The 57,671-nt window shown below is 32.0% G+C and carries 46 protein-coding genes, 1 other RNA gene and 1 pseudogene (1 of these 48 cut by a window edge); 15 read left to right on the top strand and 33 right to left on the bottom strand.

The genetic code is table 11. The features are described from left to right. Positions 1-22 precede the first annotated feature (22 nt). The 14 genes and pseudogenes from OIU83_RS01700 to OIU83_RS01765 all read right to left on the bottom strand — a co-directional run bounded on the left by OIU83_RS01700 (position 23) and on the right by OIU83_RS01765 (position 10,935). Complete coding sequence (locus tag OIU83_RS01700; RefSeq protein ID WP_264204549.1) at positions 23-325, bottom strand: hypothetical protein; 303 nt, start codon at positions 323-325, stop codon at positions 23-25. Next, complete coding sequence (locus tag OIU83_RS01705) at positions 312-599, bottom strand: hypothetical protein (protein ID WP_264204550.1); 288 nt, start codon at positions 597-599, stop codon at positions 312-314. The genes OIU83_RS01700 and OIU83_RS01705 overlap by 14 nt, the downstream gene beginning before the upstream one ends. A 235-nt stretch (positions 600-834) precedes the next feature. After that, positions 835-1,167, bottom strand: coding sequence for a hypothetical protein (locus OIU83_RS01710; protein WP_264204551.1), 333 nt, complete (start codon positions 1,165-1,167; stop codon positions 835-837). A 4-nt stretch (positions 1,168-1,171) separates the two neighbouring features. Further along, on the bottom strand, positions 1,172-1,642 hold the full coding sequence (locus tag OIU83_RS01715; protein ID WP_264204552.1) for a hypothetical protein: 471 nt from the start codon (positions 1,640-1,642) through the stop codon (positions 1,172-1,174). A gap of 4 nt (positions 1,643-1,646) precedes the next feature. Then, on the bottom strand, positions 1,647-2,129 hold the full coding sequence (locus OIU83_RS01720) for a M15 family metallopeptidase (RefSeq protein WP_264204553.1): 483 nt from the start codon (positions 2,127-2,129) through the stop codon (positions 1,647-1,649). Between the two features lie 391 nt (positions 2,130-2,520). Beyond that, positions 2,521-3,000 (bottom strand): hypothetical protein, encoded by a 480-nt coding sequence (locus OIU83_RS01725; RefSeq protein ID WP_264204554.1) that lies wholly within the window; start codon positions 2,998-3,000, stop codon positions 2,521-2,523. Further along, positions 3,001-3,880, bottom strand: a pseudogene (locus OIU83_RS01730) (IS982 family transposase). Between the two features lie 348 nt (positions 3,881-4,228). Next, positions 4,229-4,861 (bottom strand): hypothetical protein, encoded by a 633-nt coding sequence (locus tag OIU83_RS01735; RefSeq protein WP_264204555.1) that lies wholly within the window; start codon positions 4,859-4,861, stop codon positions 4,229-4,231. 35 nt (positions 4,862-4,896) lie between these two features. Beyond that, positions 4,897-7,074 carry a hypothetical protein gene (locus OIU83_RS01740; protein WP_264204556.1) on the bottom strand — a complete coding sequence of 726 codons (2,178 nt, stop codon included), beginning with the start codon at positions 7,072-7,074 and terminating at the stop codon, positions 4,897-4,899. A 38-nt stretch (positions 7,075-7,112) separates the two neighbouring features. After that, entirely contained in the window at positions 7,113-7,457 is a 345-nt protein-coding gene (locus OIU83_RS01745; RefSeq protein ID WP_264204557.1) for a hypothetical protein, read from the bottom strand. A 416-nt stretch (positions 7,458-7,873) separates the two neighbouring features. Then, the gene (locus OIU83_RS01750; protein ID WP_035684757.1) at positions 7,874-8,299 is read right to left on the bottom strand and encodes a hypothetical protein; all 426 of its coding nucleotides are present in this window, start codon (positions 8,297-8,299) and stop codon (positions 7,874-7,876) included. Between the two features lie 141 nt (positions 8,300-8,440). Next, on the bottom strand, positions 8,441-9,772 hold the full coding sequence (locus OIU83_RS01755) for a DUF2586 domain-containing protein (protein ID WP_264204558.1): 1,332 nt from the start codon (positions 9,770-9,772) through the stop codon (positions 8,441-8,443). Between the two features lie 294 nt (positions 9,773-10,066). Further along, the gene (locus OIU83_RS01760; RefSeq protein ID WP_264204559.1) at positions 10,067-10,246 is read right to left on the bottom strand and encodes a hypothetical protein; all 180 of its coding nucleotides are present in this window, start codon (positions 10,244-10,246) and stop codon (positions 10,067-10,069) included. Positions 10,247-10,359: 113 nt separating this feature from the next. After that, a complete protein-coding gene (locus tag OIU83_RS01765; RefSeq protein ID WP_264204560.1) occupies positions 10,360-10,935 on the bottom strand; it encodes a hypothetical protein in 576 nt (191 codons plus the stop codon). Between the two features lie 284 nt (positions 10,936-11,219). Between OIU83_RS01765 and OIU83_RS01770 the strand changes: the two genes are divergently transcribed. Further along, the gene (locus tag OIU83_RS01770) at positions 11,220-12,020 is read left to right on the top strand and encodes a S24/S26 family peptidase (protein ID WP_264204561.1); all 801 of its coding nucleotides are present in this window, start codon (positions 11,220-11,222) and stop codon (positions 12,018-12,020) included. 148 nt (positions 12,021-12,168) lie between these two features. Here OIU83_RS01770 and OIU83_RS01775 read toward each other — a convergent pair whose 3' ends face one another. From OIU83_RS01775 to OIU83_RS01825, 11 genes are all read right to left on the bottom strand, one after another. Further along, a complete protein-coding gene (locus OIU83_RS01775; protein WP_264204562.1) occupies positions 12,169-12,387 on the bottom strand; it encodes a hypothetical protein in 219 nt (72 codons plus the stop codon). A gap of 4 nt (positions 12,388-12,391) precedes the next feature. After that, the gene (locus OIU83_RS01780) at positions 12,392-13,258 is read right to left on the bottom strand and encodes a hypothetical protein (protein WP_264204563.1); all 867 of its coding nucleotides are present in this window, start codon (positions 13,256-13,258) and stop codon (positions 12,392-12,394) included. Between the two features lie 9 nt (positions 13,259-13,267). Then, the gene (locus tag OIU83_RS01785; RefSeq protein WP_264204564.1) at positions 13,268-14,569 is read right to left on the bottom strand and encodes a hypothetical protein; all 1,302 of its coding nucleotides are present in this window, start codon (positions 14,567-14,569) and stop codon (positions 13,268-13,270) included. After that, positions 14,562-15,119 (bottom strand): DUF6046 domain-containing protein, encoded by a 558-nt coding sequence (locus tag OIU83_RS01790; RefSeq protein WP_264204565.1) that lies wholly within the window; start codon positions 15,117-15,119, stop codon positions 14,562-14,564. The genes OIU83_RS01785 and OIU83_RS01790 overlap by 8 nt, the downstream gene beginning before the upstream one ends. A gap of 18 nt (positions 15,120-15,137) precedes the next feature. Further along, positions 15,138-15,608, bottom strand: coding sequence for a hypothetical protein (locus OIU83_RS01795; RefSeq protein WP_264204566.1), 471 nt, complete (start codon positions 15,606-15,608; stop codon positions 15,138-15,140). A 68-nt stretch (positions 15,609-15,676) separates the two neighbouring features. After that, entirely contained in the window at positions 15,677-15,871 is a 195-nt protein-coding gene (locus tag OIU83_RS01800; protein WP_264204567.1) for a hypothetical protein, read from the bottom strand. A 647-nt stretch (positions 15,872-16,518) separates the two neighbouring features. Next, entirely contained in the window at positions 16,519-17,421 is a 903-nt protein-coding gene (locus OIU83_RS01805; protein WP_264204568.1) for a fibronectin type III domain-containing protein, read from the bottom strand. Beyond that, positions 17,421-19,463 (bottom strand): autotransporter outer membrane beta-barrel domain-containing protein, encoded by a 2,043-nt coding sequence (locus tag OIU83_RS01810; RefSeq protein WP_264204569.1) that lies wholly within the window; start codon positions 19,461-19,463, stop codon positions 17,421-17,423. The genes OIU83_RS01805 and OIU83_RS01810 overlap by 1 nt, the downstream gene beginning before the upstream one ends. 157 nt (positions 19,464-19,620) lie before the next feature. Beyond that, positions 19,621-19,812, bottom strand: coding sequence for a hypothetical protein (locus tag OIU83_RS01815; RefSeq protein WP_264204570.1), 192 nt, complete (start codon positions 19,810-19,812; stop codon positions 19,621-19,623). A gap of 201 nt (positions 19,813-20,013) precedes the next feature. Further along, a complete protein-coding gene (locus OIU83_RS01820) occupies positions 20,014-20,307 on the bottom strand; it encodes a hypothetical protein (protein ID WP_264204571.1) in 294 nt (97 codons plus the stop codon). Positions 20,308-20,543: 236 nt separating this feature from the next. Continuing rightward, positions 20,544-22,136, bottom strand: a complete 1,593-nt coding sequence (locus OIU83_RS01825; protein ID WP_264204572.1) for a hypothetical protein — start codon at positions 22,134-22,136, stop codon at positions 20,544-20,546. Positions 22,137-22,644: 508 nt separating this feature from the next. Here OIU83_RS01825 and OIU83_RS01830 point away from each other — a divergent pair. The 5 genes from OIU83_RS01830 to OIU83_RS01850 all read left to right on the top strand — a co-directional run bounded on the left by OIU83_RS01830 (position 22,645) and on the right by OIU83_RS01850 (position 36,915). Further along, entirely contained in the window at positions 22,645-26,595 is a 3,951-nt protein-coding gene (locus tag OIU83_RS01830) for a M23 family metallopeptidase (protein WP_264204573.1), read from the top strand. Beyond that, the gene (locus OIU83_RS01835; RefSeq protein ID WP_264204574.1) at positions 26,592-27,848 is read left to right on the top strand and encodes a hypothetical protein; all 1,257 of its coding nucleotides are present in this window, start codon (positions 26,592-26,594) and stop codon (positions 27,846-27,848) included. Before OIU83_RS01830 ends, OIU83_RS01835 begins: the two co-directional genes overlap by 4 nt. A 224-nt stretch (positions 27,849-28,072) precedes the next feature. Further along, on the top strand, positions 28,073-29,683 hold the full coding sequence (locus tag OIU83_RS01840) for a tetratricopeptide repeat protein (RefSeq protein ID WP_264204575.1): 1,611 nt from the start codon (positions 28,073-28,075) through the stop codon (positions 29,681-29,683). 401 nt (positions 29,684-30,084) lie between these two features. Continuing rightward, positions 30,085-36,204: a M4 family metallopeptidase gene (locus OIU83_RS01845; RefSeq protein WP_264204576.1), complete on the top strand. Its 6,120-nt coding sequence runs from the start codon at positions 30,085-30,087 to the stop codon at positions 36,202-36,204. 69 nt (positions 36,205-36,273) lie between these two features. After that, complete coding sequence (locus OIU83_RS01850) at positions 36,274-36,915, top strand: porin family protein (RefSeq protein ID WP_264204577.1); 642 nt, start codon at positions 36,274-36,276, stop codon at positions 36,913-36,915. 246 nt (positions 36,916-37,161) lie between these two features. On the opposite strand, the gene OIU83_RS01855 is transcribed toward OIU83_RS01850, so the two are convergent. Then, positions 37,162-37,359, bottom strand: a complete 198-nt coding sequence (locus OIU83_RS01855) for a hypothetical protein (protein ID WP_264204578.1) — start codon at positions 37,357-37,359, stop codon at positions 37,162-37,164. A 384-nt stretch (positions 37,360-37,743) separates the two neighbouring features. On the opposite strand from OIU83_RS01855, the gene OIU83_RS01860 reads away from it, so the two are divergent. From OIU83_RS01860 to OIU83_RS01880, 5 genes are all read left to right on the top strand, one after another. Beyond that, the gene (locus OIU83_RS01860) at positions 37,744-38,265 is read left to right on the top strand and encodes an RNA polymerase sigma factor (protein WP_264204579.1); all 522 of its coding nucleotides are present in this window, start codon (positions 37,744-37,746) and stop codon (positions 38,263-38,265) included. A 46-nt stretch (positions 38,266-38,311) separates the two neighbouring features. After that, positions 38,312-38,521: a hypothetical protein gene (locus OIU83_RS01865; RefSeq protein WP_264204580.1), complete on the top strand. Its 210-nt coding sequence runs from the start codon at positions 38,312-38,314 to the stop codon at positions 38,519-38,521. Positions 38,522-38,533: 12 nt separating this feature from the next. Beyond that, on the top strand, positions 38,534-39,379 hold the full coding sequence (locus OIU83_RS01870) for a FecR family protein (protein ID WP_264204581.1): 846 nt from the start codon (positions 38,534-38,536) through the stop codon (positions 39,377-39,379). Between the two features lie 101 nt (positions 39,380-39,480). Continuing rightward, positions 39,481-42,093 carry a TonB-dependent receptor gene (locus OIU83_RS01875; RefSeq protein ID WP_264204582.1) on the top strand — a complete coding sequence of 871 codons (2,613 nt, stop codon included), beginning with the start codon at positions 39,481-39,483 and terminating at the stop codon, positions 42,091-42,093. Between the two features lie 4 nt (positions 42,094-42,097). Beyond that, complete coding sequence (locus OIU83_RS01880) at positions 42,098-42,937, top strand: DUF4249 domain-containing protein (RefSeq protein ID WP_264204583.1); 840 nt, start codon at positions 42,098-42,100, stop codon at positions 42,935-42,937. A 162-nt stretch (positions 42,938-43,099) separates the two neighbouring features. Here the strand turns inward: OIU83_RS01880 and ssrA are convergent. Together ssrA and OIU83_RS01890 are read right to left on the bottom strand one after the other, a co-directional pair. Further along, positions 43,100-43,496, bottom strand: a transfer-messenger RNA (tmRNA) gene (gene ssrA / locus OIU83_RS01885). A gap of 120 nt (positions 43,497-43,616) precedes the next feature. After that, positions 43,617-44,816, bottom strand: coding sequence for a serine hydrolase domain-containing protein (locus tag OIU83_RS01890; protein ID WP_264204584.1), 1,200 nt, complete (start codon positions 44,814-44,816; stop codon positions 43,617-43,619). 247 nt (positions 44,817-45,063) lie between these two features. On the opposite strand from OIU83_RS01890, the gene OIU83_RS01895 reads away from it, so the two are divergent. Then, on the top strand, positions 45,064-46,266 hold the full coding sequence (locus tag OIU83_RS01895; protein ID WP_264204585.1) for an NAD(P)-dependent oxidoreductase: 1,203 nt from the start codon (positions 45,064-45,066) through the stop codon (positions 46,264-46,266). Between the two features lie 146 nt (positions 46,267-46,412). Here OIU83_RS01895 and fumC read toward each other — a convergent pair whose 3' ends face one another. Beyond that, positions 46,413-47,810 (bottom strand): class II fumarate hydratase, encoded by a 1,398-nt coding sequence (gene fumC / locus OIU83_RS01900; protein ID WP_264204586.1) that lies wholly within the window; start codon positions 47,808-47,810, stop codon positions 46,413-46,415. A 309-nt stretch (positions 47,811-48,119) separates the two neighbouring features. Here fumC and OIU83_RS01905 point away from each other — a divergent pair, with 309 nt between their 5' ends. Next, positions 48,120-48,284 (top strand): hypothetical protein, encoded by a 165-nt coding sequence (locus tag OIU83_RS01905; protein ID WP_035621077.1) that lies wholly within the window; start codon positions 48,120-48,122, stop codon positions 48,282-48,284. A gap of 72 nt (positions 48,285-48,356) precedes the next feature. On the opposite strand, the gene OIU83_RS01910 is transcribed toward OIU83_RS01905, so the two are convergent. Next, positions 48,357-50,813 (bottom strand): outer membrane beta-barrel family protein, encoded by a 2,457-nt coding sequence (locus tag OIU83_RS01910; protein ID WP_264204587.1) that lies wholly within the window; start codon positions 50,811-50,813, stop codon positions 48,357-48,359. Between the two features lie 89 nt (positions 50,814-50,902). Continuing rightward, a complete protein-coding gene (arsC, locus tag OIU83_RS01915; protein ID WP_264204588.1) occupies positions 50,903-51,253 on the bottom strand; it encodes an arsenate reductase (glutaredoxin) in 351 nt (116 codons plus the stop codon). Between the two features lie 109 nt (positions 51,254-51,362). Here arsC and OIU83_RS01920 point away from each other — a divergent pair, with 109 nt between their 5' ends. Both OIU83_RS01920 and OIU83_RS01925 read left to right on the top strand, forming a co-directional pair. Next, positions 51,363-52,307, top strand: a complete 945-nt coding sequence (locus tag OIU83_RS01920; RefSeq protein WP_264204589.1) for a CPBP family intramembrane glutamic endopeptidase — start codon at positions 51,363-51,365, stop codon at positions 52,305-52,307. A 10-nt stretch (positions 52,308-52,317) separates the two neighbouring features. Beyond that, complete coding sequence (locus OIU83_RS01925; protein ID WP_264204590.1) at positions 52,318-53,367, top strand: AMP-binding protein; 1,050 nt, start codon at positions 52,318-52,320, stop codon at positions 53,365-53,367. Positions 53,368-53,561: 194 nt separating this feature from the next. On the opposite strand, the gene OIU83_RS01930 is transcribed toward OIU83_RS01925, so the two are convergent. Together OIU83_RS01930 and OIU83_RS01935 are read right to left on the bottom strand one after the other, a co-directional pair. After that, complete coding sequence (locus OIU83_RS01930) at positions 53,562-55,817, bottom strand: multicopper oxidase domain-containing protein (protein WP_264204591.1); 2,256 nt, start codon at positions 55,815-55,817, stop codon at positions 53,562-53,564. A 10-nt stretch (positions 55,818-55,827) separates the two neighbouring features. Next, a protein-coding gene (locus OIU83_RS01935; RefSeq protein WP_264204592.1) for a heavy metal translocating P-type ATPase crosses the window boundary here: on the bottom strand, positions 55,828-57,671 show its 3' portion. Its footprint extends 961 nt past the window's final position; the window shows 1,844 of its 2,805 coding nt (coding positions 962-2,805); its start codon lies beyond the right edge, outside the window; the stop codon is at positions 55,828-55,830.

The raw sequence follows: 57,671 nt of genomic DNA on the forward strand, positions 1-57,671 counted from the left end.
TAATAGCAATTGAGGTTATTTATTAATAAATGATAAAATCATCTTCTATAATCATATAATCAATTCCAGAGAAATTGTCCAGTAAATACTGTTCTTCATCTGTAATAGAAGTTGCGGGTTTTAAATTTCTAGAATTGTAATATTCTACAATATCCTTTTTAAAGGCTTCTCTGCCTATTTTTAAATCTTCATAAACAGAAATATCATCTGTAATATTAAATTGATCATTATCTTCTAAGAGGTCGAATACTTTTTCTATGCTTCCGTACTCTTGCAAGGAGATGTCAAAAATGTTTTGGTTTTCTTGTGGTTTAATAGTTTCCATCGATTTTAATGTTTTGTAAATCGTTAACATCTAGTGTTTTTACATAAAAGTTGTCGTACGATAATTGTTTATCTATTTCGTTTTCTAGTCTTAACCTGGATGTTGCATCTGGGCCGTTGATGTGTTTTTTGATTCCTACTCCAAGAATAGGAAACTCTTTATAACTTCCTTTCTGGCTTAACAATAGATGTTCTATGTTTTGCTGATCTGCCTCTTTAATGGCAAAATCTCCTTTTGTGATTAACAAGTCTTCATCTATGATAAAATCTTTCATATGTCGTTATTATTTGTTGTTTTATTAATTATTTTCTCCTTTTGAATTTGCGCGCCATATTCAAAAGATGATGTCTTATTTGAGACTGTAAAAATACGCTATGCTTTGTCTTTTACCAAGATATTAAGGGTTAGGAATCAGTAGTTTCAGCAAGTTAAAAACCTAAAATAAAAACCTAACTAACAATACATTAAAAACAAAAACCTTAATATTTTACAAGTTAAAAATACCCCTTTTAAACACTTGGAATAATTATCTCGATAATAAATTTAAAAATTGTTTTTACAATATTATTTTTAAGTGTATTCAGTTTTATTTTTGATATTCCGGCAGTTTGAAGCGCTTGTAATGCAACTAAATCGAGCTGACTTTTTAATAACCATTCTAATTCTTCTTCGGTTAAATCTCCAGAAGCGAAAAGAATGATCCAGCGCTCCAGTTTTTCTTTGGATGTTTCCAAAAATGTATTTAGATCTTTCTCTAATTCGGGTTTATTGTCTTTATAACTTTTTGTTATAATCGTCTTTAATTTACTTTTTAACTCTTCTATTAATTGATCGTTATTCATAGTTTTAAGTATTGCTGTTGATTAAATCTAAAAGTGCATCCTTTGACTCTTTGTCTTTTTTTACTTCATATTGAATCAGTAAATCCAAAGCATTTAAAACTTGTTTTTTTGATTCCTCTATAAAAGCTGGAGATAAAATTCCTTTCGTTTTCCAACGTTTGAAGAATCCAGCCAAAAGATTTTTTTCTTTATTGTTTAAAATTTTCCACATCGCAAATGTGATTTCGTTATTGAGTTTGCTTTTTTCGTATTGGGTCAATTTTTCGATATTCAACAATAAGGCTTCAACTTCTTCTTTATGAGTCGTATAAGGCGTAATCCCTTTATTCATTAATTTGGTTGCTTCTACTTTTATTTCTATTGTTTTTTGATAAGAATACGGATCGAACGCCGTTGTTTTGGTAGAATTACAAGAAATAATTGCAAAAGAAATCCCAATTAAAAAAGTGATATATTTTAATTTTAAATGTTTCATCTATTTATTTGTATAAGATTACATAGTTTTTTCTGTCGCGTTTTAGCTTGCTGAGAACTTTCCAGTCGCTATATCCTTTTTTATCAAAATGCGGAAGATCTTTAAACGTTTTCCAGTCACCACCCCAGTTCCAGTTGTTTTTCTTGAAAATTTCTACGCATTCCTGCCAATCCGAAATTTGGTCACCATCCCAGTCTTTTGCAGTATCCCACGAAGCCGTTTTTCCATCTATAATTAAACAGATATCTACTGCAAAGCCATAATTGTGAATAGATTGTCCGCCTTTTGCATTCGTTACTTTTTTCCCTGGTTTCGTTCTTCCAAAAGCATAAAGATCCTCTTGTTCCTGAAAAGATCTGAGTCCTTGTGTAATGCGTACTTTTGCTCTTCCGGTTAAGGCAAGATCACATTCTTCGATGATTTTGGCAACTTCTTCCCTAACCGAAGGATGTAGTAAATCAATGTGTTTTTTTGTTGTTTGATCCATATTTGTATTTATTAAAGATTTCAAATTTTAAGCATAAAAAGCCTTTCTAATTGTTTTAAGACAATCAGAATTTATAGTATTCTATAAGATTATTGGTGTTGTAAAATTTATTTAAGACTAAAAGAATTGCTTAAGTAAATCCTGAAAATGTTGTTTTTTTGTGATCGCAATCTTGATGGAATAAGTGCTTTTAATTATACTGTAAAAATACGCCTAAATAGCGCGTTGTAAAAATAATATGAAGTTGTAAATCAGTAATTTCAGTAGAGAATTTTGTGCTTTTTTGGGTTTTATTTTGTAGATAAAAATGGAAAATAATAGCAAAAAAAATCCCGTTTTTCTAATTAAGAAAAACGGGATTGCAATGAAAAGAAAATATCTTAAGAATCAATTACCAAATCATTACATACAATATCACTTTGTCTTCATTTATATTCAATTTTATGCTGTTTTTAGTAATTTCTAACGAAGCTATTGGACTGTCTTTTACCTCATAAAGTAATACCTCATCTTTTTCAGTTTTTGTATATTCTTTGCCTTCTAAAGCTTTGTCGATGACGTGAATTGGAACCTCTTGATTAAACTCCAGGAAAAGATTTTGCATATAATATTCACTCTTCCAATATTTCTCAATAATTTCCTCATCCGAATATTGTTCACTATGATATTGGGAAATCATACCAATAACTTCTGTTCTGGAAAAATTATAAGAGTCATATTTTGTTTCTGTAATAATTCTTCCTTTTTTATTAGTGTAAGATTGTAAAACCTGATCTTTTGAATCTAAGGAAATAATAGATTCAAATTTATCTCTAGCATATTTATCTTTATATATATATATATATATATATATATATAACCCGTAGTGCATTTAGGTAATATTGATCTTTAAGTTATTTATATTCCTATTTTCACTTCTGTTTATTGTTTGAATAATAGTAAGCGTTGTTATTTTTTGAGAGTATCCTTGTTTTAAAACCTAAAAAGCTTTTAGCATAATTTCTTCTAATCATAAATTGATCACAGAGTTGAGAGAATAACGTTTCTATTCTCTTTCTGGATTTTCTTATTATATAAGGCTGATCTTTGTAGTTTTTTTGATTCTTTCTCATTGGAATTTCAAGCTTAATATTATGCGATGTGAACAAATCTAACTGATAATCAGATGATAAATACCCCTTGTCTCCTAATAGCCTACAGTCTTTAAGTTGTTGTTTTATATCTTTGAGATAATGAATATCATGGACCGAAGCAGGGCTAATATCCAAACTTTGAAAGACACCTTCTACCGAACAAACCGCATGAAGTTTATAGCCATAATAATGCATTTTTTGCGAGGCACAGTATCCTCTGTTTGGAAGGGCATAATCTGTTTCTTTGCATATTTTACTACGTGAACTTCTTGATAATTTGCAAACCTCCAAAGGCATGCTATCTACAACAAAATATTTTTCCGCACCATTAAATTTTTCCGCCAGTAATTTTCTAATACGCTCCATAGAGCCAAATAACCTTCTTTTTCTTCTATTGTAAACACTTCGTTCTATAAGTAGCTTAATTTCAGTAGGTAATATCCTGAAGAGCTGATACTCGCTATCTATGCTCATATATTCAGAAGTCAGATTTATGGCGATTATTCTTAAATCAGTTAACCTGGGTTTGCGTATCTGAGATAAAAAATTCTCGCTATCAAGCTCTAATTCTTTTAATACTTCTAAAATTTTCCCGTAATTTGCTCTAAAGTTGTGCATTTTGAATTGTTTGTGTCGTAACTACAATTTACTGCTTTTTAGCAGGTTGCACAACTTTTATTTTGTCTAATCCAAATGCACTACGGGTATATATATATCATTAGATATACCAATTCTTCAAAAGAGCAGGTTTTAGCATAATCTTCAAAATGTCTTTAATCCCAATCAACCTTATCGTAATATAGTTCTTTTCTATTCAGATAATTTTCTTCTGTATGTTCTAGATTAAAATATAAAAAATCTAGTTTTGGTAAGTTATTCATTGCTCTTTTATATGATATATTTAGAAGTTTGATAAAAAACACCAAATCGAAAAGGTCTTGGATAAATTTAATTTTTTTTTTAGCTTTATAAATACTTTTGTACTTCATCCAAATTATACTGAATCCTATTATCCATTTCAATTAATTTTTGAAAAGAAGTAATATAATCATTAATTAAAGTTTTGTCATACTTTGCTATTACAGGTAATAACTGACTTGACTGATAGTATAATTCATTTTTTAAAGACTCTTCAAGAGCGTTAATAATATATGGAAGTAATTCTTTTCTAGGTTCTATTTTTAACAAGCGAGACTTTAAATTAGATTCAAAAAATTTAATACCATATAATTTTAATAATTCTATAAAATAAGGGATTATTTTTTCTTCATCATCGCTGTTAAAGGTTGAAATATATAAAGCATCTGCTATATAATCGTATACATTATCAGCGCCCCAAATTCTGTGAGGTTCAAATTCATAGTTTCTATCAGGTTGATTTTTTATAAACTCCGTTATACTTTCAAAACCTTCTTTTATATTCCATGCTGTGAGAATTAGCATGGCTTGATAAGCTATAAATTGATTCTCATTTTTTAATAATTCAATTAATTTGGGGATTCGCTCTACAGGAATTTCTTCTATAATCTGTACTTCATATAAGCCAAACTCTTCTGGGACTCCAGTTGAGTATAGCAAGTTTTTTATTTCGTCAGTCATCTTTGAAAATTGTTTATTCAAAATTAATTGTTTTTTTATTTCTTTTGAGGTTTAACTTTTATATATTTTGAAGGAACTATCCCTTTTATCAAGACTTCTTTATCTCTAGTTGAATGTGTAAAATCTTGCTTTGTTTTATCTAAGCTATCTAGATTCTTTTTTGAAGGATTAAGATCTACTTTATTTTGAGCAATATCTATTTTTTCTTGCAATTCTGAAAGCACTTCTTCATGTTTTAATATTTGAACATCTTTTACTAATCCCGCATTAATATCTTTTTTTAGTTTTTTAATATCGACTTCAATTATATAATTCCCATATGATTTATTAGCTCCAGTTCCTAGATTATTTAAAGAAAATGAAGTATAAGGACTTTCGCTTTTAACAGGTTCCGAGCCTCTAATGTGTTGTTGTACTGTTGTTTTACCGTTGATGTTAGCAGGTTCTATTTCTCCTTTTGAGTTAACATGTGATTTAATTCGACCTTCCATTTTGCCTGTTGGGGAATGTGGTCTATCATCTTGTCTATAAATAAAATCATCTAATTCTTTCTCAGTCATCTTAGAAACATCTTTACCTGTTTCTATGTCAATAATTTTGTTTGCTTCATCAGCAACTCTTCTTATTTCTCTTGCATCTTCTGCTGTTTCTGCTAGTTCGGCAGCAGTGTTTCCTTCTTTTGCTATTTTAGACAAATTAGGTAATCCAAAAGAAGCAAGATCCACAGTAACGCTAAAAGCAATCCAAAGATTGGCTAACCAGCTATAACCGTTTTTATGCCATTTTTCTAAAGTACCATTACTTAACATGGCATAATGAGTAGCATCTTTTGCTAGAACAACTCCTGCCAAAACTCTCGCTGCTATAGGTGCTCCTTTTGCTAAGACGATACGTAATGCACCATAGGCGGATAATAAACTCAATAAATCTGTAGCAATATTAAACAAATCCCAGTTTGATTGTTTAGTCGCCATATCGTGAATTTTTAAGGCAATAACAAAAGTGTTGTCGTCGCCTATTTGATCGCCCAAATCGCCCAGTTTTGTCCCGAAATTTAATTTTGCTAATGGATTAAATGACTTATTTATATATTGTTTTGGAATGGTCACTTTTTGAACTGGAGAACTGTACATGTTACTATCAAGTTCCATAGGAACATATGCTTTATCGTATGTTATAATTGTTTGGGTTTCATTTCTATAATTGTTTACCAAAATTTTTTTTCCAGACCAATCCGTTTCTAAATGAGTGTCTCTAAATAAATAGTAACTGTTATCAAAATATACAATATCCGATGGTTTTGAGGTGTCAAATTCGGCTACCAAACGAGTTAAAAAACGAAGTAAATCTTGTACTTCTTCGCCATGAAGTTTATTGTATATTCTATATAATAAATCACTATAGCGAAGTTTGAGGTATAGCAATTGTCTGTCATTTATAGCATACAGAATTTGTAAAATAGCTTTGTCTTCATTTGTATCTAAATTTGTAGGAGCAATTACTTCTAAATATGATACATCATTTAAAAGAAGATCAAGATGTTCATACAATTGCTGATCATTCATTTTGCCAAATAAAGTTCGAGGAAGCGATTCGTAAATAACATCTAATTTGCTTGGGTTATTATTGGCTTCTTTTATCTTTTTAAGATATAAATTAATAATTATTTGGACATCGCTGGTAATTACGATTCCTAACAAATCAAAAAGTGCGATATAAAGATCAAAATCCTGAACTGTAAATTTGAAAGCAATTTCTTTTAAATTATTGTCGAAAATTGTTAAAGAAAAATCGGTGTGATATTTTCCAATTTCAATGGATGGTTTAAAAGTTTTGGCTATTAGATTTATTCCGTTAAAAGTATTCCATTCTAAAGATATTCCACCTTGTTTTTGTGCTCCCTGGCTATCATTATAATTTATAGTTCCTAATTTTTCAGGTGTACTCTTAATTGGGCCATCGATAAGTTTGCTAAAAGAGGTATTAGGATAAACATAACCAATTTTTCTTTTGATGCATTCTATGACTTCATATACTGATACAAATTTAATATCACTGTAATTATTGGAACTTTCAACATACTTTAGCATCTCATCACCATTTTTATCATCCTCAATCTGCTGACGCCAAATGCCTAGCATAATTTGCCTGAACCGAGCCATTTCTGAAGCACTGGTATCTTTTAGTTCTATAGTATGGTTTTTAATAATCATTAGGATAGTTTTTTTATGGGTAGGCAAAAAGGTGTTTGCTATAGTATTTCGACTTTAACAGGTTTCGGCTGGATATGATCTGAAAATGCTGTAGTAATATTGAGGCGTAAATCGTCCTCTTGTTCAATTTTGGCATCTCCGCCTAGATAACAGTTTTTGAATAATACTTCAAGGGCTTTAAATTCGTCCATCTTTGAAGCTTGTAATACAGCTGAACGAATAGCGATATCCGGTTTTTTGAAATAAGCAAACAAGGTCGTTTCGTCGTCATCTGCAATGGTGAGTTTAACTACTTTTTTATGTTTGTATTTCCATTGGTTTAATTGTGCCTGAGTAATATTTCCGTCGAGAACGTCGATGTTTTTTGAGTTTTCTGTTTCCATTTTGAAATGTTTTTATGATAGGGTAAATTGATGTCTTATTTAGTGGTGTCTTTTGCTGTTATTCAACTGCAATCGCAATACATAATGCAGCCAGACACAAGTATAAATGTCTTCTCAGTTATTCTAACCGATTGACGTTTTTCTATCTTTTATAGAAATTGGATTATTTATGCAGATTTAAAAAAAGAGACTGCCTGAGTTATTGTTTTGAAGTTGAATAATCTCTAGGCAGCCTCTTGAAGTAGGTTACCTGTTTAAAACGGACTAATAAAGAGCAAGTAGTATAGTTTGCATACAAAAATCATGTTCTTTTGAACTCCTTTTTTGCGTAACGCATTTTAATATTGGGTTTCTCTTTTTAGTCGGTTTTAAGACAGGGAAAAGGGCATTATAATTTTAGGAATTTATCGGGATGATTAATTCCATTCAACGTGAGAACAGATCAAGTCAAAAGATACCGCAATTTTAGTATCTCCCTGGCTAATTCCTCTGCTGTTTGAGTTAAATTCGCAGTTTCTTACCGTGTGTGTAATTACTTCATTACTATCATCAAGGTAGCTTACAATGATGCTAAAAGGGTTAATATCCTGCAACCTTTGTCCTTTTGGTAAAGCGGCTAAAATAGCTTCTACTTCGTAGTTGTATAAAGTGATAGAAGCTTTTGCTTCATATTTCCCTCTACCTCTGTGCACTGGCATATCTCCAGCTCCGTAATGGTTTTCTTTAGATACTGAATCGCTATAGTTTACAGCTGTAATTCCTGTAACGATATTACCTGCAATGCTTACTTCAATTGATGACCAGCTGTGTTGTTGTCCGTTAATTAATGGTAATTTATTCATATGTAGCTTTGTTTGTTTTTTATAATCCTGATAACGTTCAGGAACTATCGCCTTTTGTTTATTTGTTTCTGTAACAAATGAATGATGACAATATTATTGGTGAATTTTTATGTTTTGTTGAATTATAAGATATTCAATAAATTATGCTTTTTCGATTCCGAATGGATTTTTAAATCCTAAATCGACCATAATTTTACGAGCAGTTCCAATTGGAGTAATTTCTGCTTTCACTTTTAATTCTGATGTTGCCAAAATATTTTGTTTTGGATCTACATATACATCAAAATCAGAAACTTCCTGATTGGCAACCATTCCTTCTAAAGCGCTTCTGCATAATCCTTCAAAGCTTTTTGAAACAGATTGAGGTAATTTACCATCGATATCTACTAAAACCGGAGAGGCCAATTTTGGTAATAAAGCGGTACGCAATAAACGAGTTGCTTTATTGATAGTACGATTGTTTTCGACATAAGCAAAGTCTGATGTACCTAGAGAACAGGTATGGCTGTCGTTAAAATAAACACCTGGTAAACCAGTGTGTGTTCTTGCAAAAATGTATCTTTTTTCGTTTAGCGTACTTAAAGTCCCAAGAGTTTTAATTTCTTGTCCACCTATAAAACCTGCTTTTGAGAAACCTTCACCAGTAAGATTGAATTTTTCAATCCAGGCAATGTTTTCAGATACTTTTGCTTTAGATACAGTACCTAATACCAATCCTACTGCTGCTGTGTTTTTGTATGAATCTTTGAAAATGAACTCAAGAACTGCTCCATTTTCTTTTTTAAGACCATCATCTGTACTCACATTATAAACATTTAAGGAACCTTCTACTGCAACTAATTTCTCATTAGTAGCTAGCGTATAAAGTTTATCGTCTGCCGTTGTAGCACCTTTTTGAAATAATTTTTGCTCAAATGCTTTTTCAACATCCATAGCCACTACTACTGATACATTTTCTGCATTTAATTCAGCTAAACCAGGAGCTGTATCAGCATCAAATCCTTTTCCTTCTAAAATTACTTCAAAAGGCATATAGTCTTTATAGCCAAGTTCTGCTTGCGTTTGTGCTTTACTAACTGCGGCTTCTGTGGCTGTGAATCCAGCTTTTCCACTAAAAATTACAGCCATTTGGCGAATATTACCATTTGCCAGCTCTTGCATTTCCATGGCTTTATCGACTATAGCCTCATATGAACTCCCTGTAGTTGCCATAATGTACAAATCTCCAGAAGGATTCATTCTGAAAAATTGTTGGATTTGATAATAAGCCGATTGTCCATTTACATCATAATCAGCAGTAATCCCTAATGCTTCTGCATCTTCTAATGAGACCAAACGCTCAATTTTGTCTAATGTTAATTTTGTAGTTGCAACTCCATCAAAAAGTAACCCTGAAACCATGTCCTGCTCCGGATTTCTTCTTCCTAATCCGCCTGATAGTTTGTTAATCACTACATCGTTTAATGTACTCATAATATAAATTGTTTTAAATGTTTAAAAATTTGGTTTTGTTAAAAAAAGGCAAAAAAATGGCTGTAACAAGTTGTTAAACTCGTAATTATCAATTATTTATTTAATAATGGTATTTGTAATTTAGAATCCAAAAAATAAGATAACCCTTTTTGGACGGTTCGTAAAAACTGGTCTTTTAATTGGATTTTGCTCTTGGCCAAGAGATAAATTTGCTTTTGCTAGCGAGTACAAATTTAAGGCACAATATTGCTTTTTCCAATTTTTTCGATTATCAAAGCCAGTAGTTTCAGTGGTTTAAGCTCTGGCCTCTGTAGTGAGTCCTTCATTTATAATAGTATAAATGGTGCGTTCTGTCAGGAACAAAGTATCTGAAAGTTCAGATACAACAACTTTCATTTGTTTAGCTTGATTTCTATTTAGGTAGTTGATCACAAAATCTCTCCTTTTGTCTAATAGTGTTCTGCTTCTCTTCATTTTTTTGGTTTAAATAGTATGGGTTAATTATTATTTAGATTTGTATGCTCTTGTAATTTTATGCCATTTAATTATTTGTGGATATCATCTGTTAAATTCGTAGACCGTTCAAATTAAGTAGTCGTTTTTAAATCAATATCTCCCTTAACCTGATTTGGATTTATTCCTATTATTCCAGTAGTTAAGTTATATCCCAGTTCTTCTAATGCTTCATTACTTAATCCATTATTGAAAAGGATATATTTCTTCTTTAAGATATTTTCTATTAATGTGGTTTTATAGGTTATCTCCCAAATGAAGTAATCGTTCTTATCCCAATAAACTTCTTGATTATTACATTGCTTTTCTTTTATCTTAAAGGTTGAATTGGTATCTATAAAAGCATTGCTATTACTACTAGATAATATAGCCTTGTCTATACGATGCGCAATTTCGAATGCATCTTCATAGCTTGTAGAAGAAATTGTTCCAACTGGCAGTACAACGTAAAGGCAAAATGACACATCTGCTTTGTAGTTTTTTTCAGAGGATGTCTCCCAAGAAATAGTGTCGTATTTAAACATTACTATAGGTGCTGTTATAGCAGTTTTAAAAACAGCATCACTGTAAAGATGTACTGCTGGCGCATTAGAAATGAACTCTTTTTCGATTGCGATTTTTTTCTCGTTATAAAATTCTTTTAAAATCATATGATGGATTGTTTGTTTGACAAATATACAACATATGTTTTAAAACATCCAACATATCACCACATAAAAAGCAGTAATTTCAGCAATATGATTTATTTTCTTGACCACACATTAGAGTAATACAAGAACAAAAATACCGTAAATACCTTTAAAATCAGCACTTATATAAAAAACACACATAAGAATGCTATTAATCACTATATATTATTTAGCTTTGCAACATATAGTGGAATATCTTGCAGACAACAAAACATATTACACAAAACAACAAATGCGATTACAACATGGAAATACATACTAAAATAAAACGTATTATAGATGAGATGAAGTTAAACAATAACTCATTTGCCAAATTAATAGGTGTAACCAGCACTACAATAGATAGTATCACTATAGGAAGATTGCAATCTGATGGACAACGAAAAAGAACAAAGCCTGGTTTTGATTTACTTCAAAGTATAATAACACATTGTAATGTAAATCCTGAATATTTCTTTGGAGAAAGTGATGTGATTTTTGTTAATAAAACAAATAATGAAGTTGGTTTAAATTTACCAAAGATTATAACGGTAAATGAAGACGGAGAAGAAAACATAAATTTTGTTGGAGTAAAAGCACGTGCGGGATATCTGGACGGTTATTCTGATCCTGAATATATGGAAAACCTTCCTTCATTCAGTATGCCAATGCTAAAAAACGGAACTTATAGATGTTTTGAAATAAAAGGGAACTCGATGTCGACTACGATTCATGACGGCGATTATCTTTTTGGAAAATATGTCGATAATTTTGATGATATATTAGACGGAAGGATTTATGTTATTATCAGTAAGAATGATGGAGTGGTTGTAAAAAGGGTTTTAAACCGAATTAGAGAAAGCGGAAAATTAATCCTGAAATCGGATAACAGAGACGGAAATTACCCAATGTATTCTATTTATGCCGAAGATATTCTCGAGGTTTGGTACGCGAGTATGTATGCTTCTAAACAAATGCCCGATCCTATTAATATTTATGAAAAGATTCATGATCTCGAAAGTAAATTCTATGAGATGGAAGAGACTTTGAGAAAAAAGCTGAACTAATATTTAAAATTGATATTTTAGAATAAAAAAACACCTCTTACAGTAAAACCGTAAGAGGTATTTTTATAATATACGAATCAAGAGTTCTGTTGTGTCTTTTGGCACTAAATCTAGACTTTCAATCCATGACATAATTAATTTATAATTATTACGTGATCTTTCCGGTTCCTGTTCCGGTTTGTGCAGATGCAGAACCAGTAGTTGTTACTGTAGTTGTTACTGTTCCTGATTTTACGAATTTTTCAATTGCAGCTGCTAATTGACTCGCAATGTTATCTATAGACGAAGCGCCATCATCTTCTTTTTTCCTCTCTTCTGTTAAAAGATCTTTTATATCCTTTTTTAAATTTAATATGTCTAAAGCCATAATTTTATTTTTTTAATAGTTCTGCTAACTTTTTTTTTATTCCTGTAAGTTGAGTTGAATTGATTGGAGGACCGGATGGACCAACTGGGGTAGGAACGGTAATTTTGACTATTTCATCAATCAATCCGTTTAATTCAGTCAACAAATTTTTCCCACCCACATCAATTTTAAATCTATCATCCATTTCAAAAGTTAGATTGCCTTTTACAAATGAAGTTTTGACATCAGAAATTATAGCTTCGAAACCGTCTTTGATGGTTAATTTGGCTTCTTTATCTTTTAAATTAAAGATTGTTTTACCTTCATTAATGCTAATTTTCTGTTCATTAATATTAAAGCTATTTTTAGAAATTTCTTTACCATTTTCATCGTAAAAAACAGTGGTAATATTTGCATCTTTTTTAGCACTAAACTCTAATTGAGCAATATTTTTATAGGTAGGTTTTGCAGTCGACGAGGTACCGCTTTCACTGGTCTCTTTTTCTTTGAATAACATTTGAAATTTATCTACTTCAGTAGTCAATTCCAGATAATGGTTCTCATCGTTTTTGAAGCGAATAAAAGTGCGTTCGATTTCTGAGAACTGCGAAACAAACGCACGCGTTTCTACACCGTCTATAATGGTGGCCAAAACCCAACTGTCTTTTTTAGGAATCGTAATAATTCCTTGTTCTACATCAAGGATTGAAGCTTTCAATCGTACATTTTTAAGTATGGCACCATCGGCACGCATAATGTTTACTGTATAAGCGTCTTCAGGATTGTGAAATGATTCTGTTTCCTTATTTATTTCGATGACTTTTGCCGCAAAAGTTTCAATAATTTGATTTTTACTGGCGACATCTTTTATTAGATCTGTTATATTTCCCATCTTGTATCTTTATATTGTTCCTACTCTTCTACCAATGTAAATCCTCTGTCTATAGCCATTTTCACCATAACTTCGTTCTACTTTCTCTACCTGAAAGGTTCCATTTTTTTCTTTATCCTTTGCATTTTCAAGAATTACTTTGTCTGTAGGTCGTACAAACGGCTCACCGAAAGTGAGAAAAGAACCTTCGAATCCGCTTGGTTTAGATTCCATTGCTCTTAAAGCAGCATATTGATACAATTTTGAGGCAACTTCTGTCGTTGCTTTTTTAAAGGCTGTAGGATCTTTTGGTAAATCATCTTTATCATCGTGCAAAACGTGGGTTTTTATTAATTGCCCATTTGGATCACCTAATTCAATATAAATTGGAGTATTTGAATTTTTAAAGTATTTTTCGACTCTTGTACGGGTATTTTTGGTAGATTCATTTACGACGATTAATTTGTCTTCGATAATATTATAACGAAATCTAAAACGTACTTTCCCCGAAAAACCACCAGAAACCGATTGGGTGGCTTTATTTAATTGAGAACTTAAAAGACTAAGTCCCTGATTTATTAACTTTTTTACGAGCGCTCCTGCTAAAGGACTTTTAATAAAATTTCTGTCTATAAAGCCTCCTAATTCACTGGCGGTATGTTGTTGCGGATTATTGGTAATGGTAAGAACAGGAGCCAGGTTTTCGGTTTTAAAATAGGTATAGATTCCTTTGTCTTTTAGCATTTCGAAAACTTGGGCTAAACTTTGATTTCTATTGATGATTACATTACCCAATTCCTCATCGAGAGCATTTACTTTAAAAGGTAAATTCAGTTCTTTAATTCTTTTTTCAAAGAAAGTTTTAGGATTAAAGCCTTCGACATTTGTGGTTGGGTTAGTTGATACAACATTCAGAATATCATTTTTGTCCTGAACATTATCATCTTTTACGGCTTTTACTTTTTTAAACGCATACATCGCATCTTCGCAGGTTATTGTAGCATTTGTATCTGATTGTACTCCTGTAATATAACCTCTAAATGCGGGTTTGTAATCGTCGTCATAGCCTAAAAATATTTCGATGAAATTTTCTAGTTTAAAAAAATCGTGTATCGTTTTTTCTTCGCCATTTGCATTTTTAAACAAATTTTGATCAAATCCTTTTGTATCTGTATATACTTTTTGAGGCATTACGATAGTTGCCGTATCTGTAAGCGATTTGTACGAACTGCTGATGTCTACATTTTTTACATAGGTAAATTCATAAAACTTGGGAGTGGGGATAAGCTTTACCGTTTCGTAAACTCTAATTTTAGCATTTAGTTTAAGCATTGTCTCTAATTATTAGTTCTACAGTTTCGTCTGATGTGGCACTTGCCGTAAATTTTTGAATGTTTTTTGTTCCCGAAATTGATGGGATCGAGTAGGAGTCGATTACTAATTCGTAGATTCCAAATCGGTTCAAAATAGCATGTGTTACTCTTAGAGCGTAAGGCGCATTTAGAAATTGTTTCAATAGGAAAAGTTTTTCTTTTGGGTATTCATCTCCGGTTTCATTGGCAATTAATCCTTCTATGGAAATACTAAAATCACCATTTGTAATATGTTCTTTTATCGTTGAATCTCTTCCTTCGATTCCCTCTTTCTTAATGACTTTAGAACGATTTAGATTTACAGTAACAGCATCTATTCGTAAACTGGGTAAATTAAGATCGTTTTTTACCAGAGGTTCAAAAACCAAAGGAGCAAAGACTCTTAGATTAAATTCGCCTCCGGTTTTATCTATAATAAAATCTTTCGATTCTGATTCATTATAGTTAAGACCTGTATATTCGATGTCTTTGGCATCTAAAATTTCGTTTACATTAAAATTGAATTTCATAATGATTTATTTTTATTTTTAGTTTGAAAATGTTTTAGCAAAAGCCGTAATGAGTGTGTTTTCCATTCTTGTCTCAGTATGTTTTTGCAGCCAAAGCGCTTCTTCTAGTAATTTGTAAAACTCATCCATTGCTAATTGATACGGATCTACGTGAAAAGCATTTCGAATAAGAGCAGCCGATTTCTTGAATTCATCCTTTTGTGGTGTCAAATCTATTGCAAATTCACTATCTTTTTTAATCATGGCTACAATAGAATTTCCTGCCGAAAGCATGAATTCGTCATCATAATTTTCTTTATCCAGGATACATTCTTTAAATAAAAATAAAATAGCTTCATGTGGATTATCCTTGTACTTATTTTGATAATTAAAAAATGTAGTGAACGATGGTTTTTTGCAATAAGTAGTTGTTAATTGGTCATCTGAGGTAAGTTTTAACACTGTACCGTATTTTTCTTTTAGTTTCTGTATGGCTGTTTCGTCTAGCATTTTTTATGATTTTAGAGATTTTATTTTTTTGTTATTATCTGGAATTGACAATAAAAGGCTTATGGTTTTTAAATATTACTGTCTCTACTTTCTCTTTTTATGGCTTCAGTCAGGCTTTCATTTTTTTCGGACACACTTAAAGGTGTAATATTAAAACTCTCTATAAAAATGCTCCCTTCAGACGATTGTCCTAAAGGATTTTTGAAATTACTCATATCTGGTGTTTTAGGTATTTCTCCTAAGTCTTTTTGTATAAAATCCATGATTGGTTTAATGTTTAATTGTTAATATGATTGTTGAAAGTATGGCACGCTGATGAGGTCTCTATTCAGTAAAAAAACCTGAAAAGAAAGAGAATTGTTTTACCTTTTTGACATTCTAATATTGGTTATTAGAGTATGTAAAAATACGGCAGAAGTGGGTGGAAAACGAATAATTGAAAGGGTGGTTTCAGTAGTTTCAGTTGAATATCAGTACATGTAATTAGTTATTTTATAGGGTTGAGTGATTTTTTTTTAGTAGTGGTTTACTATATGGTAAAAACACCTGAGATTATTAGGGAATTTGTGTTTCCCTAACAATCCAGGATGTTTTTATTGCTACTTTCATAGATTTTTTTACTTTTATCTTTAGAAAATAATGAAGTAATATTTTACAACGTTGTTGGTGAAAATAAACTAATTGATTTTATTGATTCTTACCAACAAAAGGCATCTGTTTTGCGAGAAAATAAGGTTTTTGAAGGGACTACTTTCAAAAACTAATAATATATGATGTTAAATTTATTATAAATCTCACAACCATTTACTTTCTCTTATGTTACAGAAGTATTTGTGCCATTATTTGTTGGGAAATTATGAATTAAATTGAAATCTTGGAAATATGATAAAATCAGCTCTTTTAGAGTTATTTATAATATATCTGCTGTTTTAAAATTTATCGAATTATTATTAGTTGATTTATTGTATAAAACATCAACTGCAATGATCTTTATGTTATATTTGGTGTTAGGTTTTAAATTATAAACATAGTTGTCATAAGATAATTGCTGATGATAGATTCCGTTAATATGAACCTCGTAAAAGTCTAAATCATTTTTACTATATGGAGCTGTGAAATGTATTTGTATATATTCTCTACTGATCTCTAATATAGTCAAATCTGTTACACTACTTGGTTTTATTAGATTGTCTACGTATGCTACATAGACTCCCTTAGATATCAATGAAGCTAATTCAGCATGTGGCAAACCTGAATTTATAGTAGCCATAGATGGATGTACATAAACTTTTGATCCTACTGGCAAAAATTGCATAACTTCTGAAGTAACACTTACAGAATTCCCGATAGTTATACATAGAGGAATGTACAAGTATGTAATATTTGTTCTTCCATGAAAAACATAAATCCCCAGCATTTCTAATTTAGGAAAATGTAGCTCTAGCGTTGGAGTATGTCTAAATGAATATCCCGCTGTTATTGCTCTTATTCCTTGCATTTTAATTCTAGTTAAATTTGGATTATCTCCAATAGGAGTATTATTGATTACTAAACCATCAATAAGCCCATCTTCATCAATATAGTGAGTTAAATTTGAATCTCCAGAAAAAGCATATGAACTAAATCTATAGCTGCCTCCAATAACAGCGCACTCGATGTCTGAACCAATAATCCTAAAGAGTTTTATTCTTTCAACTCCAACTCCTAATAATCCAGCCAATGCATTGGCGGAATCGACTCTTGCACTTACACCTCCTATAAATGTATTTACTCTTATTTTTGACTTTCCAAATACATATTTTTTAATACTCATTACACACTTAAAATTATCTGGTTAGTATTTCCTACTCGGGTGAAGTTAAAATATGTCTTCTCAGGAGTAATACTTGGAGTTCCAAACATCCAAACAAAAGGAGATGTTATTGTCCAATCTATTGTTACTGTTGGCATAGTAATGGCATTAAAAGAAAATTCTTCAGGTAAGTTTTCGGGAACAGTAATTGTTCCACTTCCTGTAAACAAAATAGTCTGACCATTCCAAGAATCTTTTATTGTCGTACTTCCTAAAACAGTTATTTGTTTGTCTTTTAAAGCCAATTCATAATCTCCACTTATTGAAGGAGCTGGAATAAGAATATTAACAATTCCTGATAGATTTGCTGAAGGCTTGAATTTTAAATAGTTTTGTTCAAATCCTTCTTCTTTGTTTCTTAGAGAAAATTTACCATTTTCTATTGTTAGAGTTCCTGTATTTGTTCCATCTGAACTTGATAAAACTATTGTTGATGCAGTGTTATCTGCTGTCATAATAATATCGGTTTCATTATTTCCTACAGTAAGAAAAGCTTCTCCTCCATTAATAAGTGTTAGTTCTAAATTTTGCGAACTTCCTGCCGGTAAAATCAATATTCCATCATTATCTGCCTCTATACCATTGATTGATCTAACTATATTTTTACTATTTATTTTTACAAAATTAGAATTCATCGAAATTCCTCCTCCTTGACCTTCAAGTATAATTCCTCCAGTACCTCCTCCAATTATGATACCAGTAGATTGCGACCCAATTCTAAAAGGTACGTTTTGACTTGCCATTCCTGATGTTATAAAACCACCTCCGTTTTGCGAATTAAGATTAAATCTCATAACCCCAATATCAAGAACACCGTTCGAAAACATACCTATACCAGTTGAAGACTCTCCTCCTGCTCTGAAATTAATTGTTGAGTAGGTAGAGTTATCCGTTGCTGTATGTCCCATCAAAACTAGATCGGGAATTATCCCAATACTTCCATTCTGCAGAACACTTTGTAAACCTTGTGTTTCTCCAAATGGAATAGTAATATTTCCGTTGGAATCTGCAACATTTCCGTTAACAGACACAGGGAGTGTTGGATCAGTATTTAATGGTAAATTAGGTAACTGAACTGTATACGAGGCTGTGACCAAATCAGAGCTTATTTTGGCTCCTAAAAATGGTGATAACTGCCCCAGTGTTATAGCTCCCTGATCCCCATTTATGTTAACAAATTTATTGTACGTTGTAGAATTACATATGAAATTACCATTATCTATCTCAATATCATAATCTATAGCTGATGCTCCTTGTTCTAAAACTTGTTGTAAATTTGATGCTCCATCCGGAATATCACTTAGCAAGGCAATGGTTCCCGTTTTTGGCTGTATTGTTTGAGTAAAATGTCCTTTTTCTGAATTATCAAATTGTAAAAAACTCGAATTACCATCAATAGTAGTATGTCTTATTTCATTGTTTTGCAATTGTAGAGTGCTTCCTCCAAAATGAGAAACCCTTATTTGACCTTTATTTTCAATCTCAACAAACCCATCAGTTCCTACTGTCGTAAAACCAAGTCCACTTAAAGACGAGTTTGAACCATTATTTCCTCTAAGAAGTACGCCCATATTATTGAACGTGGTTGTATCTCCGCCATTAGATTCAAAAATTATTTCTTTATTTGATGTATTTCCGTTAGCTAAAGTTTCATCAAAAGTTTGAGCTCCGCCTTCTATAATAGTTATATCTCCATTACCTAATATCTCTTCCCCATTGATTGTTTTAAACACGGGTTTGTTTAATAATTTACTAAAGCCAGACTCACTATTCCAATCTGTGTTTATTTGTGGAGCATGTGCTTTTTTATCAGCTAAATGTTCGTCTAAAATTATTTTTTCTGCTTTAGATAAAAGTAATTCGTCAAGCCCGTCAACGTCTTTTGCAGGAACTTTTTCGTATTTATGTCGGAAGGAATCCCAAGTGTCCCAAAATTGAGTTTGTGTTGGTTTTAAACCGGTTTTAAACCAGTTTTTTATAGTATTTAATGTTTGTATTGCCATGTTTTTTTCTTTTAAATTTTTAAAATATCGACCCTTTTAAGTCTTGGGTAATAATGAATTTCTTTCTTCTGATAGTCTTAGATTCGTCAAGTTAAAATGGAAAGAAAGTTTTTTTTGAATGTTAGAAAGCTGTTTCTCTTGCTTTTTGTTAGGTTTTTTACTGTTCTTCTGTCGAAAACAAAGAAGTAATACTTGGTAAAGCCGCGGATAAAAACAGACCAATTAATTTGATTCTGTTAATGGTTACCAATGATAATCCTGCATCTTGCAAAAGATCGAATTTGGTGTCTATTAAGCCTGTTAAAACAATTAAAAGACTTATGATTACCGTAATTTTAGATTTATTCATATTAATTATTTTTTTGATGATTTTATAAGTAAGAAAGGGAAAAGACTGATGTTAAAACAAAAGAAATAAACACTAAAAGTCTTCTTTGATATTATTGTAAATTCATAATAATTAATTCTTTCGCCGTCATTGGTTCCGTGCCAAATACCTGATTAACGAAAGCGTTTAAAATTAGCGAATCTATTTCCTCTTCAAATGCATTTAAAAGATCGTCTTTAAACCTGTACGTAAATAATCTTGATAAAGAACTTCATACTTAGTGTAAAGTAAATTGCATAAATTTGGATTTTGAGAGTCCAGCCATTCATCAGCTGCATAACGTTCTTCTTTTAAAATTTTTCTTTGTTTTTGGCTTGAAAAACCTGCTATTGTTTCGATTCCGTCACCTAAAAAATAGGTTGCAAAGCAAAATAATAAGGTTGTATTTTTTTGTATAGGCAATTTTTCCGGACCAGTCAAAATAATTAATGGCTTTACACACTCCAGTAAATACATCTTATAAGTCCCCCATTATAGATATAATCTTCGTAAATATTGAAATATTCAATACTAACAGCTTTGCGGTGTGACTGATCAAAATATGATTTCGAAACTTTTTAGCCTTTTATATTATAGTCAGGTTCTTTGGCATATAAAAAAGGTAAGCAATCAAATTAATATCGGTTAGAGTATTACCAAGTGTTTTATATTTTTCTAAATAATAGCCTATTACTTTTTAGGCTTCCATAATTTTATGTTGTTTCTATATATTTTATGTCTACAAAATCAAATCTTGAGGTAATAAATTTAGCATACATTTCTGAGTTTTCAGTAGCTGTAAAACGGCCTATTGTTCCTTCTCCAATTCCATAACTTATAATGTTATCAACTCTTTTAAATCTAAAGACATTTTCAAAAAGTGTAGAATAAGTAGATGAAAAATCCCAAAGTTTAGTTTCTCCCGAAAGATCATGAACAATGCGAATATCTGAATACCCATTTCCGTAATGATTAGTCATTGTTATTGTAAAAACTTTTATCGAATCACTTGATCTGTACAACTCTATTGTTGCTGATGATGGATTATATTTTGTTCCCAATGGGCTTCCTGCATATTTCGTTTGTAATCTAAAATTCTGATTTGCTTTTATTGGAATTTTATTTTTATCCAAAATTGCCGAACAGTCCACTCCAAATAAATTAAGTTCCAATATTCCTAATTTAGAAACATTTACACTCGTCTGACTTATCCAGTTATTATCAATTGGTTGATACACCGTTCCCAATACGATCAACAAGACATTATTAAATGTCCTTGAAATTCCATTATCCAACGTAACACTAAAACTTCCTTCTGCACTTCCAGTAGTTACATTTACGTGTACTTCATTATCACTTTTAAATCGCATATAATTTACTGTTTGCCCCTGAATTTCAACAGTCATTGTTGGAGTGAAAAATGAACCTTTTAAAATTAAATTCCCTGTATTATCTGGCAAATGACTCTCTGTAATTAATTCATCCAAATAAGGAGCTGGTGCAATAGCGATAGTATACATTTTTAAATTTCCATTTTCATCTGTACTTAGTATTTTATTAGTTGGCAATTGTCCATCATTACGAGTATTTGGATAACCTCCTAACTTCAAATTTGGCGCATTTAAATCCGGAATAGTATTAGCCAAATCTTGACCAGTACCATTGTAGCCCCCTTTAGGTAAAAAATCAGTTGGATCAAATGGATCACTCGGGTTATAAATAGTATTCCCGAAAACATTAATAGTCGAAACTTCAACTGCATTACTAGAACGATTCGGTTTAATAGCAGCGGTTAGGCTTTCATCACCCATTATTTTTTTTAAAGTTCCATCTGCACGTAATTCAATCAAATCAATTCTATGATAATTAGCTGTTGCAACCTCTATAGCATCCGAATATTCTAAAGTATTTATAACAATCGCTTGATTAATTCTTGCCACATACTTCATGGCAGGAAACTTTATTACTGCTCCAACACGCGTTGGTTTTGCAGACTCTAATAATGTATCAGGACTACCAATTGCTTCGATTCGGTCATTCAAATCTTTAGCGGTTCCGCTGTAATCTCCTTTGTCGAGTTTACCTTTAATTAATCCAGCATGAGCATTTGAATCATTTAAATGATTTTCAAACACTTCGTTTTCTGTTTTTGTTTGTAATAATTCATTTATGCCTTCTATGTCTGCAACAGGAATTTTCTCGTATTTATGTCGGAAAGAATCCCATGTATCCCAAAATTGAGTTTGCGTAGGTTTTAAACCCGTTCTAAACCAGTTTTTTATAGTATTTAATGTTTGTAAAGCCATATTTTTTTCTTTTAAATTATTTAGTTATAGTTTTTAATAAATTCAACCGTTTTTGAGTATTGAGCAATAGTAATATCTCTTTCATTTTATAATTGTCAATTTAGAGTAAGATTAAATCCTCTAATTGATGCCCTTTCTCTGAATGTTTGATCAAAAAAATGAAAATTAATCTTGTCTGGTATTTTAGGCATTTTCTTCATGCCTTTCGATAATAAATAATCCATAATCAGCTATTGTTTTTAATATGATTAATATATAATGTGTGATCGTTTTTTCTAAAAATAGCAGGTGGGATTGCAAATTGCTATTGTGCAAAAGACAGTGCCACTATTTCATTTTTGAGGATGTAAAAGTAGTATAGAAGAATACAAAAAAGAGTAAAAAAAGTCTAGTGTTTTCAGTAGTTTCAGCAAAAACAGAACCTACTGAAACTACTGAATTCAAGTAATTTAAAATTGAACAATCACAAGTTACGATACTACTTTTACACTCAGAAAAACACCTAGCGATGAGTAAAAAAGCAATTCATAATTTCAATCTTTCAATACAAAATAGTGCTGATATAAAAAGCTCAGAGGAACTGACTAAAGCAATCATAAAGGAGTTGACCAAAGTTTCAAAAGAGATGAGTCAGCAAAAAGATATAGTGCAGGAATGGCAGGAGCAAAAAAATCAAAAAGCTACCGCTGTTACAAATAATTATAGTTCCTTAACCGAAGGAGGCGCCACCGATACTATTACTGAAACAAATAATAAAACAGTAACATCGACAAGCAATACTCCTTCGGGTTCTGAGGGAACAATATCAAATCATAATGGTTTAACGGGTACTATTTCTTCGGAAACAACATCAGCTTCAAATGCTCTAATCGGAGGAGGCGTTGCTGATATAACTGGTAGAGCAACAATGACTTCTAACGCATCAAACAGTACTACTTCTCTTACATTAGAGGCAAAAAATAATACGTTGAATTTTGGCAATGGCATAACAACTCAAACTTATGCAAATGTGGCAGGACAACAAACGCTAACAGTGCCCCAAATGCTACAAACAAATAGTAGCGAACCAACTATAGAAGCTCTCAAAGAAAAAATTAAAAAGAAAATAGAAGCAGCTAGTATTGCCAATAATATCACAGAAAAAGAGTACTGGAAAAATATTTCTAAAGCTTTTGAGGGAGGAGCTACAGCTCAGGATTTTTATGGTAAACCAAATGATACATTGTTTACAGAAATGTATGCTGCATTACAACAAGTAAATCAGGTTGTAGCATCTCAAAATTTTGATTGGGAGAGTGTTCGTAAAAGAATGATTGAATCAATAGATCATAATATACTTAAAGGAGAAATTTCCAGTAATAATAGGATCCGTTGGGAACTAATTAAAAAACAATTAAATGATGATACAATCAATGTTGCAAATCTTTTTGAACGATACGATGAACTATTTTTATTGCTAAAAGTTGTTGAAGGACTTGATAATTTGCCTTCTACTATTACCATAATTACCAGAACGAAGATATATCCTAATTTAAGTGCAGATAAAGTATATGCAGAAATTGGAAAAGAAGCTATTTATGTTCGCCTTAAGCAGGTTAGTGAAACTAATCTTGACGGAAGTGGAGTAAATAAAGGTGCAGTAAAAATTAAAAACACAAAACAAACTTCATTTATAGCAGGTGAAAGCTTGGAATTTTTCGTTGATGAAGCTTTTATAAATCAGAAAGGGAATCCAAAAGAAAATATCAATTGGGTAGTTTATAATAGTGATACTAAAAAAGAGAATATTTTTAAAAATGAAGGGACATCATTTAGCTATAATTTCGATATGCCTGGAAAATACAGAATCGATGCGTATGGAAAAAATCACACAATAAAACAGAAAAAAAATCTAGACACAGCTACTTTCATAGAACTAAAAATAGTGGCGCAGCAAATTTTAATTACACCTCCTGCAAATGCTAAAGCTGAATTTATAAGATCTTTTGCCGAAGAGAAGCCCTTTAAAATCTCTCTAAATAATACTGCAGTAAAAACATTAAATCCAGTAAAATTATATTTTCAGGTCGAAACTATAACGGCTAATAAAATAACTAAAATTTCAGAAGAACAAGAATTAGATTCGACCGGTATTATTAAATTGGCGATGCCAGATTTAGGCGAATATAAAATAAAAGTAATTAGTAAAGATCAATATGCATTAGCACAGGAATTTAAAACTTCGGTAATTAAAAATGAAGTTACGAACATTGGTCTTGCCGAAAATACGTCAAGCAATAATATCTTTTTATTGGGTATTCAAAACAAGAAGATAACTTTAGAAACAAAAAAATTTAAAATAAACCCTCCTACCGATAACGAAAAAGAAGATGTAAGATGGATGGTTTATGATTCTAATAATAAACCATATCTACGACCCGATGATGTTTTATTCACCGAAAAGAATAGTCCTCAAAAAAAATACATTCATAAATGGAATTCCTTTACAATGCATATTCCTCAAAAAGAAGGAAATTATACAGTAGAAGCTTATAGTGATAGTAAAAAAAGTACCAACTCGGGATGTATTTATAAAATTGAAGTTAAACAGCCAGAAATAACCGAAGCGCATTGGGCATGGAGTGGAGGAAGTAAAAAAGTAACTTCGGGTTTTTCTGGAGAAAGCAATTATATACAGGCTCAAATACCTCACTATGAAAACCAAACGGTTAGAGTTTATTTTTATTTAAACAATGCAAAAACAAACCACTACATTGATACAAAAACGAATGGAAAGGGGGAAATTTTTGAAGAAGTAAAATTTGATGTTAGTTTTCAAAAAGCAATTGGATTTAAGAGTGAAAAAAATGCTAAAATTGGATTTAAGCTATTAGGAATTCAAAATAGTAAACCATATCTATTTAAGGTACCAGTTAATTACAAATCAGATACTATTTTGTCTGTTACAACAGATAAAAAAATTCTTGACGTTTATTTTACATATGATGGAAGTAGAGTAAGAGAAGAAGATGAAGTTCCGTTTGGTAAAAAAGGAGCAATTGTAACTTTAGTAGCTAAAACCCAAAATATGGTAGGAGAAGAAATTGAGTTAACTGCCCATAAAGTGGGAGAAGAACCATCTTTTAATAACAAAGCAAAAGTAAGTTCAGAGGGAGTTGCAATGATCAGTTTTACTTTAATGAACCTTAATAAAAAACTTAAAGAAGGATCAAAAATAAAGTATTACGCCGGTGTTGAAGGTTATTCTACCAAACATTTGGCCAATAAAGTATTGGTAATGATTGTGGGAGAGGCAAGTAAAGGGAAAAAAATGGCTAATCTAACATGGGGTTCTAAGGTTACCAAAGAATTTAGAGAAAAAGTAATAGAAATTTGTGAAGATTTATGGCCTAAAAATACAATGGAAATGGCCAATGGACTTATGGCAGTAATGTACAGAGAAACGAGAGGTACGTTTGCAGCAAATCAAATGTCAGGATATAAATCACTTATTCCAAGAGGAGAAATGACTAAAGTGCATTTTGAAAACATTAATAAAGAAACTGGTAAAATGGGCTCAAGAGCAATTGGATTAATACAATTTACTCAAGTAGCTTTAGTTGCAATGGGAGAATTTGAAAACGGAAAAGGGTTTGATAAACTCCATACTTTAAAACTAGAATATGCTAACATGACCGATATCGATCAGCTTGAAAAGGTTAAGAAATATTTTAAAAAAGTTGCTCGCTTACCTAGAGTACCAGAGGATATTTATGTAGCGGTATTTTCTCCAGAATTTGTAGGCAAAGAAAGTACAGATACACTATACAAAAAAGGAACTGATAGCTATAAACAAAATCCGGGTTTGGATAAAGATGATAATGGTATTCAGAAAAGAGAACTTACAGTAAAATATTTTGAAAGCTTGAAAGAAGGAAATAAAAAAGCTAATATTGCAAGCGTAAATATAAAAATGAATAGTGAAAAGAAACTCAATTTGAAATGGCATAATCCGCTTGATATTATGGAATTAAGAGGATGGTATACAGAAACACAATGGACACCCGAAAAAAGCGATTGGCATGGTAGAACCGGAGGAAAACATGATGGATTAGATTTATATGCACCGGTAAAAACTAAACTATATGCTTGTATTGATGGTATAATAAGGGATCCATACGTATCGGGAACATATGGAAATACAGTAACAATTGAGGGAATTTATAATGGTGAGACTTATTTTTTCTTTTATGCACATTTAAATCAGCCAGTCAAATTTAGCGATGGAGATTCGATAAAAGCTGGAGATCCTATTGGAGAAACTGGACAAACAGGAAATGCAAGAAGCCTAACAGCTAAACAAACTCATCTACATTTTGAAGTTAAAAGTAAAAAAACTAGAACCGGAAATAAAGTTGATCCAAATATCATAACTGAACTAACATTTAATAAAACTCCAGATAAAAACACACAAAAATGAAAAAAATAGTATTTATATGTTTTTCTGTCATTCTATTTTCTTGTAAAAATCAAGATAACAAAAATATACAGACAATTTCTCATTTAATAAAAGCTGAAAAAGCATCATTAAATAATGAAATAAGAGCACTAATTCCAAAAGAGTATAATAGTGATAGTATTACTACTGAAACGATTGATTTTGATAACGATTCAAAAAAAGATTATATATGTACAGTATATGATTCAAAAAAAGATTTAAATATTGAGTATTGGATAACTTCTGGTTATAAATTATTCTTGCAACATGAATTTCATGGAAGTATTAATTATAAGTTTTTCGTTAATTTAGATAATGATAATTTAATGGAACTATTTAGAGCTTCGGGTGAGGAAGATGGTATTGATTATGCTTTTTATGATATTAAAAACAATAAATTAGAACCACTATTGTATTTTACACCAATTTTAATTGATGAGAGTAAACCAAATAATTATTTTTTTGGTTATCCGTGGGATATCTCAGGAATACTTATTTCAGATAACAAATTACTTTCTTCTACTATTAATAGTATCGAAAGAGATGGAAATATTTTAATTCCTACAAATCAAAAATCTCTTCCAGTTATTTTTTTTAATGGAAAAACAACTCAGCCAGAAATTAAATATGATAATAATATTAAAAAAGAATATTTTTCTTTAGAAAAAATTATTAGTCTTGTCAAGACAAAAGACAATAAAGATTTAAAAACTTTAGAATCTTTAAAATCAGAATTAGTTTCGTACAAGATAAAGAAAGAAGTTAAATGCGATTTAAATAGCGATGGTAAAGAAGATTTGATATTAATTTTTGAACCAGAAAAAATCAAACCACTAGAAGAGTATGGCTCTTCTTTAATGAATTCTCCTATTTATGTAATGATAAATGTAGAACAGGATAGGTATATTGTTATAAAAAACGAAAACCTTATTTATACTGCAACTTATAATTGTCCAAATATGGGGGTTAAAAAGTTAATCGCAGAAAATAATAATTTTTTTATAGAACAGAGTACATGTGATAAATTTGATGATCTTCAAAATGATAATATTACTTTTAAATATGATATAAAAACAAAGTCAATCACCTTAGAAAAATTTAAAAGGGATTATTTTGAACGAAAAGATAATTCAGAAATGTTGCCGCCTAGCATTATGGCTACCCCAATAAATTTTGGAAAAGTCTTATTTGAGGATTATGACTCAAGAAGAGAATACGATAAAAATAATAAATAATCTGTATAAAAAAACCTGTAAACTATTTTACAGGTTTTTTTATACAATCTAAAGAGCTATAAATAAATGATCAAACGCTATATAATACCCAATCATAATCATTTAAATATTAAATTATTCCTATAAAAAACCCCTACTACTTTCAAAAAGAATACAATATATTTTGTCATACTAATCTTATTTCTTTTGTTTAAATTTGAAAACCTTCTTTAGCGTTTTTAAATATGATGTCACGATTATTTTTCCTGTTGTTTCTTATTCTTTCTTTGAATGTTCATTCTCAGTCAACAAAAGAGTTGATTGATAATTTAAATAGCATTAACAATCATCAGAAAAAAGCAGAACTGTGCCGCGAAATCGCACTAAGATTACAAAATTCTGATTGGGATAGGGCGATAAAGTACATCGAATTGGCGGAAGTCGAAGCAAAAAACACACAAGTGCCGGAATCTATTTTAGCCGATGTCTACATTACAGCGGGAAAAATGTATTCATCAAAAGAGGTATTAGATATTGCTTTACAATATTATCTAAAAGCCTATGATATTTACAAAAATAACGGAAACCTTGAAGAAGTCTCAAAAATAGAAAACAATCTTGCGATTATTTATGGGCAGGGAAAAGACAAAGAAAAAGCATTAAAATATTTCTTAAATGTATACCGTTATCAACAATCTAAGAATGATCCTGCCAAGCTTGTAAAAATCTTAAACAATATAGGTACTGCTTATTTAAACAAAAACATAGACTCTTCTTTATATTACTATCAAAAGGCTCATTTAATAAACAAAACAATAAAAGATGATGCATTAAAGGTTTATGTGTGTACAAATCTGGCACGAGTTTATGCTTTAAAAAAAGATTATAAAAATGCAGATTATTATTATGATCAGGCTTTTTTATTTGCCAAAGAACCGGTAAATCCTTTAATACAAGCCTTTGTTTATGAGTCTTTTTCGGATTATGAACTAAAACAAAAAAATTATGATGCCGTAATTACAAATGCAAAAAAGGCATTAGAATTATCTAAAGAAAACCAATATAGTCTTTCGGTTTTAAACCTGAACAAAATCTTGTATCAGGTATATATTAGTAAAGAAGATTATAAAAATGCAGTCTATTATTTTCAGAAATACAATACAATTAATGATAGTATACATGTCGAAGAAAAAGCCGTAAACCTCGAAAAAATAAAGCTCGAGCAAGACTACAAAGTTCGTAGCCAAATAAAAACACTTACAGAACAAAAAAGATTATTCAAATATTTTGTAGTGGGTTTGATACTGGTTGTGGGGATATTGATTTTAATTATCTTTTTGATAAAATACCGAAACAGGAATATTAAAAACCAACTCGAAAAAGAAAAATTAAAAACAAAGATGCAAACCTTAAAGCACAACCTCGATGCTAAAAATAAGGTTTTGATAGGAAAAGCAATGACAGAAATACATCGTACAGATAGTATTAATGAAATCCTGACCGATCTTAAAAAAATTAAACTCAAAGCGGTCAATAAAGAAATGCAGCAAGCGATTGATATCGTTCTTAAAAGTCTCGAAAAGAATTTGAACACAGATATCTGGAAAGAATTTGAAATAAGTTTTGAGCAGGTTCATAAATCTTTTTTTGATAAATTAACAACAGATCATCCTTCGCTTACTCCCAAAGATCGCAGATTATGTGCGTTGTTATATCTGGATTTAACCACAAAAGAAATATCTCAAATTACGGGGCAATCGTTTAAATCGATAGAAAATGCCCGAACAAGACTTCGTAAAAAGTTTGATATTACCAATGAAAAAGTAAATCTCTCGACCTATCTCAATACATTTTAAGCGAATTAATGTAATTAAATAAACCAAACTAATGATCTGATTTAGTTTGGTTTATTTTTTTATGAGTGTTTTTTAAGTGACCTATTTCTACGTAAGAGTGTTTTTGCAATAGTCTATTTTTTTCTAAACAGAAGTGCCCATTCTACATTTACCAACTCGATAGTAAAATAGAGTAGAATGAATCGGAAGAAAAAAAATACCCCTCCTAAAAGCTTAGACCAACTTTTAGAAGAAACCAAAATAAAAAAGGAAACCCTCTTGAAGATTCTCGAAAAAATAACCAAAGAAAATCCTGAAAATTAAATACCAAATTGATTCTTAGAAACCTCTTTTTTGCATTACTATGAATTATAACCACTATTAACTAAGCAAACTATACTATTAATTTAAATTTTAAAACAATGAACCAAATTTACTTCAAAACCAAGTATTTGTTTATTTTGTTAAGTCTCTTTGCCTGCTCCGTGGGAATGGCTCAGACGCCTTATCAAAATATCAAAAATGATGGCGTGAAAACCGCCTTAGGAGTACCCGAAGAAACAAAGGAACAAGTTTCTAAGAGAACTAGTGATCCAAATTCTAGTCAGGATAAAGATGCCGATAATCTCTTCATACCAAAAGAAGAAGTCATAAGTGGCAAAGAACTTTCTGTAGCAGAAAGTGAATCAGTGCTAAAACAAGCACAACTGAGCCAAAATTTATTCGAACAAAAACTAACGAATACTACCGAAAAAACAAATTCACAAGACACTACGAAGGTTAAATCTTTTGCTAAATCTTCCAATTTAACTGCAAGGAATGTATTTGAAGTTAAAAAAGGAGATTTTAATTTGTCTACATCTGATAAAATGCAATTAAAATCAGTTTCAGATAATCATGGCAGAACTCTCGCTACTTATCAGCAGTTGCATAACAATCTTCCTGTTGAAGGAGCAATTTATAAGGTTAGGGAAAATAAAACTAAGATTGATGCATTTGGTTTTACAGCTAAAAAGTTATCAGTAAATAACAATTATAAAATAAATGCAGCTACAGCTTTAGAAAATGCACTTAAAACTATAAATGCGAAGCAATACATTTGGGAAAATAAAAAATTAGGTTCTTTATTGGATAAAAATATAAGCGCAAAACCGCAAGGTGAATTGGTTTATGTTGGACCTAACTTTTCTTCTGAACTAAAGGAATACTTTCTCACATGGAAATTTGATATTTACGCGACCAATCCACAATCCAGCCAAACCATGTATGTCGATGCAAACTCAGGAAAAGTAATTCTTATTATTGATCTCAATCGAGATGCTACCTATACAGGTCAAAGTTTAGGTAAAGGTAAATCACGATATTCCGGAGAAGTAGAATTTAATACAAAACAATATGCTGACGGATACAGATTAGAAGGGCTACAAGGTAAATATAATGTGCCAATGTATACCTGGAATATGAATCATGCCGATAATGCTTCAGATGAAGTAATCACAGAATTTATTGATGAAGATAATATCTGGAATGAGCTGCATAATAAAAACCATGATGAGGTGGCTATAGATATTCACTGGGGTATGCAAAAAACTATAGAATATTATGGCGAAAAATTTAATCGTAATAGTATTGATGACAAAGGAATGACAATTATTGGTCTTGCACATTTAGGGACTAATGTTGAAAATGCTTCATGGACTGGTGGATGGGCACAATTTGGAGATGGTAACAACACACCCTATGTAGGTTTAGGAATTACAGCACATGAACTAACGCATGGAGTAACACGTTTTACGGCCGGTTTAATCTATCAAGGAGAATCAGGTGCTTTAAACGAATCTTTCAGTGATATTTTTGGCGTATCGGTTGAATTTTATGTTGGAAAAGACAAAAAAGAAGATATTTGGATGCTGGGTAATGAGTTATATACTCATGGAAGTATGAGAAACATGTCTAATCCGAAGGCACAAGGTCAGCCAGACACTTACGGAGGAGTAAACTGGGTAAATCCATTAAATACTACTTATGATAATGGAGGTGTACACTTTAACAGCGGAATCACAAATTACTGGTTCTACCTTTTAAGTGAAGGTGGCCAAGGTGTAAATGATCTTAATAACAGCTACGATGTTAAAGCTATTGGTCTTGCCAAAGCAGAGAAAATTGCTTACATAACCCTCACCGAGTATTTATCTCCAGCTTCAAACTTTAGCGATATGCGTCAGGCAAGTTTAATGGTTGTAGAAGATTTATACGGATTAAGTTCTGAAGAATACAAACAAGTTACTAATGCTTGGTATGCTATTGGGGTTGGAGCCTCTTATGCAGATAAGCAAATTGCACTTGTTTCTATTGAAAAACCTTCTGTTGCTTGTGGTTCTTTAAAAGGAGATGAACCCTTTTATATTAAAATTAAAAACACTGGATCTACTGTAATTAAAGCAAATGAAAGTTTAAATTACAAATTGAGATTGATGACAGCCGGCTTTGGTGGCCGATTCAATACGCTGTATACTAAAGATAGTACCATCAGTTTTACTAAAGACTTGGCACTAGGCGAAGAAATTATTATAAAAATTCAAGAGAATCTTCCTTACACAATAAGCGCAACTGCTGTAAACTATGTAGAAGTAAAATTTGATTTCAAACCTATTGAAGAGTTTGGAGCAAAAGACGGAGTTTCTTTTGTAGTCGATTTATTGGTTCCGCCTGCTCAAAAAGATTTTGACCTTAAACTTGTCAGATTAAATCTTCCAGCGTATACTGGAGAAATATTATCAGCAAATTATCCATTAGCACTTACTATTTTTAATTTAGGTTGTCAGGATATCCCAGCAGGATCTCAGTTAAAAATAGGATATCTAAATACACTTCCTGGAAATGAAACTGTTTGGAAAAATATTACACTATCCACAGCTTTTAAAGGGAACTCAGAAATGACTATCCCTTTTGATCGTACTGTCGATTTATCTGCTACCGGACCACATACCTATGAAGCGTATGTAACATACAGTCAAGACCCTGAAACAACTAATAACAAAACCATAAATGCTGTTTATAGCGGAATAATAACTCAATTTCCGTATTCTCAAGATTTTGAAGGAACTCCTGGAGGTTGGTTTTCTGAATCATTACTGGCAACTCAAAAATTTATTTGGCAGCCTACTACTTATTCGTTTAGAGATACCAATTCAAAATATTTATGGGCAACTATAACTCTAGGTACTACGGAGCTAATGCAGCTAAATGCTGATTTTACGTTACAATCACCAATATTTGATTTTACTAATGTTGCCTCTCCGTATGTTGAGTTTGACTTGATGTATTTATTTTATAAAGGATATCACGGCTTAATTGTTGAATACTCAGAAGATAATAAAAATTGGAAAAAAATTATGGGAATCGATTATCCTGATACCGTACATTACAATGATTTAGTACCAGGACCATGGTTTAGCGGAATTAATAATGATCTAAAAAAAGCTCCATACAGCATGCGTTTGGCTGAACTTGCAGGCAAAAAAGCTGCTATTCGTTTTCGTGTAGTTACAGATAATAATAGCAGTAGGTATTTAGGTGCCTTTATAGACAATATCCGGGTAGGTAATGCACCTTATGATTTACAAGTTATAGCTGCAAAACTAGACGCTGGTACTTGTACTATTAGCAATGATAACATAACTCTAAAGGCACAAATCATTAATAATTTTGCAACCACAAGCGAGCAAGTTAATATTACTACAAAAATCCTTGATAATGCAAAAAATGAAGTTTTTTCAAAAACCGAAAAAACAACATTAGTATTTACTAAATTTAGAGATACACTCACCTATTCTATTCCAAATATTAATTTAAAAAGCATCGGCGAGAATACTATTACAGTTTCAGTTTTCCCAGAAGACATGACTAAAGAGGTTAAACCTGAAAACAACTCTTTAACAACTGGTTACGATAATTGGAACAATGAAGATATGAAAGTATCTGTACTTCCTTATGCAATGGATTTCGAAGATGTAACCAAATATAAAGGATGGAGAACTACTGAAAATGCAAACGCTACAGGCTGGAAACATGGAACAAGCAAGGAATTAGGTTCCCCAGGATGGTTCTTAACGGAGCATACTAATTTTATGGCGAGTAACGATGATAAATGTAATTGCGACTCATCAAACGATATGTTAATCTCACCGGTATTTGATTTGAGTAATTATAAAGGAGCACACTTATCATTTGATGGCTTTGGAGATAGATATGGTCTTTCAGACGGATACGTCAAAGTAAGTACAGATGGAGGTGTAACCTGGAAAACAGAATTTAAGATGCCATACCTCAGTAATTGGTTCGAATATCAAGTAGATTTAAGCGCTTATGCTGGAAAATCTTGTGTTCTTGTAGCCTTTCAGCATGATGATAATGGACTATTTGCGAGTGGTTTTGCTGTAGACAATATTAAGCTTAAAGAAATAGCAAATTATTTGCAGATATCTAATTTAAGTATGCCTGAAACTGTTTATGAAGATGCGCCTTCGCACGAATTTTTTATCAGTGCAAAAAATGTATTTTATAATAAAGTTGATAAAGCTACAATCGAATATCAAATTACCCAAAATGGTAAAGCAGTAGGTGAACCAATTGTAGTTGAAAGAAATAATCAGATATTACAATATCAAACCATTGTATATACAGCAGATGGTATTCCGCAATTACCAGCAGGAAATTATGATATTACTGTAAAAATAATTTCAAACGGACAACCAAAAGCACAAGCAGAAAGTCTTACAAAATCTTTTGAGGTCATTGCAAAGGCACCAAACTTAGATACTGAAACTTTTTCTAATGTACCTGAAGGTTTATTATTTGGAACAAAAGGTTTTGTTTCGGGTCAAAGTGATAGAGATTTTCCATGGGAAGTAGTTGTTAAACCTGATAATAAATACTTATTAATTCCTGTGAAAGATCATACGGGAGATAGTGCTGCAAAGATGCTTTACCATCCACTTGAAAATGGTTCTAACAATGGAGAGTTAATATTCCCTTTAAATAAGTTAGCTGAAAATGCAACTGCAATGGAATTTTATTATGCAATCGATAGTAACAGTAATAATATTTTTGCTGTGGATGTTAAATCTATTGGAGGTGAATGGAACGAAGTATGGAAAGTCTCTCTACAAGGAAGCCACGTAGACAAAGAATGGCAAAAAGCGACAGTTAATTTAAATAAATATGCTGGAAAATCTGTAATGCTGCGATTTAGACATTCTTTGACAACTGGATATTCTTATATGGTAGTAGATGATTTAAAAGTAATCACTAATCCTGTATTAGACTTATCAATGCAAATAGTATCTCCAAAAGATGTATGTGGTGGAACCGAAGTTAAAGTTAAACTAACCAATGAAGGGCAAATTGTAATTGCAGCAAATGCAATACAATTAATTTTAGGATATCTCAATACAAATAAAACTATTACAGAATCTGTTGAAACTGCAATTCCTGTTGGAGGAAGCATTGAATATACTTTCAAAAAACAGCCTAAACTTGATTTAAGTGGGGACTCTCATGTATTTAACATTATTGCAAAATTAGAAAATAATGCAATTCAACAAAATAATGAGATTAAGAACTATATATACCAAGAGGTTACATCAGATTTCAAAATATTCGACAATCCAACGATTCATGGATATGCAGGCAAGAGCTTATACATTGACGCCTCAACTAATTTTAGTGCTAAAAAATTAGGAGTTACTTCATACAAATGGAATACAACCGATGTTTCTAACGGTATTGAAATAAATAAAGCAGGAGATTATACCGTAACCGTAACGATGAAAAATGGATGTATACTTACAGAAAAAATCACCGCAACATTTGATACTTTCGAATCTGAATTAGCAAGTGGTGCTATCTGTGGTCCTGAGGTTACTTTATCTCCTGGAGATTACAAATCGTACGAATGGTTTGATGGCTCTACAGATTCTAGCTACGTTGCAACAGAAAACGGGAATTATTATGTAACTGTTTATAATGAAAATGGAATTGGTCAAACTTTTAGTACTACCATTTCAATTCTTCAGATGATTACTCCAGAAATTCAGGTAGTAGCTGATAAAAAGCTAACCGCTTCAGCCGATGCCGTTTCGTACCAATGGTTCTTAAACGGAAGACCTATACCAAATGCAACCGAAAAATCTATAGTTACAATTTGGGAAGGAGATTATAGCCTTCAAGTAACCAATAATAATGGTTGTAGTAGTATTTCAGCTCCATTTGATTCAAAAGGTATGCTTATAGGGAAAATTACAAATGCTTTTAGAGTATTCCCTAACCCAGCAATTGATACTATAAATATCTTCTTAGCAGATAAAGCTGAGGGAGAAGCACAAATCAATATTTATGCAATCGATGGTAAAGCAGTGTGGAGTAAAACATATACAAGCATTCCATCTAACATAAATGTAAGCGCATTAGCTCCTGGAGTTTATGTTTTAGACTGCAATGTACAAGGCAAGAAATATACAACCAAGGTTATTAAGAACTAACAAATTTAACAAATAGAAATATGGTAACTCTCATTTTTGAGAGTTATCATTCTTAAAACAATAAATACTATGAAAATATATATATTAATTATATGCACACTTTTTTTAGGCGTGCCCATTATAGCTCAAAACCAAAAAGTTAAATTAGGCGTAAAAGCTGGTTTAAACATTTCGAGCCTAAATTTTGATGAAAGCGAAATGAACTCATCAAGTAAAACAGGATTTACAGGAGGGATTATGGTTGAAGTCCCTTTAGCGAAAAACTTTTCGCTTCAACCAGAATTGTTATACAGTCAGCAAGGAACAAAGGTTTCTTTTTCTGATAACGATGTAACAAACTCTAACTATGACAGTACGATTAAATTGAACTACTTAAACATCCCTGTAATGCTAAAGTATTATGTACTAGAAGGATTAAGTATTCAAGCAGGACCACAAATAGGAATACTTCTTAAAGCTAATAATAAATACCAAGATGATTTTTTAGGCTATGAAAACCATGATAGTTTTAATTTAAAAGAATATTCAAGTGGTATTGATACTTCTGTAAATCTTGGATTAGGTTATCAATTTAAAGATAAATTTTATGCAGACTTAAGATATAACATTTCCTATTCTAATGTTTTTAAAGAAAGTGATGTAGATTATTTCATTAATAATGATATAAAAAATAGAGTTTTTCAAATATCGATTGGTTATTTTTTTAAATAGAATTAGTTATTCTTGTAGTTTCCTAAAAGAAGCTGTCTCTATTTTTTTGTTTTGAAACGGCTTCTTTTTTTCTAGAATCGCCGAGAATCGAACTCGGCTCCAAGTAAGCAATTAAAGAGCTTTGTTTAATTTACTTTGAGTACTAATTACAAATCAGCCTATCGTTTCACATATAACAGTGGGCTAAATTTAAAATAAATACTCATTTTTGATTTCGAATACCAAGTAACATTCTAAACACTGCTACTAAGGTTGTAATACCGTAGTCTCCCAACTTTGACCTATTTTTCCAAATAGTATTCTTTTGTAAAAACGTGTTTGCTCAAAAGAAAGAAATTCAATTCGGATCGGTTCTAAAGAAAAAATGCTCCAATCTGCAGGTCTATCCACAGACTTACCATGAAAAAACTGAATAGGATCTACATTTTGATTGGATATTGACATATCATAAATTTATTTGCTTTTATAAAAGTACAAAATTCCAAACAAAACTTTCTTTATCCCGAGTATTATATAGCTTTTATACATCTTACATTTTCAAAAAATTGACTGTTTGTTTATAATTGTTACATGCTGTCTATTGGCTTATCTATAAATAAGTAATATGTAAATAACCATCCATAATTGAGTAAATTTTAAAGGTATTATCGATATAGAGAGTATAATATTTTATACTATATTTTTTCTCTTGAATAATTTTTCAAATAAAATTGTTGTTCTTTGTACCTTAAAGTTTTTTGAAAGATGAATAAGGTAGTATTAACAATCGAGTTTAGAATGTCATATTATTTTGAACATTGAGTTAAGATTAGTTATCATATTTAAGTTATGGACAACAAAAAGTTTATTTTAAGTTTAAAAAAAGGTAATGAAGCTTCTTTCAAGGAGGCTTATCTAAATTACTATGATAAACTGATAAACATAGCCAAGCGATTTAACTTTACCGTCCTTACCCCGCAAGATTTCGTTCAGGAGACTTTTTTACGACTATATAATAAAAGGGAATTACTTAATGAAGATGTTTTATTTGATAAACAATTGTTTACGATATGCAAGAACATCATCATAAATCATCTTAACAGAGAAAATAAAATAATTCAACTTGATCCTTTTCAGTTCGAAATGGAGCAAGAGGATGTTGAAACAGGAATTTATGAAGAAAGAAAAGAAAAGCTATATAACTTCATAAATCTGCTTCCTGAACAGCAACAAAAAATATTTACTTTACACAAACTGGAAAACCTTAGCTATAAGGAGATTGCTGCAATTACGGACCTTTCTGAAAAGACCATTGCCAATCATATTTATCTTGCCAGTAAATTTATTAGAAAAAAAATCGAAGAGCATTAGGAACTTTTATATTCTCGTTTGTTATATATATAAACGAAAACATAAAATGCATATTGAGTCTTATAAAACAGATGTTACAACTATGGAAGATGCAAACTTTATTGTAGTTCTTCTGCAGTTTAAAATTTCTGATTGTATAATGAATTTTGAATTGGAAAATCCTAATCACATTCTAAAAATCGAAACCAACAGAGATATTAAAGAAATGGTTTATGGTGTTTTTACCAAGCAGGGATTTTATTGTCAAAAACTTTAACGATCAAAAAATATGAACCAAAAGAAATTAGACGAAGAATTAAAAAAAATATGGGATGAAACACCCATTTTACATTCTGATAATGAAAAAGAAGCTTCTTGGAAACAATTTCAATCGAAGACATTCTCTTCTAAAAAACAGCAATCTAAACCTTGGCGTTATTATGCAGCAGCGGCAGCAGTATTAATTTTCATTCTTATTGGAACCGGTATTTATTTTAATAGTAGCCCTTTAAGTAACAGCACAACTCTTGCCGAAAATGTAATTAAAAATACTACTTCTGTAATAAAAACCGTAGCCCTTCCTGACAGTTCAAGCGTAGAATTGAGTCCGAATTCTAAAATTGTCTATGGTAATAATTTTGCTATTAATAGAAAAGTTGAAGTTTCAGGTGAAGCTTACTTTAAAGTTAAAAAAGACAAAAAACATCCTTTTCAAGTAGTTTGTAACGAAACTACCACTACAGTATTAGGTACCTCATTTACAGTTAAAGGATATACTCAAGAAGAAGTAACCGTTGAACTTTATGAAGGAAGCGTTGAGATGAGTGTGAAAAATCAGGATAAAAAATGGATACTAAAACCTGGTGAAAAATTTACCTATGGAAACAAAACAGCTGTAGTGACCGAATTTAACAGGTTTACGGATTTTGATAATGAAAAACTGAGTGTCGTGAGTACTTATATTGAGTCGAATTACGGTTATAAAGTAACTATTCCGCAGGAATATTATAATCAAAGAATTACAGTTCGAATCAATAAAAAAGAAGATTTAAAAACAATTGTCCAATTAATATCAGAAATGTATAATCTAAACTTTGAAGTAAATGAAAAATTAAAACAGATTACTTTTCAATAGAAAAGAAAAGGATGCACTAGCCGCGAAACTAAACATCCTTCCTCATAGTAAGAATAGTATAAAACTATTCCATTTAATAATATTCAAAAATACAAAATTTCATGAAGCATATAATTTCAGCATGCTTTTTTTTATTCAGTTACTGTATGTTTTCTCAAAATATCACGGTAACTGTAGATAAAACTATAACTCTAAAAGAGTTATTTAAACAAATTGAAAATCAAACCGACTTTAAATTTGCCTTTACGGATCAAATTGATACAAATCAAAGGTATTTTACCCAAAAAAGCACTTATAAAAATATAGAAATTAGAGAACTTATCAGTGAGCTGAACAAGAACAAGTTGATCCAATTTTCTATTGTTGGCAATAATATTTTTGTCAAGCAAAAATCTTCAAAAACAACTAAAAAAAAGAATCAACTAACCGGACAAATTCTTAATGAAAACAGAGAACCTGTTATTGGAGCAAATATATATGTTGAAGAAATCGAAATAGGAGCAACAACCGATAAAAACGGAAGATACTCTCTAGACCTAGACAATGGGATTTATACTGTTTTGGTGAGTTACATGGGGTTTAAAAATAAAAAAAAACAAGTCTCGGTTTCTGATGATACTAAAATTGATTTCAATATGGAATCAGACAGTCACGAGTTAGAGCAGGTAGTCATAACTACAAGCAAGGCGGTTGATGTGAAAAATACTCAGATGAGTGTTAATAAACTTTCAATGGCCGAGATTAAAAGACTTCCAACTGCTATGGGTGAAGCAGATCCTTTAAAATCATTATTGACTTTGCCAGGGGTTACGAATGCCGGCGAAGCTTCGTCAGGTTTTAATGTTCGTGGAGGTGCTGCTGATCAGAATTTGATTCTTTTAGATGGTGCTCCAGTATATGGGGACTCTCATATGTTTGGTTTCTTTTCTATTTTTAATGCAGACGTCGTTAGCGGATTAGACTTATACAAAGGAGGGATTCCGTCTAAATTTGGAGGACGCGTTTCTTCAGTTCTTGATGTAACTCAGCAAACGGGAGATCTTAATGATTATAAAATAAACGGAGGAATTGGTCTTATATCAAGCCGCCTTTTGGTGCAAGGACCTTTAAAAAAAGATGTTGGTTCGTTTGTTATTGCAGGACGTGCTTCTTATGCGCATTTATTTTTAAAACTTACAGATATCAAGAGTACTGTTATGTTTTATGATATTAATGCCAAGCTTAATTATCGTTTAGGGGCCAATAATACAATTGCTTTTTCTGGTTATATGGGAAATGATTTATTTGATATTAATAATTTTTTTGCCAGTACGTACGGTAATACTATGGGAACGTTTAGCTGGAAACATAAATTTTCTGAAAAGTTAAATACGAACCTTTCTGTTTTTTACAGTGATTATAAATTTAATCTACAAATACCTTTTCAAAAATTTGAATGGGATAGCAAGATTACCAACTACGGGCTTAAATACAACTGGAATCATACGATATCAGACAATTTTAAACTCAACTACGGTATTGATGGTTTATATTATGATTTTAATCCGGGAACAGTACGACCGTATGGTGCTAATTCGCAGTTTAATTACAATCAATTAGATAAAAAATATGCTTTAGAAACGTCTGCATATCTGGATGTCGAAAATCAGATTACAGAAAAGCTTAATCTTCGTTATGGCCTTCGTTATAGTACATTTTATCGTTTAGGTGGCGAGAGTATCAGTACGTATGAAAATGGAGAAGCAGTAGTATACAATCCGTTATACCATATTTATGAAGAAGCAACACCAATCGGAAGTACATACTACGGAAAAGGAAAAACCATCAGTAAGTTTAATAACCTTGAACCAAGATTGGCATTATCATATGCTTTTAATGATGAAACTTCTGTAAAGGCAAGCTACAACAGAATGGCACAATATATACATATGTTGTCTAATACCCGTGCTCCGTTGCCTATGACAATCTGGACGCCAAGCGGACCTTTTACAAAACCACAAATGCTGGATCAATATGCAATAGGATATTTCAGAAATTTTAAGGAGCGGGAGTACTCTTTTGAAGGAGAGTTATTTTATAAAAAAATTAAAAACCGTATCGATTATATTGATGGTGCAAATTTATTGGGTAACAATAATATAGAGCAGGACATCCTGAATGGGGAAGCAAGATCATATGGTATGGAGTTATTATTCAGAAAAAATACGGGTCGTTTTACAGGATGGGTTTCTTATACTTTGTCTAAGGCAGAACAAAAAACGCCCGGTAGAACTCCTCAAGAACCGGGTATTGCTAATGGTGAATGGTATTTATCAGGATATGATAAATTGCATAATCTGAATATTACTGCAAATTATGAATTCAATCCTAAATGGTCCTTTAATGCTAATTTTACCTTACAATCAGGTCAGCCGGTAACATACCCAAATGGTTATTATGAATTTGGAGGAAGAAATGTACCCAATTATACGTTGAGAAATGCAAACAGACTTCCTGCATATCATCATTTGGATATTGGTGCAACCTATACCCCTAAACCGGATAAAAAGAAAGGATGGCAAAGCTATTGGGTATTTAGTATTTATAATCTTTATAATAGACAAAATGCTGCATCGATGATGTTTTCACAAAATAATAATACGGGAGCTAATGAGTCCAGACAACTGTCAATTTACGGATTAGTACCAGGTGTTTCTTATAATTTTAAATTTTAATAGCATGCTAAGATTAAAAAAATACAATTTAAAAAATAAAGCATTTACTTTATTTAGTCTTCTTTTTATTTTACTTTTTCTATCCTGTGATAAGGTTGTTGAGCTTGATTTAGAAGCTGGAGATCCTAAAATAGTGATTGACGCTGAGATAATTTGGGAAAAAGGAACTAGTGGCAGCAAACAGTCGATAAAAATAAGCAGAATGGCTCCTTATTATAGTGGCACTACACCAAAGGTTTCAGGAGCACAGGTAAGAGTAGAAAATAGTGATGGAATTGTTTTTACATTTAATGAAGCAGAGCCAGGATTATATGTTTGTACTAATTTTGTTCCTGTAATTAATATGGAATATAAATTATTTGTTCAAGTCGATGGACAGAGCTTAACGGCAATAGAAAAATTAGTTTCTGTGTCGCCAATTGATAGAATAGATCAAGAATTTATGGCCGATATATCTGGACCCGATCTTATTGTGGTAGCATTTTATTATAAAGACCCAGTAGATCAGACCAATTATTATCTAACGGACTATAAAAGTGTTTTGTCTCCTTTTCCAGAATACACATCAACAACTGATGAATTTGCTAATGGGAATGAATTAGTCGAAAAATTTTCAGATGCAGATCTAAAGCCAGGAATAACTCTTAACATAACACATCGTGGTATTTCTAAGAACTTTTATAACTATATGAATCTAATTTTAGAGGCTACAAATGCAAATCCTTTTGGTGCAGTACCAGGCAATATCAGAGGTAATATAATCAATACAACTGACACTAATAATTTTGCATTAGGCTATTTCAGGCTTTGTGAAGCAAACCGTATGACATATACGGTAAAATAAGAATTTAATTGAAACTTGATTTGTAAATATATCTGACATATAAATAATTTATGTCAGATGTATATTTTGATTGTTTTTAATAAAAAGAACGGAAATAATCCAATTTTTAAAATCTTCTTGAGAAACAAAAAATCCTGTAAACATCAAGTTTACAGGATTTTTTTGTGGAGTCGCCGAGAATCGAACTCGGGTCCAAACAAGCAACTAAAGAGCTTTCTACACGTTTATTTCCTGATTAGATTTTCGATGTTAAGCTAGGTCAGGAACAACCACTCAACACTTATCTTCTTAATTTCGAAATCCACCCGAAGCTCATGGAAATCTAGGTTTATTTTTACGGTTCCCCTGTACTGACCGCCACAAACCAAGGCTTTCAAGGAGAATCCAGCTTTCCTATCTGATAGGAACGTGGCTTAATCGTACTATAATTCGGATTATGCAGCTAAAGCGTAGTTATTTTCGCCGTGTAAAATTGTAAGATCTTATATTTACGAGCAAGGTCTCAATGCTCGACGTGCTTACTGTTCAATTCGACTTGCTGTCAAAACCAGTCGACCCCATTTATTTTCAATAAAAAAAATTGAGATTGCAAAATTACGCTTTTTGAACCATCATTTGAAATTAATTTTCAAAAATATTTAATCCAATTTTTATGCCAAACCTATGTATTAGGAATTTATTACTCGATGTCTTTAAAAACAAAAGGATAATCGCCAAAGATTGGTGCCAATTTACGCACTGCATACGTATTTCGGGTAAATTTATTAGACAACGCAATGATTGTAACATTCTCTTTCCTTAACGTTATATACGCTGAGGTATTTCCATGCCACCAACCGTTATGAAAATAAAAGTGCTGTCCAGAATACCAATTAATCATTCGGATGCCTAGTCCGTAGTTTTTTTCACCCTTACGCTCATTACTATATCCTTCGAAAACTTGTTTAAGTAATTCTGGTTTTAAAAAATCCGGTGCATTTCTGGCTCTGTCAAATTTTAATAAATCGCGAGGAGTAGAATAAATATTTTTATCCCCATAAACAGCATCAAGATAATCCATTCCTATCTCGACATTGTTTCCTTTATAAGATGGAACAGCTGTTTTTCTGTCTTTTTCATAATCAAAAACATAAGTATTTGTCATACCCAATGGTTTAAAAATCATTTGCGTCATTGCTTCCTTATAGCTTAGGCCTGTAATTTTTTCGATAATTAAAGCCAACATTGCATAATTAGTATTACAATATGTAAAACGAGTATTGGTTTTATACTCCAAACCAATATTCTTTGTAGCCATAATATTTAAAACATCTTGATTTGTTAACTGGTTGTGTCTGTCCCAAACCGAAGTATCTCTATCGGTAAAATAAGCATAATTACGCATACCACTTCGGTGGTTCAATAACATTCTAACTGTTACATCCGGATAAGGAAATGTTTTTAAAATCGTATTTACCTTTTTATCCAAATCAAGTTTTCCAGCATTAACCAATTTTAAAACTGCAGTCGCTGTAAGTACTTTACTAACCGAAGCAATATGTAATGGTGTATTACTGTTTATTTCTGTTTTTTCATTTTTATTTGCGTAACCTTCATATTTCTCATAAATGATCTCTCCATTTCTCGCTACCAAGAAACCTCCATTCATGCAGTTATGGGGCCAGTTTTTATTATAAAAATTATCTACTTTGTTTTTTATTGCTGCAACGTAATTTGCAGGAAGTTTTTTTTCATGAAGCATTGGCTTCATTTTAGGAAGTGTATCTTCTACTGCATCGGCAGTAATTGCTGTATTGCTATTTTTATCTTTTCCGCAAGAGCTTAAAACTAAAATAAGGAAAAGGAATTGTGTTATATTTGCTTTTTTAATAAAATTCATGTGTGGGATTCTAGGAAAAACAAATATATAGAATTGAATACTTTTGTTTAATTACATTTTTGAACGAAATTTCTATATTTTAACACAGTTTTAAGCTTAATTTTCACCAGCCTATTGAGCATCAGGTTTTAATGAATTTAGCTTCAAAATATTTAAAAAAAAACAACAAAACTTTAACTATATTTGTTATATTTAAAACAAATTTAAACAAAAAAGTTATATTAATACAATATTTAAACACTAATAAATGAAGTTTGGAATTATAAAAGAAAGAAAAAACCCACCAGACAGGAGAGTTGTATTTACTCCAAGTGAGCTGGTTCGACTTAAACAACTTTATCCTGAAGCTACTGTAGCTGTAGAAAATTCGGATATTCGAATTTTTACAAACGTTCAATACCAAAGCTTGGGGATAACGGTTACTGATGATGTTTCGGACTGTGATATACTTTTTGGAGTAAAAGAAGTTCCTGTTGAGAGTTTAATTCCAAATAAAGCTTATTTTTTCTTTTCGCATACTATAAAAAAGACTCCTAGTAATCGAAAATTATTACAAGCTATTTTAGAAAAAAATATCGAATTATACGACCATGAAACAATTGTAAATTCTGAGAATAATAGACTTATTGGGTTTGGAAGATATGCAGGAATTGTTGGCGTATATAATGGTATACGCGCTTTTGGTATAAAATTTGAATTATTCAAATTACCAAAAGCGGATACTTTATCTGGAAAAGAAGCGCTAATTGCGCATTTAAAACGCATTACTTTACCTCCTTTAAAGTTTGTAATTACTGGTTCTGGAAAAGTAGGTAACGGTGCCAAGGAGATTCTTGATGCCATTAAGATAAAAGAGGTTACTATAGATAATTACTTAACTAAAAATTATACTCAGGCGGTTTACGTACAACTTAACGTATTGGATTATAACAAGCGTAAAGATGGACAAATTTTGGATTATACCGATTTTTACGAACATCCAGAAGAATACGTGTCTGATTTTGAAAAATATACTAAAGTAACTGATATTTATTTCACAGGACATTTTCATGCTCCCACAGCTCCAGTAATATTAACCAGAGAAATGCTTCAATCGAAAGATTGCAAGATAAAAGTGGTTGCCGATATTTCTTGTGATGTAAATGGCCCTATTGCTTGTACGCTTCGTGCATCGACAATTGCTGAGCCATTGTATGGCTATTTCCCTGGCGAAAATAAAGAAGTTGATGTTTTTCATCCTGCTGCAATTGTAGTAATGGCTGTAGATAATTTGCCTTCAGAAATTCCAAAAGATGCTAGTGAAGGGTTTGGAGAACAATTTATGGAACATGTGATTCCAGCCTTTTTTAATGGCGACAAAGACGGTATTTTACAAAGAGCCAAAATGACCGAAAACGGAAAGTTAACACCGCGATTTAGTTACTTACAAGATTATGTAGACGGGAAGTAATCTCTCTTTATTTGTTAATTATAAATTGTCAATTATTAATTCCCCATGACCTCTATTTAGCGGATAAAAAAGCAAAACCCTGCAATGTAAAAACATTGCAGGGTTTTTTAATTTATTACTCCTCGTTAACAATTCATAATTTATAATTATTTTAAGCTTCCAACCATATCTTCTGGTTTTACCCAAGCATCAAAATCTTCTGGAGTTACATAACCTAAACGAACTGCTTCTTCTTTTAGAGTAGTTCCATTTTTGTGTGCTGTTTGAGCAATTTCTGCCGATTTGTAATATCCAATTTTTGTATTTAAAGCCGTTACAAGCATTAATGAATTATCTACTAATTCTTTGATACGTTTGTAATTTGGTTCAATTCCTTGTGCACAATGCTCATCAAATGAGATACAAGCATCTCCTAATAAACGAGCCGATTGCAAGAAGTTTGCAGCCATAACTGGTTTAAAAACGTTCAGCTCATAATGCCCTTGCATTCCTCCTACCGAAATCGCAACATCGTTACCCATAACTTGAGCGCAAACCATTGTTAATGCTTCACATTGTGTTGGGTTTACCTTTCCTGGCATGATAGAAGATCCTGGTTCGTTTTCCGGAATGATGATTTCGCCAATTCCAGAACGTGGTCCTGAAGCAAGCATACGTACATCATTTGCAATTTTGTTTAGTGAAACTGCCAATTGTTTTAATGCTCCATGAGATTCTACGATTGCATCGTGTGCTGCAAGTGCTTCAAATTTATTTTCGGCAGTAACAAATGGATGTCCTGTGAACTCAGCGATGTACTCCGCTACTTTTACATCGTATCCTGCTGGTGTATTTAATCCTGTTCCTACTGCTGTTCCTCCCAAAGCAACTTCTGATAGGTGTGCTAAAGTGTTTTTAACTGCTTTTATACCATAAGTTAATTGCGCAGCATATCCCGAAAGTTCTTGTCCTAAAGTAAGTGGTGTTGCATCCATAAGGTGTGTACGACCAATTTTTACAACATTTTTATATTCTACCGCTTTTGCGTGAAGTGTATCTCTTAATTTTTCAACTCCCGGAATAGTAATCTCAACTACTGCTTTGTAAGCTGCAATGTGCATTCCTGTTGGGAAAGTATCATTTGATGATTGTGATTTGTTTACATCATCATTGGCTTTGATAAATTGCTCTCCTTCTCCAATTTCAAATCCTTTTAAAACTTGTGCACGGTTTGCAATTACTTCATTTACGTTCATATTACTTTGCGTACCTGAACCTGTTTGCCAAATTACCAACGGAAATTGATCATCTAATTTACCTGCCAGGATTTCATCGCAAACTGCTGCAATGGCATCTCTTTTTTCAACTGGTAAAACACCTAAATCATGGTTTGCATAAGCAGCTGCTTTTTTTAAGTAAGCAAATCCTTCTACGATTTCTTTTGGCATCGATGCCGATGGTCCAATTTTAAAATTGTTTCTAGAACGTTCTGTTTGTGCTCCCCAGTATTTTTCTGCAGGAACCTGAACCTCTCCCATGGTGTCTTTTTCTATTCTGAATTTCATTTTAATGTATTTATGTGTGTTATTATATAAAAATTCATGTAAACTATAAACTGTCACTGAAAACTATCTCCGCAAACTAGATTTTCTAGCCCAGATGGAAGCGGCATCCTTTTTTGGGCTTTTTTCGGACCAAAAAAGATATAGCGGACAGCTGGATAGAGCTCCTGAAACAAATTTTGAACATATTTTTTTTAAACTGACCTCAAAAATACGGATAATTACTTTTTTATAAAAATTGATTTAGTTTTTTATTGGTAAGAAAAAATATTAGGCCTACATTTGTGCCTACATTCAAAAATTCCGGAAAACATGTTTGAATTTTCACAGTATTTAGGCTTTTTACTTTTCTTAACCATCCTTACAATAGGATTTTGGTTAATGTTCTTCTTGGTAGGTTTCGTTCAATATTGGATTGGCGGAGCGCTATGGGAAATGTACAAAGAAAGAAAAGCAAAGAAAGAGCAATCAATTTAAATTAATTTGATTACTACATAAAAAAAGGACCCGTTTTCACGAGTCCTTTTTTTTATTTATCAACTACCTGATTTATCCAGGAAATTCTCCTCCTCCATCATTATTCTCATTTTTGGGAGCTTGTTTTTCACGGTCGGTTTTCTTCTTATTTATTCTGTAAGTAAATGAAAGATTGAACTGACGTTTACGGAATTGCATTTCGCTATATGAATTCACATTATCCAAATGTGTTTCTGTTTTCATGATTCTCGAATTAAAAACATCACTTACATTAAAAGCAATAGTTCCTTTATCTTTCATGACATCTTTACTAAAAGCCAAATTAGCACCAAACTGTCCCAAGTTTTTACCTTGTGCGGTTTTTTGTGCGCCATTATACATAGCAGTGGTTTGCCAGTCAATTTTGTATGGTAAAGTTATTTTTGAGCTTATACGAGCAAACCATGAGGTTGCCTGATTGTCAAAGTTTTCTGTGATTACCAAATTATTAGCATCACTATAAGTATAATCTCCTGTTGTATTTAGATTATAAAGATTAAAATTGGTATTTAATTTCCACCATTTAAAAGGCGTATAGTTTACGGTGAATTCGTATCCTATTTTTTGCTCTCTTCCTAAGTTTATCGGTGTACTTAAAATAACTGGAATCCCATCAACATTATCTCCAGTTTGTAATCTTACGAATGTAAATACATCGGTTGTATTCTCAAAATACAATGAAGTATTAAAAGTTACTTTATCCCAACGTTTTATGTATCCAACATCGTATTTATCTGTAAGTGAGGGATTCAAATCTGGATTTCCTCTAAAAATATTGATATTACTGGCATAATTTGTAGCAGGGTTCATGAAACGCCCTCTTGGTCTGGAAATACGTTTACTGTAACTTAGAGAAAGACTACTGTTATCGGATATTTCATAATTCAGGAATGCACTTGGAAAAAGGTTGTTGTATTTCTTATTATTGAAATTATTTGTATCCAATAAATTAACATCGATATTGCTGTCTTCCCAACGTAATCCTAAAAGATAAGAGAATTTAGTTTCTTTAATTTTTGCACCAAATTGTGTATAAAGTGCGTTTATATTCTCTTTATAAACCAATGTATTGGACAAGAAACTCTGGATTGGATTTCCTTGATCGTCGGTATTTACATTGTATACGTTATCTAAATCATTGAAATTTCCTTTGTAACCAGCCTCAAACTGACTTCCTTCTCCGAACGGCAATACATAATCGGCCTGAATCTGGAATTGTTTCTGAACCTGATTATTTAACGTTGTATTAAAGTTAGGCGAACCCGTGATTACACCATTGCTATCATCATTGTTTTTGGAAATAGATACATCTGCAGTAAATTTATGTCCTTTATCATTGAAGTTTTTAACCAAGTTTGATGTGAACTCGACATTATCACTAGCCGTATTAGTATTACTTAATCTATAAGATGAACCAGTAAAATCATGATTTACATCAAAATTATTATAGTTAATCAAGTCTTTATCTTCTCCGCTATTCTTTTGATAATTGATGGCATTGGTCCAAAATGTTGTTGGAGTAATCTCCCACTCTGCTCCTACTCTGGCATTAAAACCTTTTCTTAATCTTTTGGTATCTCTTTTTTCATCAAGATAACTTTTAATAGAACCATCTGGATTTAAATATTCAGAATTTGTTAAACCACCACCTTCATTCGTTCTGTAACTATATCCTGCAGTTGTAAAATAGTTTACCTTCTTGGTTTTATAATTCGCATTTGCACTTATTCCGTAAGTTTCTGGAATACCAGTAGAGGCGATAAAAGTTCCATTAAATCCTTGATTTTTTCCTTTTTTAAGAATAATGTTTATTAATCCTGATCCTCCTTCGGCATCATAACGTGCAGATGGGTTTGTAATTACCTCAACTTTATCAATTGCATCAGCAGGGATTTGACGTAATGCTTCGGCTACGTTTATAGCGTTTGAAGGTCTTCCGTCGATCAAAATCCTAATATTATCACTACCTCTTAAACTTACATTTCCTTCGGTATCGACAGATACAGATGGTACATTGTCGAGAACGTCACTTACTGTTCCTCCTTTTACAATCATGTCCTGACCTACGTTATATACTTTCTTGTCGAGTTTTATTTCGACTGTAGATTTCTCGGCACGAACAACCACTTCATTAAGCTGATTTGCATCTTCGGACAATCCTACCAGTCCTAAATCGGTATTCTCCGTTATTTTTTTTTGCTTGATTTCAACTACTTTAAATGAAATAAATTCAATCTTGATGTCATAAACACCCGGAACAGCATCTACGCTAAACTCCCCTTTATTATTGGTAATTCCTCCCGCAATGGCTTTGGGATTTCTTGCATTTATTAAGGTAATTGTAGCGTATTCAAGCGGTTGATTACTTATCTTTTCTACTACTTTACCAGTAACTTTTACTTTTATTCTTTGCGTATCAGGTTGCTGTGCAAAACTGAGCATGCTTGTAAAAAGGAATGCAAGCATGATGACTAATTGATTTTTTTTCATTTATTTGGTAGTTTCTATTTGGCATTTAGACTGCAAATGTAACTGTAGGTTTAAAATGAAAAATCACAAAAAAATGTTAATTGAACACTTTATAATGTTTCTAAAAAAGGTTTTACCAATTCTAAATCTCTACCAATAATAGCTTTCCCGTCTTTAACAACAATCGGTCTTTCTATCAAAATAGGATTATCGACCATTGCTTGTACAATTTCGGTATCACTCAATATTTTATTTTTGAAATTATCTATCCAGATTTTTTCTTTAGTTCGAACCAGCTCTATCGGTTTTAAATTTAGTTTTTGGAGTAATTCTTCTAATGCCGCAAATGAAGGCGTTTCGGTAAGATATGGGATTATCTCATAGGCTTGTTTTGTATTCTCGATAAAAGCCAGACAATTTCTTGATTTCCCGCAACGTGGGTTGTGATATATTTGTATCATTATTATTTTTTTAAAGAAGTAAAGCTAATTGAAATAAAAAAAGGTAAATTAGTGCAAGCAAAAATAAGATTTATGCAATAAATCAAAGTACTATTTTAAATTAAAATACATGTTTCTAGAACAAGGAGTTAAAGAAGAAAACAAATTTTGGAAATATTTATTAGGTTCCGTCTTTATTATAACAGCATCATTTGTTGGACAGATTCCGCTTATTCTCGCCATACTATACCAGACTCTTGTTAATAAAATCCCTTATCCAACTACCGAAACTGGCATGATGAAGGTTTTTGAACCTAATGTAACCTTGTTTCTTATCTTGATTTCATTTGCATTTGCTCTGGCAGGAATATACTTTGTAGTACGTTATATACACCATCAAACCTTTTTATCGGTAACCACTTCAAGACCAAAAACAGATTGGAACCGTATCTTTTTTTCATTTACCCTTTGGGGAACTTTCACAGCAGTACTAACAATTTTACTTTATTACCTGAGCCCAGAAGATTTTGTAATGAATTTTAAACCTATACCGTTTGCAATTCTATTTATAATTGGTGCTTTTTTAATCCCTATTCAAACAAGTACCGAAGAATATGTTTTTCGTGGTTATTTAATGCAAGGATTTGCAAATTTGTCCAGAAACAAATGGTTTCCGTTATTAATGACATCGGTAATATTTGGCACTATGCACATTTTTAATCCCGAAGTATCCAAGATGGGTTATATCATTATGGTATATTACATTGGTACCGGATTATTTTTAGGAATTATTACTTTAATGGATGAAGGAATAGAACTTGCCCTAGGATTTCATGCCGCAAATAATTTAGTAGGTGCCTTATTGGTAACTTCGGATTGGTCTGCATTCCAAACAAATTCGGTTTTTAAAGACATTTCTGATCCCTCGGCTGGCGTAGATGTTATTTTACCAGTAATTATTATTTATCCTATCATGCTATATATTTTTAGCAAAAAATACAACTGGACAAATTGGAAAGAAAAATTAACGGGTGAAATCGTTATTGAAAATAAGTCTGAAACCACTAAACTATAACTTAACTCAAATGTCAAAAATAACATATAAAAACGTTCACAATTTCTTCAAACTAAATGGCGACCATTTTAATGGAGAAGACTTGTCTCAGATAGCTTATAGCTTCGTTAAAGAAGGTGAAGCTTATGAAAGATCCATTGGTGAATTTATCCTGGATTGGTTTGATGAGAAATCTTATATCGAGATAACTACCTCGGGAACTACGGGAGCTCCAAAAGTGATTCAGTTACAAAAACAAGCCATGATTGAGTCGGCTCTTGCAACAGGAGATTTCTTTGATTTACATCCTGGAGATAAAGCATTACATTGCTTGCCTACTCAATATATTGCTGGAAAAATGATGATTGTAAGGAGTTTGATTCTAGGTCTGGATGTTGATTTTGTGGCTCCTAGCCTACATCCTCTCACAAACAACACGACTAAATACGATTTTGTCGCAATGGTTCCTTTACAGGTTCAGAATTCATTATCTGAACTTAAAAATGTAAAAAAACTTATTGTAGGCGGTGCCGCAATGGATGCTACACTTATAAAAAGTGTATCTAAACTAAAAACAAAAGTGTACGAAACGTACGGCATGACCGAGACTATTACTCATATTGCAGCTAAACAAGTTGGCGAAAAAACATTTACGGTTTTACCTCACGTACAAATATCGCAAGATGATAGAAATTGTCTTGTTATTAATGCACCTACAATTTCTAGCGAAACAATCGTAACCAATGATATTGTAGAATTGGTAAACGCCCATCAGTTTATATTTTTAGGAAGAATTGATAACGTTATTAATAGTGGTGGTATAAAACTAATTCCAGAGCAAATAGAAGAAAAGCTTTCTGGAAAAATAGATGCCCGATATTTTGTAATTGGTGTTCCTGATACGGCTCTTGGCGAAAAGTTGGTTTTGGTTATCGAAGGCGAAAAACATCCTATTGATAACATAATATTTGATAGTCTGGATAAATACCAAAAACCGAAAGAAGTTATTTTTGTTCCTAAATTTAAAGAAACCGAAAACGGAAAAATCATCCGCAAGAAAAGTTATCTGTATAATTTGTAACCCAAGAAAGCGATTAACGAAAAATAATATTTTAGTTTAACGATATAAGTTATATAAGAAAATATAAGTTTTTAAAACTTAAATGGACTTACATAACTTATATGGTTTTCTTTTAGAATACAGATTAACATTTCTCTTTTACACAAAACAAATACCTACAAGGTTGAAAAAAAAACTTGCAGGATAATAAGAGATTAATAATTAAGCGTTAAACCAAATCCCCAACCCATATCGCTATCATAGTGTGTAGAAATTCCTGAGTTTTTGGTCAGAATATATTTTAAACCTCCCATATATTCTTTGTCTGTATTTACCATAAAAGCCATTCGTATTCTTGGCGAAATCGGAATGTCTTCTCGGGATAATTGCATCCTCACTTTTCCATCTGTAAAGACTTCGGCTTGTGCTATAACCAACCACGGTAATGTATAATCCGCCCCAATACTTAGTACAGAACGATTGTCTTTGGTATTCCTTTGTCCGAACATATTTTTCTCTTCCTCGTCATGTCCAAATTTTCTGTAACGCCAGTCAAAACCTATAAACGGCATGAACCATTGATTCTTGCCAATATATCGCCCAATATGGGTTTCGGTTTCATAACCATGCATATCGTTATATCCTAACCTCCACTCGGTACCAAAACTCCAACGTGCATTTTGTACCATTGCTCTACCATCATTCCCATTGGTTGCAAAATCATTCTCGGCCATAAGATGGCTCATATTACTTTCTTTTTGTAATTGTCGGTACGCCCATGCTTTGTCTGGCAATAACGGATTTGGTGCTGAATTCTCATAACTAAAAACACGATTCATTCCCGCCATCATATGATATAAAATATGACAATGAAAAAACCAGTCTCCATCGGCATTGGCACTAAACTCAATTGTGTCAGTTTCCATTGGCATAATATCCAACACATTTTTTAAGGGGGAATATTCGCCTTGTCCGTTTAATACTCTAAAGTCATGCCCGTGTAAATGCATCGGGTGGCGCATCATCGAGTTATTGTACAGTACGATTCGTAATGTTTCTCCTTTTTTAATTAAAATCTTATCCGACTCGGATAATACTTTATTATCCATACTCCACAAATACCGATTCATGTTTCCTGTTAACTCAAAACGTAATTCTCTTACCGGAGCATCTTTAGGCAATGTAGTTACCGTAGGCGATTTTAGCATACTGTAATTTAATGTTACAATATCTGTAGAACTAGCTTCCATATTATGGTTTGAATGATCCATTTTTCCTCCATCGTCCATTTTCATTGGTTCTTCGGGAGTATGTTTCATTTCTTTAGTTCCACTTCCTGTAATCTCTGGATACATTACAGCGTTCATATCCATTTTTTGCAAACTCATACCCATTCCCATCTCGTTCATGGTTCCGTCCATGTTCATCATGCCGTTCATCATTTTCATTCCCTCAAAATAATCGAGTTTTGGTAAAGGACTTGTCAATTGTTTTATTCCTTTTCCTAGATAAATCGAAGTCGATTTTGTTCGGTCTTCTGGCGTAGCCAAAAATTCAAAAGCAGTATCATCGGCAGGAATTGTAACCACAACATCATAAGTTTCGGATACTCCAATAATCAGTCTGTCTACTTCTACAGGAACTACGTCATTTCCATCATTGGCTACGACCGTAATTTTCCCCCCAGCGTATGTTAGCCAGAAATAAGACGAAGCTCCTCCGTTAGAAATTCTTAATCGTACTTTATCTCCCGCTTTAAATGGTTGAGGAAATTCATTTTCTTTTTTTCCGTTAATCAAAAAAGCATCATAATACACATCGCTTACATCCATTGCCATCATACGTTTCCATTCGTTGTTGACTTTGGTTTTAAAATGACCTGCTTTTATGGCTTCGGTATAACTTTGGGTTGTTCCTTTTTTAATCGCAAACCAATCCGAAGCATTATGCAACATTCTATGTACATTATCCGGATTATAATCTGTCCATTCGCTAAGCATAACAGGAATTGTAGGCAAATCATCAATCCCTTTTCTAAAATCAGGATCATCAAGTTTTTTCTTCATTATCAATGAACCATACATCCCGATTTGCTCTTGCATTCCGCTATGGCTATGATACCAATGTGTTCCGTTTTGGATAACAGGAAACTTATACACATACGTTTCTCCCGGTTTTATTGGCATTTGTGTAAGGAAAGGAACTCCATCTTCCTGATTTGGCAAAAATATACCATGCCAATGCAAAGATGTGCTTTCCTTTAACTGATTATGTACATGAATTTCGGCAATATCTCCTTCGGTAAAAGTAAGCGTTGGCATAGGAATTTGTCCATTAACAGCAATTGCCCTTTTGGATTTTCCTGTAAAATTTACCAACGTATCTTTTACATATAAATCATACCTCACGATTTTTTGTGCGGTTATGCTTATCGCAAAAAGCAATAATATAAGTATTGGATAAATTTTCATCTTTTAGTTTTTAAAGTTTTAAACTTCTTAATCGCAATGCATTCACGATAACTGATACGGAACTAAAACTCATTGCCAAAGCAGCAATCATAGGAGAAAGCAATATTCCGAAGAACGGATATAAAACTCCCGCAGCAACAGGTACGCCTAAGACATTATATATAAAAGCAAAGAATAGATTTTGTTTGATGTTGCTCATTACTGCGTGACTCAGGTTTTTTGCTTTTACAATTCCTTGCAAATCTCCTTTTACCAAAGTTATCTTAGCACTTTCTATCGCAACATCTGTTCCTGTTCCCATTGCAATCCCAATATCCGATTGTGCCAGAGCAGGTGCATCATTTATACCGTCTCCCGCCATAGCAACAATTTTTCCTTCGGCTTGTAATTTTTCGATTACTTTTAATTTATCTTCTGGCAAACAACCTGCCTGAAAAGAGGTTAAATGCAACTCATCGGCAACCGCTTTGGCAGTATTTATATTATCTCCCGTAAGCATGATTACCTCAACTCCCTGACGCATTAATTCTTTTATAGCTGCTGCACTCGTCGCTTTTATAGCATCTGTTATCGTAACAAATCCTACTACATTTTTATCTATGGCGATGTACGAAACTGTTTTTCCTAGTTTTTGTTCGGCAATAATTTTTTCTTCGATAGCACCAGAAACAATTGCTCCTACTTGCTCCATTAATTTTTTATTTCCTAATGCAATCTTTTTATCAATAGCAGTTCCGATAACTCCTTTTCCTGCGATGTTTTCAAAATCATCGACTTTCGTCAAAGAAACATTTTTAGCTTTTGCAAATTTTACTACGGCTTCCGCCAAAGGATGCTCGCTATACTGATTTAAAGATGCGATGTATTGTAGCAGTTCATCTTCTGAATATTGTAGTGCAACAATTTTCTCTACCGAAGGTTTTCCCTCTGTAATTGTTCCCGTTTTATCAGTTATCAGAACATTTACTTTGTCCATTTTTTCTAAAGCTTCGGCATTTTTTATCAGAATTCCCGATTGTGCTCCTTTACCAACTCCTACCATTACTGACATTGGTGTGGCTAAACCTAACGCACATGGGCAAGCAATTATTAATACTGCAATTGCATTAATAAATCCGTAAACCATAGCTGGTTCTGGTCCAAATTTAGCCCAAATTAAAAAAGTAAGTATAGAAATAATAACAACAATTGGCACAAAATATTTAGCAATACTATCGGCCAATTTCTGGATTGGTGCTCTAGAACGGCTCGCATTATTAACCATTTGTATAATTTGCGAAAGCAAGGTTTCTGAACCTACTTTCTCTGCAATCATAACAAATGATTTGTTCCCGTTGATAGTTCCTGAAGATACTACATCACCTACCTTTTTATCCACAGGAATAGGTTCTCCAGTAATCATCGATTCGTCTATCGTACTTTCTCCTGTTGTGATTTTTCCGTCTACAGGAATTTTATCTCCGGGTTTTACTCGTAGTAAATCTCCTTTTTTAATATCATGAATAGCAATTACTTTATCAACACCATCTATTACCAGCGTCGCTTCTGTTGGTGCTAATTTCAATAATTCTTTTATTGCACCACTGGTTTGGCTGTGCGCACGAGCTTCTAGCAATTGCCCTAATAAAACCAGCGTAATAATTACTGTTGCTGCTTCAAAATAAAGATGAATTGTTCCGTGTCCTGATTTAAATTCTTCTGGGAATACATCTGGAAAAAACATTCCAACGATACTAAATAAAAATGCCATTCCTGTACCAATCGCGATAAGGGTAAACATATTTAAATTCCAAGTTACGATTGATTTCCATCCGCGAACGAAAAACATCCAACCTGCGTAAAAAATCACTGGAA

Origin of the sequence: Flavobacterium shii (assembly GCF_025847235.1) — a bacterium.
In the GTDB taxonomy this organism is placed as follows: Bacteria; Bacteroidota; Bacteroidia; order Flavobacteriales; family Flavobacteriaceae; genus Flavobacterium; species Flavobacterium shii.

Excerpts from the sequence above, each read along its gene's own strand:
- OIU83_RS01840 (WP_264204575.1), top strand. The coding sequence starts at position 28,073 with ATGATGTCACGATTATTTTTCCTGTTGTTTCTTATTCTTTCTTTGAAT.
- OIU83_RS01865 (WP_264204580.1), top strand. The coding sequence starts at position 38,312 with ATGCATATTGAGTCTTATAAAACAGATGTTACAACTATGGAAGATGCA.
- OIU83_RS01745 (WP_264204557.1), bottom strand. The coding sequence starts at position 7,457 with ATGGAAACAGAAAACTCAAAAAACATCGACGTTCTCGACGGAAATATT.
- OIU83_RS01710 (WP_264204551.1), bottom strand. The coding sequence starts at position 1,167 with ATGAATAACGATCAATTAATAGAAGAGTTAAAAAGTAAATTAAAGACG.
- OIU83_RS01795 (WP_264204566.1), bottom strand. The coding sequence starts at position 15,608 with ATGCTAGACGAAACAGCCATACAGAAACTAAAAGAAAAATACGGTACA.
- OIU83_RS01760 (WP_264204559.1), bottom strand. The coding sequence starts at position 10,246 with ATGAAGAGAAGCAGAACACTATTAGACAAAAGGAGAGATTTTGTGATC.
- OIU83_RS01735 (WP_264204555.1), bottom strand. The coding sequence starts at position 4,861 with ATGACTGACGAAATAAAAAACTTGCTATACTCAACTGGAGTCCCAGAA.
- OIU83_RS01810 (WP_264204569.1), bottom strand. The coding sequence starts at position 19,463 with ATGGCAATACAAACATTAAATACTATAAAAAACTGGTTTAAAACCGGT.
- OIU83_RS01845 (WP_264204576.1), top strand. The coding sequence starts at position 30,085 with ATGAACCAAATTTACTTCAAAACCAAGTATTTGTTTATTTTGTTAAGT.
- OIU83_RS01700 (WP_264204549.1), bottom strand. The coding sequence starts at position 325 with ATGGAAACTATTAAACCACAAGAAAACCAAAACATTTTTGACATCTCC.
- OIU83_RS01850 (WP_264204577.1), top strand. The coding sequence starts at position 36,274 with ATGAAAATATATATATTAATTATATGCACACTTTTTTTAGGCGTGCCC.
- OIU83_RS01705 (WP_264204550.1), bottom strand. The coding sequence starts at position 599 with ATGAAAGATTTTATCATAGATGAAGACTTGTTAATCACAAAAGGAGAT.
- OIU83_RS01890 (WP_264204584.1), bottom strand. The coding sequence starts at position 44,816 with ATGAATTTTATTAAAAAAGCAAATATAACACAATTCCTTTTCCTTATT.
- OIU83_RS01835 (WP_264204574.1), top strand. The coding sequence starts at position 26,592 with ATGAAAAAAATAGTATTTATATGTTTTTCTGTCATTCTATTTTCTTGT.
- OIU83_RS01765 (WP_264204560.1), bottom strand. The coding sequence starts at position 10,935 with ATGATTTTAAAAGAATTTTATAACGAGAAAAAAATCGCAATCGAAAAA.
- OIU83_RS01780 (WP_264204563.1), bottom strand. The coding sequence starts at position 13,258 with ATGGGAAATATAACAGATCTAATAAAAGATGTCGCCAGTAAAAATCAA.
- OIU83_RS01805 (WP_264204568.1), bottom strand. The coding sequence starts at position 17,421 with ATGAGTATTAAAAAATATGTATTTGGAAAGTCAAAAATAAGAGTAAAT.
- OIU83_RS01740 (WP_264204556.1), bottom strand. The coding sequence starts at position 7,074 with ATGATTATTAAAAACCATACTATAGAACTAAAAGATACCAGTGCTTCA.
- OIU83_RS01720 (WP_264204553.1), bottom strand. The coding sequence starts at position 2,129 with ATGGATCAAACAACAAAAAAACACATTGATTTACTACATCCTTCGGTT.
- OIU83_RS01800 (WP_264204567.1), bottom strand. The coding sequence starts at position 15,871 with ATGGATTTTATACAAAAAGACTTAGGAGAAATACCTAAAACACCAGAT.
- OIU83_RS01715 (WP_264204552.1), bottom strand. The coding sequence starts at position 1,642 with ATGAAACATTTAAAATTAAAATATATCACTTTTTTAATTGGGATTTCT.
- OIU83_RS01860 (WP_264204579.1), top strand. The coding sequence starts at position 37,744 with ATGGACAACAAAAAGTTTATTTTAAGTTTAAAAAAAGGTAATGAAGCT.
- OIU83_RS01790 (WP_264204565.1), bottom strand. The coding sequence starts at position 15,119 with ATGAAATTCAATTTTAATGTAAACGAAATTTTAGATGCCAAAGACATC.
- OIU83_RS01785 (WP_264204564.1), bottom strand. The coding sequence starts at position 14,569 with ATGCTTAAACTAAATGCTAAAATTAGAGTTTACGAAACGGTAAAGCTT.
- OIU83_RS01725 (WP_264204554.1), bottom strand. The coding sequence starts at position 3,000 with ATGCACTACGGGTTATATATATATATATATATATATATATATAAAGAT.
- OIU83_RS01755 (WP_264204558.1), bottom strand. The coding sequence starts at position 9,772 with ATGAGTACATTAAACGATGTAGTGATTAACAAACTATCAGGCGGATTA.
- OIU83_RS01770 (WP_264204561.1), top strand. The coding sequence starts at position 11,220 with ATGGAAATACATACTAAAATAAAACGTATTATAGATGAGATGAAGTTA.
- OIU83_RS01925 (WP_264204590.1), top strand. The coding sequence starts at position 52,318 with ATGTCAAAAATAACATATAAAAACGTTCACAATTTCTTCAAACTAAAT.
- OIU83_RS01920 (WP_264204589.1), top strand. The coding sequence starts at position 51,363 with ATGTTTCTAGAACAAGGAGTTAAAGAAGAAAACAAATTTTGGAAATAT.
- OIU83_RS01875 (WP_264204582.1), top strand. The coding sequence starts at position 39,481 with ATGAAGCATATAATTTCAGCATGCTTTTTTTTATTCAGTTACTGTATG.
- OIU83_RS01855 (WP_264204578.1), bottom strand. The coding sequence starts at position 37,359 with ATGTCAATATCCAATCAAAATGTAGATCCTATTCAGTTTTTTCATGGT.
- OIU83_RS01750 (WP_035684757.1), bottom strand. The coding sequence starts at position 8,299 with ATGAATAAATTACCATTAATTAACGGACAACAACACAGCTGGTCATCA.
- OIU83_RS01825 (WP_264204572.1), bottom strand. The coding sequence starts at position 22,136 with ATGGCTTTACAAACATTAAATACTATAAAAAACTGGTTTAGAACGGGT.
- OIU83_RS01910 (WP_264204587.1), bottom strand. The coding sequence starts at position 50,813 with ATGAAAAAAAATCAATTAGTCATCATGCTTGCATTCCTTTTTACAAGC.
- OIU83_RS01905 (WP_035621077.1), top strand. The coding sequence starts at position 48,120 with ATGTTTGAATTTTCACAGTATTTAGGCTTTTTACTTTTCTTAACCATC.
- fumC (WP_264204586.1), bottom strand. The coding sequence starts at position 47,810 with ATGAAATTCAGAATAGAAAAAGACACCATGGGAGAGGTTCAGGTTCCT.
- OIU83_RS01870 (WP_264204581.1), top strand. The coding sequence starts at position 38,534 with ATGAACCAAAAGAAATTAGACGAAGAATTAAAAAAAATATGGGATGAA.
- OIU83_RS01930 (WP_264204591.1), bottom strand. The coding sequence starts at position 55,817 with ATGAAAATTTATCCAATACTTATATTATTGCTTTTTGCGATAAGCATA.
- OIU83_RS01775 (WP_264204562.1), bottom strand. The coding sequence starts at position 12,387 with ATGGCTTTAGACATATTAAATTTAAAAAAGGATATAAAAGATCTTTTA.
- OIU83_RS01895 (WP_264204585.1), top strand. The coding sequence starts at position 45,064 with ATGAAGTTTGGAATTATAAAAGAAAGAAAAAACCCACCAGACAGGAGA.
- arsC (WP_264204588.1), bottom strand. The coding sequence starts at position 51,253 with ATGATACAAATATATCACAACCCACGTTGCGGGAAATCAAGAAATTGT.
- OIU83_RS01820 (WP_264204571.1), bottom strand. The coding sequence starts at position 20,307 with ATGTATTTACTGGAGTGTGTAAAGCCATTAATTATTTTGACTGGTCCG.
- OIU83_RS01815 (WP_264204570.1), bottom strand. The coding sequence starts at position 19,812 with ATGAATAAATCTAAAATTACGGTAATCATAAGTCTTTTAATTGTTTTA.
- OIU83_RS01880 (WP_264204583.1), top strand. The coding sequence starts at position 42,098 with ATGCTAAGATTAAAAAAATACAATTTAAAAAATAAAGCATTTACTTTA.
- OIU83_RS01830 (WP_264204573.1), top strand. The coding sequence starts at position 22,645 with ATGAGTAAAAAAGCAATTCATAATTTCAATCTTTCAATACAAAATAGT.